The 57,671-nt window shown below is 59.9% G+C and carries 44 protein-coding genes, 1 tRNA gene, 1 pseudogene and 1 other annotated feature (2 of these 47 cut by a window edge); of the genes and pseudogenes, 27 read left to right on the top strand and 19 right to left on the bottom strand.

Annotation, left to right across the window (positions count from 1 at the left end; translation table 11 throughout):
* On the bottom strand, positions 1 to 276 hold the 5' portion of the coding sequence (locus CGS49_RS05845) for a holo-ACP synthase (protein ID WP_097800942.1). The gene continues 138 nt to the left of window position 1, outside the view; the window shows 276 of its 414 coding nt (coding positions 1-276); the start codon lies at positions 274 to 276; its stop codon lies off the left edge, out of view.
* Between the two features lie 162 nt (positions 277 to 438).
* Between CGS49_RS05845 and CGS49_RS05850 the strand changes: the two genes are divergently transcribed.
* A complete protein-coding gene (locus tag CGS49_RS05850; RefSeq protein ID WP_097774456.1) occupies positions 439 to 684 on the top strand; it encodes an IreB family regulatory phosphoprotein in 246 nt (81 codons plus the stop codon).
* 310 nt (positions 685 to 994) lie between these two features.
* Here CGS49_RS05850 and CGS49_RS05855 read toward each other — a convergent pair whose 3' ends face one another.
* Together CGS49_RS05855 and cysK are read right to left on the bottom strand one after the other, a co-directional pair.
* Complete coding sequence (locus tag CGS49_RS05855; protein WP_097800943.1) at positions 995 to 1,936, bottom strand: tRNA dihydrouridine synthase; 942 nt, start codon at positions 1,934 to 1,936, stop codon at positions 995 to 997.
* 94 nt (positions 1,937 to 2,030) lie between these two features.
* Complete coding sequence (gene cysK, locus CGS49_RS05860; RefSeq protein WP_097800944.1) at positions 2,031 to 2,963, bottom strand: cysteine synthase A; 933 nt, start codon at positions 2,961 to 2,963, stop codon at positions 2,031 to 2,033.
* Between the two features lie 222 nt (positions 2,964 to 3,185).
* On the opposite strand from cysK, the gene CGS49_RS05865 reads away from it, so the two are divergent.
* The 3 genes from CGS49_RS05865 (at position 3,186) to CGS49_RS05875 (ending at position 4,859) form a co-directional block, all read left to right on the top strand.
* Positions 3,186 to 3,617, top strand: a complete 432-nt coding sequence (locus CGS49_RS05865) for an RrF2 family transcriptional regulator (RefSeq protein ID WP_097800945.1) — start codon at positions 3,186 to 3,188, stop codon at positions 3,615 to 3,617.
* A gap of 203 nt (positions 3,618 to 3,820) precedes the next feature.
* Positions 3,821 to 4,171 (top strand): CidA/LrgA family protein, encoded by a 351-nt coding sequence (locus CGS49_RS05870; RefSeq protein ID WP_430407822.1) that lies wholly within the window; start codon positions 3,821 to 3,823, stop codon positions 4,169 to 4,171.
* A complete protein-coding gene (locus tag CGS49_RS05875; protein ID WP_097800946.1) occupies positions 4,152 to 4,859 on the top strand; it encodes an LrgB family protein in 708 nt (235 codons plus the stop codon). Before CGS49_RS05870 ends, CGS49_RS05875 begins: the two co-directional genes overlap by 20 nt.
* A gap of 365 nt (positions 4,860 to 5,224) precedes the next feature.
* On the opposite strand, the gene CGS49_RS05880 is transcribed toward CGS49_RS05875, so the two are convergent.
* Entirely contained in the window at positions 5,225 to 7,135 is a 1,911-nt protein-coding gene (locus tag CGS49_RS05880) for a hypothetical protein (protein ID WP_097800947.1), read from the bottom strand.
* A 6-nt stretch (positions 7,136 to 7,141) separates the two neighbouring features.
* A complete protein-coding gene (locus tag CGS49_RS05885) occupies positions 7,142 to 9,241 on the bottom strand; it encodes an efflux RND transporter permease subunit (protein ID WP_097800948.1) in 2,100 nt (699 codons plus the stop codon).
* A gap of 275 nt (positions 9,242 to 9,516) precedes the next feature.
* Here CGS49_RS05885 and CGS49_RS05890 point away from each other — a divergent pair, with 275 nt between their 5' ends.
* The 4 genes from CGS49_RS05890 (at position 9,517) to CGS49_RS05900 (ending at position 11,827) form a co-directional block, all read left to right on the top strand.
* Positions 9,517 to 10,119 (top strand): TetR/AcrR family transcriptional regulator, encoded by a 603-nt coding sequence (locus CGS49_RS05890; protein WP_097800949.1) that lies wholly within the window; start codon positions 9,517 to 9,519, stop codon positions 10,117 to 10,119.
* Positions 10,120 to 10,187: 68 nt separating this feature from the next.
* Positions 10,188 to 10,263 (top strand) — tRNA-Val (locus CGS49_RS05895).
* A 184-nt stretch (positions 10,264 to 10,447) separates the two neighbouring features.
* Positions 10,448 to 10,621, top strand: a complete 174-nt coding sequence (locus tag CGS49_RS14190; RefSeq protein WP_179859038.1) for a DUF6019 family protein — start codon at positions 10,448 to 10,450, stop codon at positions 10,619 to 10,621.
* A gap of 126 nt (positions 10,622 to 10,747) precedes the next feature.
* On the top strand, positions 10,748 to 11,827 hold the full coding sequence (locus CGS49_RS05900) for a HipA domain-containing protein (RefSeq protein ID WP_097800950.1): 1,080 nt from the start codon (positions 10,748 to 10,750) through the stop codon (positions 11,825 to 11,827).
* A 99-nt stretch (positions 11,828 to 11,926) separates the two neighbouring features.
* Here CGS49_RS05900 and CGS49_RS05905 read toward each other — a convergent pair whose 3' ends face one another.
* The gene (locus CGS49_RS05905; protein ID WP_097800951.1) at positions 11,927 to 13,141 is read right to left on the bottom strand and encodes an ATP-binding protein; all 1,215 of its coding nucleotides are present in this window, start codon (positions 13,139 to 13,141) and stop codon (positions 11,927 to 11,929) included.
* A gap of 181 nt (positions 13,142 to 13,322) precedes the next feature.
* Positions 13,323 to 13,580: a binding site (T-box leader), on the top strand.
* A gap of 95 nt (positions 13,581 to 13,675) precedes the next feature.
* Here CGS49_RS05905 and ilvB point away from each other — a divergent pair.
* The 4 genes and pseudogenes from ilvB (at position 13,676) to ilvD (ending at position 18,930) form a co-directional block, all read left to right on the top strand.
* Positions 13,676 to 15,340: a biosynthetic-type acetolactate synthase large subunit gene (gene ilvB, locus CGS49_RS05910; protein WP_097800952.1), complete on the top strand. Its 1,665-nt coding sequence runs from the start codon at positions 13,676 to 13,678 to the stop codon at positions 15,338 to 15,340.
* Between the two features lie 15 nt (positions 15,341 to 15,355).
* Positions 15,356 to 15,928, top strand: a complete 573-nt coding sequence (gene ilvN, locus CGS49_RS05915) for an acetolactate synthase small subunit (RefSeq protein ID WP_097800953.1) — start codon at positions 15,356 to 15,358, stop codon at positions 15,926 to 15,928.
* A gap of 58 nt (positions 15,929 to 15,986) precedes the next feature.
* A pseudogene (gene ilvC / locus CGS49_RS05920) lies at positions 15,987 to 17,033 on the top strand (ketol-acid reductoisomerase); the annotation flags it as partial.
* Between the two features lie 238 nt (positions 17,034 to 17,271).
* Entirely contained in the window at positions 17,272 to 18,930 is a 1,659-nt protein-coding gene (gene ilvD / locus CGS49_RS05925) for a dihydroxy-acid dehydratase (protein ID WP_097800955.1), read from the top strand.
* A 195-nt stretch (positions 18,931 to 19,125) separates the two neighbouring features.
* Here the strand turns inward: ilvD and CGS49_RS05930 are convergent, their stop codons facing one another.
* The gene (locus tag CGS49_RS05930) at positions 19,126 to 20,343 is read right to left on the bottom strand and encodes an FtsW/RodA/SpoVE family cell cycle protein (protein WP_242975391.1); all 1,218 of its coding nucleotides are present in this window, start codon (positions 20,341 to 20,343) and stop codon (positions 19,126 to 19,128) included.
* A gap of 275 nt (positions 20,344 to 20,618) precedes the next feature.
* Here CGS49_RS05930 and CGS49_RS05935 point away from each other — a divergent pair, with 275 nt between their 5' ends.
* From CGS49_RS05935 to CGS49_RS05960, 6 genes are all read left to right on the top strand, one after another.
* Positions 20,619 to 21,800 carry a hypothetical protein gene (locus CGS49_RS05935; protein ID WP_097800956.1) on the top strand — a complete coding sequence of 394 codons (1,182 nt, stop codon included), beginning with the start codon at positions 20,619 to 20,621 and terminating at the stop codon, positions 21,798 to 21,800.
* A gap of 95 nt (positions 21,801 to 21,895) precedes the next feature.
* Entirely contained in the window at positions 21,896 to 22,321 is a 426-nt protein-coding gene (gene tsaE / locus CGS49_RS05940; protein WP_097800957.1) for a tRNA (adenosine(37)-N6)-threonylcarbamoyltransferase complex ATPase subunit type 1 TsaE, read from the top strand.
* Entirely contained in the window at positions 22,318 to 23,034 is a 717-nt protein-coding gene (tsaB, locus tag CGS49_RS05945; RefSeq protein WP_097800958.1) for a tRNA (adenosine(37)-N6)-threonylcarbamoyltransferase complex dimerization subunit type 1 TsaB, read from the top strand. Before tsaE ends, tsaB begins: the two co-directional genes overlap by 4 nt.
* A gap of 33 nt (positions 23,035 to 23,067) precedes the next feature.
* Positions 23,068 to 23,514, top strand: coding sequence for a ribose 5-phosphate isomerase B (rpiB, locus tag CGS49_RS05950; RefSeq protein ID WP_097800959.1), 447 nt, complete (start codon positions 23,068 to 23,070; stop codon positions 23,512 to 23,514).
* A gap of 46 nt (positions 23,515 to 23,560) precedes the next feature.
* Complete coding sequence (gene upp / locus CGS49_RS05955; protein ID WP_097800960.1) at positions 23,561 to 24,187, top strand: uracil phosphoribosyltransferase; 627 nt, start codon at positions 23,561 to 23,563, stop codon at positions 24,185 to 24,187.
* 235 nt (positions 24,188 to 24,422) lie between these two features.
* Complete coding sequence (locus tag CGS49_RS05960; RefSeq protein WP_097800961.1) at positions 24,423 to 30,146, top strand: InlB B-repeat-containing protein; 5,724 nt, start codon at positions 24,423 to 24,425, stop codon at positions 30,144 to 30,146.
* Between the two features lie 91 nt (positions 30,147 to 30,237).
* Here CGS49_RS05960 and CGS49_RS05965 read toward each other — a convergent pair whose 3' ends face one another.
* The 4 genes from CGS49_RS05965 to CGS49_RS05980 form a co-directional block, all read right to left on the bottom strand.
* Positions 30,238 to 30,678: a MarR family winged helix-turn-helix transcriptional regulator gene (locus CGS49_RS05965; protein ID WP_097800962.1), complete on the bottom strand. Its 441-nt coding sequence runs from the start codon at positions 30,676 to 30,678 to the stop codon at positions 30,238 to 30,240.
* Positions 30,679 to 30,693: 15 nt separating this feature from the next.
* Positions 30,694 to 32,049: a citrate/2-methylcitrate synthase gene (locus CGS49_RS05970; protein ID WP_097800963.1), complete on the bottom strand. Its 1,356-nt coding sequence runs from the start codon at positions 32,047 to 32,049 to the stop codon at positions 30,694 to 30,696.
* A gap of 221 nt (positions 32,050 to 32,270) precedes the next feature.
* A complete protein-coding gene (locus tag CGS49_RS05975) occupies positions 32,271 to 33,413 on the bottom strand; it encodes a glycoside hydrolase family 88/105 protein (RefSeq protein WP_097800964.1) in 1,143 nt (380 codons plus the stop codon).
* A 4-nt stretch (positions 33,414 to 33,417) separates the two neighbouring features.
* Positions 33,418 to 34,974 carry a glycoside hydrolase family 28 protein gene (locus tag CGS49_RS05980; protein WP_097800965.1) on the bottom strand — a complete coding sequence of 519 codons (1,557 nt, stop codon included), beginning with the start codon at positions 34,972 to 34,974 and terminating at the stop codon, positions 33,418 to 33,420.
* Between the two features lie 80 nt (positions 34,975 to 35,054).
* Between CGS49_RS05980 and CGS49_RS05985 the strand changes: the two genes are divergently transcribed.
* Positions 35,055 to 35,876, top strand: coding sequence for a helix-turn-helix domain-containing protein (locus CGS49_RS05985; RefSeq protein ID WP_097800966.1), 822 nt, complete (start codon positions 35,055 to 35,057; stop codon positions 35,874 to 35,876).
* 253 nt (positions 35,877 to 36,129) lie between these two features.
* Here the strand turns inward: CGS49_RS05985 and CGS49_RS05990 are convergent, their stop codons facing one another.
* The 5 genes from CGS49_RS05990 to CGS49_RS06010 all read right to left on the bottom strand — a co-directional run bounded on the left by CGS49_RS05990 (position 36,130) and on the right by CGS49_RS06010 (position 41,408).
* Positions 36,130 to 36,981: a carbohydrate ABC transporter permease gene (locus tag CGS49_RS05990; RefSeq protein WP_430407821.1), complete on the bottom strand. Its 852-nt coding sequence runs from the start codon at positions 36,979 to 36,981 to the stop codon at positions 36,130 to 36,132.
* Positions 36,982 to 36,997: 16 nt separating this feature from the next.
* Positions 36,998 to 37,927, bottom strand: a complete 930-nt coding sequence (locus tag CGS49_RS05995; RefSeq protein ID WP_097800968.1) for a carbohydrate ABC transporter permease — start codon at positions 37,925 to 37,927, stop codon at positions 36,998 to 37,000.
* 198 nt (positions 37,928 to 38,125) lie between these two features.
* Positions 38,126 to 39,514, bottom strand: a complete 1,389-nt coding sequence (locus tag CGS49_RS06000) for an ABC transporter substrate-binding protein (protein ID WP_097800969.1) — start codon at positions 39,512 to 39,514, stop codon at positions 38,126 to 38,128.
* Between the two features lie 547 nt (positions 39,515 to 40,061).
* Positions 40,062 to 40,685, bottom strand: coding sequence for a thymidine kinase (locus CGS49_RS06005; protein ID WP_097800970.1), 624 nt, complete (start codon positions 40,683 to 40,685; stop codon positions 40,062 to 40,064).
* An 81-nt stretch (positions 40,686 to 40,766) separates the two neighbouring features.
* Positions 40,767 to 41,408, bottom strand: coding sequence for a redox-sensing transcriptional repressor Rex (locus CGS49_RS06010; protein WP_097800971.1), 642 nt, complete (start codon positions 41,406 to 41,408; stop codon positions 40,767 to 40,769).
* A 261-nt stretch (positions 41,409 to 41,669) separates the two neighbouring features.
* Here CGS49_RS06010 and CGS49_RS06015 point away from each other — a divergent pair, with 261 nt between their 5' ends.
* The 7 genes from CGS49_RS06015 to CGS49_RS06045 all read left to right on the top strand — a co-directional run bounded on the left by CGS49_RS06015 (position 41,670) and on the right by CGS49_RS06045 (position 52,862).
* Complete coding sequence (locus CGS49_RS06015; RefSeq protein WP_097800972.1) at positions 41,670 to 42,347, top strand: ClpP family protease; 678 nt, start codon at positions 41,670 to 41,672, stop codon at positions 42,345 to 42,347.
* Between the two features lie 90 nt (positions 42,348 to 42,437).
* Positions 42,438 to 45,341 carry a DNA translocase FtsK gene (locus CGS49_RS06020; RefSeq protein WP_097800973.1) on the top strand — a complete coding sequence of 968 codons (2,904 nt, stop codon included), beginning with the start codon at positions 42,438 to 42,440 and terminating at the stop codon, positions 45,339 to 45,341.
* 15 nt (positions 45,342 to 45,356) lie between these two features.
* Positions 45,357 to 47,420 carry a YgiQ family radical SAM protein gene (locus tag CGS49_RS06025; protein WP_097800974.1) on the top strand — a complete coding sequence of 688 codons (2,064 nt, stop codon included), beginning with the start codon at positions 45,357 to 45,359 and terminating at the stop codon, positions 47,418 to 47,420.
* Positions 47,393 to 48,538 (top strand): ComEC/Rec2 family competence protein, encoded by a 1,146-nt coding sequence (locus tag CGS49_RS06030; RefSeq protein WP_097800975.1) that lies wholly within the window; start codon positions 47,393 to 47,395, stop codon positions 48,536 to 48,538. The genes CGS49_RS06025 and CGS49_RS06030 overlap by 28 nt, the downstream gene beginning before the upstream one ends.
* Positions 48,539 to 48,552: 14 nt before the next feature.
* Positions 48,553 to 49,533 (top strand): Abi family protein, encoded by a 981-nt coding sequence (locus tag CGS49_RS06035; protein WP_097800976.1) that lies wholly within the window; start codon positions 48,553 to 48,555, stop codon positions 49,531 to 49,533.
* A gap of 211 nt (positions 49,534 to 49,744) precedes the next feature.
* Entirely contained in the window at positions 49,745 to 50,431 is a 687-nt protein-coding gene (locus CGS49_RS06040) for a methionine synthase (protein WP_097800977.1), read from the top strand.
* Positions 50,418 to 52,862 (top strand): homocysteine S-methyltransferase family protein, encoded by a 2,445-nt coding sequence (locus CGS49_RS06045; protein ID WP_097800978.1) that lies wholly within the window; start codon positions 50,418 to 50,420, stop codon positions 52,860 to 52,862. Before CGS49_RS06040 ends, CGS49_RS06045 begins: the two co-directional genes overlap by 14 nt.
* Positions 52,863 to 53,579: 717 nt before the next feature.
* On the opposite strand, the gene CGS49_RS06055 is transcribed toward CGS49_RS06045, so the two are convergent.
* Positions 53,580 to 54,128: a phosphatase PAP2 family protein gene (locus CGS49_RS06055; protein ID WP_097800980.1), complete on the bottom strand. Its 549-nt coding sequence runs from the start codon at positions 54,126 to 54,128 to the stop codon at positions 53,580 to 53,582.
* A gap of 171 nt (positions 54,129 to 54,299) precedes the next feature.
* Between CGS49_RS06055 and CGS49_RS06060 the strand changes: the two genes are divergently transcribed.
* Positions 54,300 to 55,433: a hypothetical protein gene (locus CGS49_RS06060; RefSeq protein ID WP_097800981.1), complete on the top strand. Its 1,134-nt coding sequence runs from the start codon at positions 54,300 to 54,302 to the stop codon at positions 55,431 to 55,433.
* A 41-nt stretch (positions 55,434 to 55,474) separates the two neighbouring features.
* Here the strand turns inward: CGS49_RS06060 and CGS49_RS06065 are convergent, their stop codons facing one another.
* Both CGS49_RS06065 and CGS49_RS06070 read right to left on the bottom strand, forming a co-directional pair.
* Positions 55,475 to 56,434, bottom strand: coding sequence for a carbohydrate kinase family protein (locus tag CGS49_RS06065; RefSeq protein ID WP_097800982.1), 960 nt, complete (start codon positions 56,432 to 56,434; stop codon positions 55,475 to 55,477).
* A gap of 21 nt (positions 56,435 to 56,455) precedes the next feature.
* A protein-coding gene (locus CGS49_RS06070) for a glycoside hydrolase family 32 protein (RefSeq protein WP_097800983.1) crosses the window boundary here: on the bottom strand, positions 56,456 to 57,671 show its 3' portion. It continues 182 nt past the right edge of the window; only the last 1,216 of its 1,398 coding nucleotides appear in the window; its start codon lies beyond the right edge, outside the window; its stop codon occupies positions 56,456 to 56,458.

Raw genomic sequence — 57,671 nt, forward strand, 5'->3', positions numbered from 1 at the left:
TTCCTGCCGCACGGCCTCGATCTCGCAGAGGGAAAAGGGCTCCCGCAGGCCGGTGCCCGCCGCCTTCAAAAAGGCTTCCTTCGCGGCAAAATTGGCCGCCGCGCTGGCCAGCCGGTGGGCGGCACTGCGCCCGGCGGGCAGGGGGGCGTCCATCCCGAGGGCGGCGCGCTCCGTTTCGCCGTACACCCGCCGGACGAAGGCGGCGGCGTGGGGGCCGGTGAGGCTTTTTTCCAGATGTGCGATGGCGCACAGGTCGCAGCCGATGCCGTAGAGCATGGCGGGGCTCCTTTCTCCGCAAAAGCGGCGCAGACAGGCCGTCAGCCTGCCAGAAGAACAACGGAAATTTTAGGCAGATTGTGCAAATTCGGGGTCTTTATCTTGAAGTTCCCACTTAATTCGTGTACAATAGGCGTAGTTATTCCGAAGGGGGTGTGTTCCGTGAGTGGCGAAACTGCTATTTTTTCGATCCACGACAAAAAGGACTATGAGATCCATGAGATCGTGCAGCAGGTGTACGATGCATTGAAGGAGAAAGGCTACAATCCGGTCAACCAGCTGGTGGGCTATATCCTGTCTGAAGACCCCACCTACATCACGACCTATAAGAATGCCCGCTCCATGATCCGCAAGGTGGATCGTGACGACCTGCTGCAGGCCATGCTGCGCAGTTACCTGAACGTCTGATATTGTTTCTGCTCCGCCCCGCCGTCCGCAAGGATGGCGGGGCTTTATTTTATTGGTTTACTGTTGGCTCGGGCGGCGGGCTGGTAGTTTCTCCGAAGACCGTCCGCTGGGGTGGGACCCTGTTGCCGAAGGCAATAGGGCGGGCGATGGAATGGCCTGCAACAATAGCGACTGCGGCCAGTGGCCGAAGCAAGGAGCTATTGTTGGGGCCGCGGCCAGCAAGATGCAAGCGGCAGCGCCGCAGATGCTGGGAGCCGCAACCCGTTTTCGTGTCTGAGGAGAAAGCTACCAGCACACCGCCCATTGGCGCTCAAACCATTGGCAGGGTGAAGATCTGATTCACCACAACCTCATACTCCCACGGTTCCCGTGCCTTGCGCAGCTGCTTTTCCAGCTTCTCCGCGCCCTCAAACTTGTGGATGAGGTAGAACCAGTGGCCCTTCATGCGGCTCACGGCGCACCCGGCGCTGCCGAACAGCTCTGTATAGCCATGATAGAGGTCGTCGAGGTAGCCCCGCAGATCTTCGCGGGTGGCACCTGCGCCGCCGAGGGCCTTGCGCAGCAGGGCCGGGTCCGCGATGATGCCCCGGCCCACCATGATGCCGGAAAGGCCCGGGAACTGCGCTTCCAGCCCGTGCAGGTCGTCTGCCGTGACCACGTCGCCGTTGTAGCATACGGGCATGGTGCAGCCGGGCAGGGCTGCGGCGAAGGCGGCACGGTCAGCCTCCCCGCGGTAGAGCTGGCGCATCACCCGCGGGTGGATGGTCAGCTCCGAGATGGGGTATTTGTTATAGATGTCCAGAATGGCGGCGAATTCTTCCGGCTTTTCCACGCCCAGCCGGGTCTTCACCGAGATGGGGCCGTCGGCGTTTGCGAACACCGCAGCGAGAAAGGCGTCCAGCTTTCCCGGGTCCCGCAGCATCCCGGAGCCCTTGCCCTTGGCCGTCACCGTGCCGGAGGGGCAGCCGAAGTTCAGATTCACCTCGGTGTAGCCCAGCTTGCGCAGCTCGCCGATCATCCAGGCGGCCAGTTCGCCGTCCTTGGCCAGCAGCTGCGGGATGACCGGTGCCCCGGGGTTCGCGGCAGGGGAAAGCTCTGCCATCTTCTTTTTGATGAGTACGCGGTTCTCCGGCGGGGAAATGAACGGCGCATAGTACCGCGCCGGTGCGCCGGGAAAGGCGAACCACTTCTGATGCGCCTGCCGCCATACCCGGTCGGTCAGGCCCTCCATGGGGGCAACGTAGTAATTCATGGGCAAGTCTCCAACGTTTTTGATAGAGATATTGTAACAAAAAACTCCCGCCCTGTGAAGTCACAGAACGGGAGTGAACTGCTTTTTGAAAAAATCAGTCCGCAAACAGCGGGGTGGAGAGGTAGCGGTCGCCAGTGTCGGGCAGCAGGACCACGATGTTCTTGCCGGCGTTCTCCGGGCGCTTTGCCAGCTGCAGGGCGGCGTAAACGGCGGCGCCGGAGGAGATACCCACCAGCACGCCTTCCTTGTGGCCGATCAGACGGCCGGTGGCAAAGGCGTCGTCGTTCTCTACGGCGATGACCTCGTCGTATACCTTGGTGTCCAGCACGTCCGGCACAAAGCCTGCGCCGATGCCCTGGATCTTGTGTGCACCGGCAGTGCCCTTGCTCAGCACGGGGGAGGAAGCAGGCTCCACGGCCACGACCTTCACATCCGGGTTCTGGCTCTTGAGGTACTTGCCCACACCGGTAACGGTGCCGCCGGTGCCAACGCCTGCCACAAAGATATCCACCTTGCCGTCGGTATCTTCCCAGATCTCGGGGCCGGTGGTCTCCATGTGGGCCTGGGGGTTGGCCGGGTTCACGAACTGGCCGGGGATGAAGGAGTTGGGGATCTCCTTTGCCAGCTCGTCGGCCTTGGCAATGGCACCCTTCATGCCCTTGGCACCCTCGCTCAGCACCAGCTCGGCACCGTAAGCCTTCATCAGCTGGCGGCGCTCCACGCTCATGGTCTCGGGCATCACGATGATGATGCGGTAGCCCTTGGCGGCGGCTACGGCAGCCAGACCGATGCCGGTGTTGCCGGAGGTGGGTTCGATGATGACTGAGCCTTCCTTCAGCAGGCCCTTGGCCTCGGCGTCGTCGATCATCTTTTTGGCGATGCGGTCCTTCACGGAACCGGCCGGGTTGAAGTACTCCAGCTTTGCGATGAGGTGGGCAGACAGGTTCTGCTCTTTTTCAATGTGGGTCAGCTCCAGCAGAGGAGTGTGGCCGATCAGCTGGTCTGCGGCGGTGTAAATCTTGCTCATAGTGGTTTCCTCCTGATACAGTTTTTGTATGGGCGGTGTGCCCAGCCGGGCGGCCCGGTTTTAAATCCTTTAAACCAACATTGTTTGTGGGTTTGATGGTATTATAGTCCCCATTTGGGCGCTTGTCAATGGATTTTTTGAAAAAAGTGGGATTGAAATATTATTTACCCTGTTGTATAATAGGTTTGAAATTTGATCAACCAACAAAGGAAGTACACTATTATGATCGTGTCCACCAAAGGGCGCTATGCACTGCGCGTGATGATCGACCTGGCCGAGCATCAGTCTGAAAAATATGTCCCCCTCAAAGAGGTCGCTGCCCGGCAGGAGATCTCGGAAAAATATCTCGAAAACATCCTCAAGGTGCTGGTGCAGAACGGCTTTCTGGAAGGTCTGCGCGGCAAGGGCGGCGGCTACCGGCTGACCCGCAGCCCGGACCAGTACACCGTGGGCGAGATTTTGATGCTGACCGAGGGCAGCCTTGCACCCGTCAGCTGCCTGACCCCCGGCGCAGCACCCTGCCACCGCATGGCAGACTGCCGCACCTATGAGATGTGGAAGGGCCTGAATGACCTCATCTCTAATTATTTTGGCAACATCACCCTCGCAGACCTCGCCCTGCCCGATCAGGCGGGAAATGATTATGTGATCTGATATCAAATCTGCATGAGAGCGCACCGGTTCTGCCGGTGCGCTTTTTCTGCACAGTTCTCTGCAAAATGTGCAGTTTTTCTTATCCAGAATCACGGTTGATGGTTTGGAGCTCCTGCGGTATACTTTACATTCGATGTGACTTTTTACACTTTTACCCAAGGAAGGAGCGTTTTGCTACGAAATACATTTTTCAGTTTGCACGCATTCTTGCGTTTTGCTTTTTAGGTGAGATCCTTCACCATGTGCTGCCCCTGCCGGTCCCGGCCAGCGTTTACGGGCTGGTGCTGCTGCTGGCCGCGCTGAACTTCAAGCTGGTGAAGCTGGAAGACGTGAAAGAGGTGGGCACCTACCTCACCGGCATCTTCCCGCTGCTGTTCGTGCCCGCTGCCGCCGGTGTGATGGAGCTGTGGGCAGAAATGGGCGAAATGCTGCTGCCCATCCTCATTGCCATCATCCCGGTGACGGTGCTGGTGATGGTAAGCGCAGGCAAGACCACGCAGGCCCTGACCGGCTGCAAAAACAAGGAGGCCGACAATGACGCAGCTGCTGAATGATTTTCTGTCCGGCTCTGCCGCATGGGGCGTGCTGCTCACACTGGCCGCTTTTGCGCTGGGCGCCCTCATTAATAAGCTGACCGGCAAGGCCATCTTCAACCCGTTGCTGCTGGGCAGCATTTTTGTCATCGTGTTTCTTTCGGTGTGCAAGATCCCGTATGCAGACTACAAGGTCAGCGCAGCACCGGTGAATTACCTGCTGCTGCCCGCCACGGTGGCACTGGCCATCCCGCTGTATGAGAAGATCGACCTGCTGAAAGAGAATGCCGCCGCCATCATTGCAGGCATTTCGGTGGGCACGCTGGTGAGTCTTGGCAGCGCACTGGCGCTGGCACTGGCGCTGGACCTGACCCGTGAGCAGTATGCCACCCTGCTGCCCAAGTCCGTGACCACCGCCATCAGCATGGACGTGGCCGCAGAGCTGGGCGGCATTGCGGCGCTGACCGGTGCCATCGTGATCGTCACCGGCATCGTGGGTGCCCTGCTGGCCGAGACCGTGTGCAAGGTGTTCCACATCACCGACCCCATTGCGAAGGGCGTGGGCATCGGTACGGCGGCCCATGCCGTGGGCACCAGCAAGGCGCTGCAGATGGGCGAGGTGGAAGGTGCCATGAGCGGCCTTTCCATCGCAGTGGCCGGTGTGCTGACCGCCGTGCTCTGCCCGGTGTTCGTGAACCTGATTCAGTAAACGATTTAAAATGCTCTCCGCTTCGCTCTGAGCATTTTCAGCGGAAAAATTATTTTTAATTTGCAAAGGAGAAAAGCCTGCGGGCTTTTCTCCTTTGCTTTTTCACGAGAAGGGCCGTAACGGGAAACGGCATATGCTGCCGCTGGCTCCCTGCGGGAGCATCCGCGTCAGCAGACGAAAACCTCTCAGTCTCGCATACGTTCGACAGGTGCTCCCCTTTTTGGCTTCGCCATCTTCCCCCGGCCGGAGGAGCTGCCAAACGAAGTGAGGCTGAGAGGGTTACAGCAGAAAACCCCAGCCGGTCGGCTGGGGTTTTCTGCTTCTTTATGGAATGAGGTTCAACATGAGATCTCGAAGATGGCTTATCAGAACTTGAACAGGTTCACGATGCGCTGCCACAGGCGGGTGAAGAAGTTGCCTTCCTGCACGGTCTCGGTCTCGGCAGCGGTAGCATCCGCAGCGGCGACGGTCTCAGCGGTCTTGTAGATGAACTTCACGCTGTTCTCGGCGTCGTCCGGGGCACCGGCAAAGCTGGTGTAGTTTTCCAGACGGTCGGTCATCTCGTCCAGCACGGTCTTCAGGCCGTGGAGCTGATCCTGATCCAGAGCGCCGGTCAGCTTGGAGATGCCTTCCTCGTTGAACTGGTTCAGGCCGTCGTTCAGCTGGCCTGCGCCGTCATTCAGCTGGCTGGCACCGGTGTTCAGGGTGTTCACACCGTCGTACAGGGTCTGGGTGCCTGCGGCCAGCTGCGCGCTGCCGTCCTTGGCAGAGTGGGCACCGTCCGCAGCGGACTGCACACCTGCGGTGTACTGGTTCACGCTGGAGACAAAGAGCTGGATCTGGGAAAGGCTGTCCTTCAGGGCGCGGACGTCGGCCATATCCTGACTGTTCTCCACCTGATACTTCAGCTCAGCCTTGGCGGTGTCCTTGGCTTCCTGACTGGTCAGCAGCTGCACCAGACCGCACAGCATGGAGGGATCGTAGTTCTGCATCAGGCGCAGCGCGGCCTCCAGATCATGGTTCGTCTTGGTGGCGGAAAGGTACAGAGCCAGATCCAGCTGGCTGTCCTTGAAGCTGGGAGCCTGCTCCCAGATGGTGCGCACCATCTTGCGGCGTCCGGCAGCCAGCGTCTTGTCGTTCATGGTCAGGATGTTGTCGATGACGGAAGCGTAGTTGGACCAGGTCATATCCTCGTCGATCAGGCCGCCCTCTTTCAGGGTCTTGTTGGCAGAGGCCAGCACGCCGTCGGCCACCTGCTGGGCGGCAGAATCCAGTGCGGCATTGTTGGAAGTCAGGGTGTCCAGACCGTTGGTCAGCTGGCCCAGGCCGTCATCCAGAGCGGAAGCGCCGTTGTTCAGGGTGTTGGCACCGTCCAGCAGGGCCAACACGCCGCTGGCCAGCTGGGAAGTGCCGTCCACCAGCTGAGAAGCACCGTCCAGCAGCTGGCTCATGGCGTCGTTCAGCTGGTTGATGCCGTCGGTCAGGTCGTTGAGGCTGCTCAGGTCAAACACATTGTCGGTGCCCAGAGCGGCGGTGCTGGTGGCGCAGGCCATCATCACCTGCGGGCAGGTCAGCTCAGTGACATCGGCTTCCACGGTGATGGTATCCTGCAGGTAGTCCTCGATGCTGTCCACTTCGTCGGGCAGCAGGCCGGACAGAGAATCCTTCACGCCCGGCAGGGTAACGAAGGCGGCCACGCTGCTCTTGGCGGCGCTCTCGATGATGCCGTGCTCAGCGGTGACGTTGGAAGCATCCTCGCCGAAGATCACGCCCACGGCGGTGATCAGCGGGGTGACGATGGTGCGCTCGGCACCGTTGACGGTGATGGTGTCGGTCTCGCTGTTGGTCAGGGCGATGGTCACAGTCAGGTGGCCGCTCTTGCCGATCAGGTCTTCCAGGGCAGCCTCCTGGCCGTCCATGGCGTAGGTGATCTTGGCGGAGATGGGCAGGCTGCGGTCGGTGTCGCCCTTGTAGTACACGTCGGTGTCGTCGGTGTTCCAGGTGATGTCCTCACCGTTCTGGGTGAACTCGGCGTCGCTCTCGGTGTTCTGGATGTTGGTCAGGGTGCTCTTATCGGTGACATTGGACAGGCCGGAAGCGCTGTACACATGCTCGCTGACGGTGGTGCTGCTGATGGAGCCGTCGTCGTTCATCACGGCATACACGGTCTCAGACTTGGTAAAGCTGCTGCTGCCAGCGGCAAAAGCGGGCGCGGCACAGCTGGCGGCGAGGGCAACAGCCAGCGCCGCACTGGCGAAACGAAGCGATTTTTTCATAACGCATTACTCCTTTTCAGACTTCTTGGCGTTGGCAGATTCAGGCACCATCCATTTCAGGGTGGTGTGGCGGATGATCCAGTCACACAGCATCAGAGCGGCGGGCAGCATCACCAGAATGACCAGCATACTGATCAGAGCGCCGCGGGAGATCAGCAGGCAGATGCTCCGCAGCAGTTCCATCTTACTGATGGCGGCCACGCCGACCGTAGCGGCAAAGAAGGTCAAGCCGCTGGTCAGGATAGACTGGCTGCAGTGCTCCAGCGACTGCTGGGCAGCTTCCTTGGGGGTGCGGCCAAAGGCGCGCTCCTCGTGATAACGGGTGGTCATCAGGATGGAGTAGTCCACGGTAGCGCCCAGCTGGATGGTGCCGATGACGATGCTGGCGATGAAGGGCAGCTGCGTACCGGTAAAGTACGGGATGCCCATATTGATGGCGATAGCGGCCTCGATGCTGGCGACCAGCAGCACGGGGATGGAGATGCTCTTGAAGGAAATGGCGATGATGGCAAGCACGGCCAGAATGGACCAGACGTTGACGTTCTTGAAGTCCACATCGGCGACCTCGATCAGGTCCTTGGTCATGGCACCTTCGCCGGTGATGACGCCCTCGGGGTCCACGGCCTTGATGAGGCTGATCATCTCGTCCAGCTGGTTGTTGATGGCGTCGGTGCCGGTCTTATAGGAGCTGTTGGCCAAAATCAGCTTGTAGCCGCCGGACTGCAGGATCTCCATCACGCTGTCGGGCAGCAGCTCGGTATCAAAGCCCGGGCCGGTGATGGAATCCAGACTCATCACCTGGGTGATGCCGTCCACATCCTTCAGCTCGTCGCACAGGTCGGACACCTCGGAAGCGGTCAGGTCGTCATGCACCAGAATGAAGTGGCTGGTGGTCATGCCGAAATCCTCGCCCAGCTTGTTGGTGCCCACGATGCCGGTCAGGTCCTGGGGCAGGGAATCGAACAGGGTGTAGTAGACTTCGGTCTTGTTCTGGGCGATGGCAAAGGGGATAATAATAAGGATAAAGGCGACCACGATGGGCACCGCGTGGTTGGAGACGAAGTAGCTCAGCTTGGTCAGCTTGGGGATGACGGTGCGGTGCTTATATTTTTCCACCCATTTATCAAAGGTAAGGATCAGGGCGGGCAGGATGACCACGGTGCAGATGACGCCCAGTGCCACGCCCTTGGCCATGACCAGGCCGATATCGCGGCCCAGCGTCAGGCGCATGGCGCACAGAGCCAGGAAGCCTGCGATGGTGGTCAGACTGGAAGCGGAGATGGAGGTCATGGTCTTGCAGATGGCGCTGGCCATGGCTTCTTCATTGGAGGAGCGCAGCTCCTTTTCTTCCTCGTAGCGGTGCAGCAGGAAGATGGAGAAGTCCATCGTCACGCCCAGCTGCAGCACGGTGGCCAGCGCTTCGGTGATGTAGCTGATCTGGCCCAGCAGGATGTTGGTGCCGAAGTTGTACACGATGGGGAACAAAAGGCCCAGCATGAACAGCAGCGGGGTGATGGTGCTTTCCAGCGAGAGGAACAGCACCAGCAGGCTGGCACCCACGGCGATCAGGATGTACATGGGCATTTCCTGATTGACCAGTGCCTTGGTGTCCTGCAGGATGACGCTCATGCCGCCGAAGAAGCAGTCCTTGCGCAGCAGCTTTTCGATCTGCTTGACGGCCTCCATGGTCTCGTCGCTGGCGCTGGGGGCGTCAAAGCGGACGATCAGCATGGTGGAATCGTTCTTGCCGAACATGAACTGCTGCACATCGGCGGGGAGCATCTCGGTGGGGATGCTGGGGTCGATCACATCGCTGAGCCAGAAGGTCTGGGTGACACCGGGCACGGCGTCGATCTCCTTTTTCATGGCGATGAGTTCATTGGTTGGCAGGCCCTCTACCGTGATCATGCCGGTGGAGGCCAGATGGAAGTCGTCCTCAAGGGCTACCTCGCCGATCATGGAGTCCAGATCCTGCGGCAGGTAGGTGAGGATGTCATAGTTGATGCGGGTGGCGATCGCGCCGATGGCGGAAGGGATCAGCAGCAGGAATGCTACTGTCAAAATCAGCTTCCGGAACCGCACGATGCCCTGTGCGATCTTTTTCATGAGAACCCTCCAGAATAGAAAGTGGTTAAAGAATCTTAGCAAAATGACCGCTGGTCATTTCTAAGCAAACCCTATTATATTCAGGAAGCGGCGGGTGTCAAGCACAAAAATGACCAAAAGTCAGTTTTCTTATCACGGACGGAAAATTGTATAGGAAAGTGGGCTTGCACATTCGCACAAGGACTGCTAAACTAAGAAAAGTAAACCGGACGCAACACCGGGATGTGCCCGGAACAAAAGGCAAAAACAAGAGGAAAGAGGAATCGACCCAGAGCATGAGCACCGTGGAGGGAAAAAAGCAGGAAAAGCGCCGGGCGCTGCTGGACGCGGCCTATGAGCTGTTTTTGGAGCGCGGCACCGCGAAGACCAGCGTGGAGGACATCACCTCCCGCGCAAAGGTGGCAAAAGGCACCTTTTATTTGTATTTCCAGGATAAGGGTGCCGTGATGCAGGCGCTGCTGGGCCGGGTGAGCTACCAGCTGCTGAGCGAGGCGTGCATGGCTGTGGAGCAGCAGACCGAGCTGCAGACCTTCCCGGATAAGATGGTGGCGGTGATCGACCACATCATTGAAGCGCTGCGCCGCGACACGCTGGTGCTGAAATTTCTGGAGCGCAACTTCGTCTGGCCGGGGCTGGACCAGATCGAGGCCAGCCGCGACGCCGAACCTCTGATGCGCAAGCTGCTCACCGTGGTGATGTCCAGCCCGGAGATGGTCGGCCGCACCGAGCGCGAGATCTACCAGCGCATCACGGCGCTGGGCAGCATGTGTATGTCGGTGTGCTATTCCAGCATTCTGGAAGGCAAGCCGGACGACATCGAGGCCATGAAGCCGGTGCTGTATGACATCATCCATAAGGCGCTGGCCGTGCAAAAATAAAAAAGTTGCAGAAAAGTATTGCTTTTTTGCCGAAGCTGTGGTAAAATAATCGAGTCGATATGACGTATGGACGGTTAGCTCAGCTGGTAGAGCATCTGCTTGACGTGCAGGAGGTCACAGGTTCGAGTCCTGTACCGTCCACCACAAAAATCCTCAGACTTTTGTCTGAGGATTTTTTGTTTGTGGCAGGCAGGATAGGACGAGAACAGCAAAGGCAGGGTATCACCATAGCGTGGTATCCTGCCTTTTGTGCTAGATTAGCCTGTTCTTTCACCAGGGAGTATGGTATACTTAACTCAACAAATCGGGATTTGGAGGTGTTGCATCTATGGTGAATGGATTTGGCATTGTTGCTTTGATCGCATTGTATTTCATCGTTAAGTGGGCGGTAAAGAACGGCATAAAAGAAGCGTATACGGATATTACCGGAAAAAAGCCAGTTAAGGATATCCAAGATGAAAAAGAATTGAACGAACTTATGGACGATACAAAAGACAGATAACTTCGCGTTTGTGGAGCGAAGCGGAGCAATGAAGTCCCCAGCGGGCCCCCTGGCAAGCGCGTGCTTCATGGTATCATAAAGCTAAACTGGGATTGTGCCGATCCTGGAGGGAAAGGAGCGTTGCGAATGCAGTATCTCTTTTTGAACAAGGATTCCGTCTGGCTGGAATTCCATTGTGAGCAGAACGAATATCTGGAAACGACCGCGCAGGAAGATGTCTGGCACACGGAACTTCGGCCCTTTGGATACGCAAACCTGACGGATTTTCTGGAGCAGCGCAAAGCGCCAAAGCACCGGGCACATATTGCCGAACTTCTGAAAGAGTACGGCTGCGACACGCTGGAAGGCTATCTGAACGTTACCCATGCGCTCTCTCTGAATGACACCTTCTGGGTCAAGCCGGTGGATTCCGGCCTGCAGTGGAAGGACGTTTCCCTCTATCGGAACCCGTTCAACGAGATCATTTCCGAAGCTGCGTTTGATGGCTCCGTGAGCAGTTCCGGCTTTTCTTCCACCTCCCCGGAGTTCAGCACGGACGGGCAGTATGCGAAATGCTGGGTGCGGGAAGATGACACCATTCAGCTCTATAAAACGGGCGGTGTGTTCGGCGTGGAGCCGATCGCAGAATACCTTGCTTCGCAGCTTGCGGCTATTCTCTGTCCGGATGCGGTCCGTTATGAACTTGCCTTCTACCATGGTGAGCTGATCTCCAAATGTGCGCTGTTCACCAGCGAACGGTACGGCCTGGCCAAGGCGGCGGCCCTCACGAAAGACCGCACGATCTCCGGGTTCCTCCGCTGCTTTGAAAGCATCGGGAGCGGAGGCGCTTTCCGGCGGATGTGCATTCTGGATGCGTTGATCCTGAACATTGACCGCCACAGCGGAAACTTCGGCGTGCTGTACGAGAACGATACGCTGCAGATCCAAAAAATGGCACCGGTGTTCGACAACAACCGAAGCCTGCTGTTCGATCTGGACAGCAACCAGCTGAAAAATATGGAATGGTGCATCCGGCACTGTGCGCCCCGGCTGGGTTCGGATTTTATCGCCACGGCCAGGGGACTGCTGACAGACGACGTCCGCGCAGACCTGAAAAACCTGAAAGACTTCCGCTTCGCGGGCCATCCGGAGATTTGCATCGAGCCGGAGCGGATCGAACGGCTGAACGCGATCCTGCAATGCCAGCTGAAGAAAATCCTTGCGTAGGAAGCAAACCGCTCTGCAAGGCCGCCCCGCGGAGAAATAAGAAAAAACAAAAAAATCAGGGCACCCGCGGGTGTCCTGATTTTTGCTGTAAAAGGAAATTTATTTCTGCACGCCTGCTTCGCACTGTTCAATGAACTGCTTTGCGACGCGCGGGCTGCGGCCGCCGGCACGGATGGCAAAGGCTTCGGCCTTGACCAGCAGCTGGTCCATGGGCATGTCGATGTGGTGCTGCTTTGCCAGCTCGGCGAGGATGGTCTCGAACCGGGCCTTCTCCGGCCGCTGGAAGGTCACCGTCAGGCCGAACCGGGCCGAAAGGCTCATCAGCTCCTGCCGGGTGTCGACTTCGTGGATGTCGTCGCCGGTGCGGTCGGTGAGGGTCTCTTTAATAAGGTGGCGGCGGTTGGAGGTGGCGTACACTGCAATGTTCTTTGCCCGGCCGCCCACGCTGCCCTCGAGGATGGCTTTGAGCGCGGCAAAGTTGTCGTCGTTGGCGGTAAAGCTCAGGTCGTCGATGAACAGGATGAACTTCAGCGGATTTGCGGCCAGCTTGTCCATCAGGTCCGGGATCTGGTAAAGCTGGTTCTTTTTCACTTCCACCAGCCGCAGGCCCTCGGGCGCAAACTCATTGGCAATGGCCTTCACGGCACTGGACTTGCCGGTGCCCGCGTCGCCGTAGAGCAGCACATTGTTGGCGGGCATCCCGGCCAGCAGGGCACGGGTGTTGGCGATGACCTTCTCCCGCTCCTTCTCGTAGCCCGGCAGCTCAGAAAGACGCTGGGGGTCCGGGTACTTCACCGGCACCAGCTGACCGTTCTCCACCGTGAAGACGTGATGCTTGGCGAACATGCCGTAGCCCTTGCGGCCCACCTCGCTCATGCGCTGGGCGTAGGCGGCGGGCAGGTCGATGGCGGAAGTCTCCCACCGGGGCAGGAAGGCGTACTCTGCGCTCTGGGCGGGGACCCCGCCGGAAGCCAGCAGCTCGTCCAGCGTCAGGCCGCACAGCGCCTGCAGAAAGGCAAGCTCGCGGTCCAGCGCGGTCTGCAGAGCCGGGGCCAGTGCGCCTGCGGCGGCACTGCGCACGCAGACGGTCTCGGCTTCCAGCACGGCAGCACTGAGGTAGTCGCCCCAGTTGGTGGTGTGCTCAAACAGTGCAGCCTCAAACTGCGCCACGGCGTCACACACGGCACTGCAGCCGGGCGTGCCGGAGGCCATGCGGTCCGTCAGGTCCACGAGCTTTGCCACAACGGCATCGTCCAGCAGACTGCGAAAGACCACGAGCCCGTGCAGACGGGCATTCCATTCGTTCAATCTCATATTTCCTGTCCCTCAGTTGCATCATAAAAATACGCGCACACGCGCATAGAAGAAGTATACAGCACTTTTGTGCCCCGCGCAAGAACTGAAATGTCAGTGTTCAAATCCCTTCATGTTTGAGGCGGTTCAGGAGACAAATCGTCGATTGACAAAAGGCCGATTTATAGTATAATTTACATCAACAAATGCGCAGATGGGAAAAAGTACCACACGATCCCCACTGTTCAGAGAGCTGCCGTCTGGTGCAAGGCAGTCAGCGTTTCGTGCGGAAAATCATCCCGGAGCAGCCTGCCCAACGGGTGCAAACCCTTGTAAGCAGCGCCGGTTGCAGCCGTTACAGTGCGGGACTTTGCTGGAAGTCCGTGAGGGGGCGTGCAGGGCACGTCAACGAGAGTGGTACCGCAGAGAGCTTGATGATCACAAGGTCTTTGTCTCTTGGAGAACAGGGGACAAGGGCTTTTTTTATACCCGGTCTCCTGCGGCAGAAGCGTGTCAATGATAGAAGGATCAGGAAAGAAACAGGAGTAACGCACCATGCAGTTGAATGGTTCCCAGATTTTTGTCGAGGTCCTCTGCGAACAGGGCGTGGATACCCTTTTTGGCTATCCCGGCGGCGCAGTGCTGAACCTTTATGATGAGCTGTATAAGAATTCCGACCGCATCACCCATGTGCTTACCGCCCACGAGCAGGGCGCGGCCCATGCGGCAGACGGCTATGCCCGTGCTACCGGCCGCACCGGCGTGGTGCTGGCCACCAGCGGCCCGGGTGCCACCAATCTGGTCACCGGCATTGCCACCGCCTATATGGACTCGGTGCCCATGGTGGCCTTCACCGGCAACGTGCCCACCGCAGGTCTGGGCACGGACAGCTTCCAGGAAGCCTACATTGAGGGTATCACGATGCCCATCACCAAGCACAACTTCACGGTGCGCCGGGTGGAAGAGCTGGCAGACACCATGCGGGCGGCCTTCCGCATCGCGCAGAGCGGCCGCAAAGGCCCGGTGCTGGTGGACATCCCCAAGGATGTGACCGCAGCCGTCTGCGAGTTCACCCCCAAGCACCCTGAACCCATCCGCACCGTGACCACCTTCAACGCCGAACAGGTCAAGTGGGCGGCCGACCTCATCAACGCGGCCCAGCGCCCGCTGGTCTACTTTGGCGGCGGCGTGCGCAGCGCAGCTTCCTGCCAGCCGCTGCGGGATCTGCTGCACAAGGCGGAAATTCCCGCCACCTACACCCTGATGGCGGCCGGCGTGGTGCCCTACGGCGACCCGATGAACATCGGCATGCTGGGCATGCACGGCTGCTACACCTCCAACCGGGCCGTGGCCGACTGCGATGTACTGATCGCGGTGGGCACCCGCTTCTCGGACCGTGTGGCCCTGAACCCCAAGACCTTTGCCAAGAACGCCACCATCATCCAGATCGACATCGACGCCAGCGAGCTGGGCAAGAATGTGGAAGTGGACCTCTCCATTGTGGGCGATGCCGCCTATGTGCTGAATGCCATGCTGCCGCAGATCGAGGAAAAGAAGCATCCCGAGTGGATGACCATGATCCGCGAGTGGCAGGCACAGGATTACCATCCTGTTTCCGACCCCACCCGCCTGATGCCGCATCAGGTCATCGGCGAGGTGTGCAACCAGTGCGGGCCGGAGGCCGTGTACGTCACCGACGTGGGTCAGCACCAGATGTGGGCGGCGCAGTACCTGCGCCACGCCAAGAGCCGCGGCTTTATCACCAGCGGCGGTCTGGGCACCATGGGCTTCGGCTACGGTGCCGCCATCGGTGCACAGATGGCCCTGGGCCGTGACCAGCGGGTGGTCATGTTCACCGGCGACGGCTCCTTCCACATGAACCTGAACGAAGCCTGCACCGCTGTCAGCTACGAGCTGCCCATCATCACGGTCATCTTCAATAACTCCGTGCTGGGCATGGTACGCCAGTGGCAGACCATCTTCTACGGCAAGCGCTACAGCCAGACTGACCCCCACCGCAAGACCGACTTCGTCAAGCTGGCCGATGGTTTTGGCCTGAAGGGCTACCGCTGCAAAAACCTGCCCGAGTTCCAGGCCGCCTTTGCGGATGCCCTCAAGCAGAAGGGCCCCACCTGGATCGAGTGTGTCATTGATAAGGATGAGCGCGTGCTGCCCATGATCCCCGGCGGCGGCGACATCAACGATATCATCATGGAATAAGGAGGGCACAAACCTATGGAATCCAACAAGCGCAGGGTCATCAGCCTGCTGGTGGACAACCAGAGCGGTGTTCTGGCCCGTGTGTCCAACCTGTTCTGCCGCCGCGGCTTCAACATTGACAGCCTGACCGTCTCGGCCACCAACGACCCGGCGGTGAGCCGCATCACTGTCACCATCACCAGCGACGACAAGGCGCTGCAGCAGTTGATCCTGCAGACCGAACGGCTGGAAGTGACCCGGCAGGTGTTCGTACTGGACAGCGAAAAATCGCTGGAGCGCGAACTGCTGCTGCTGAAAGTGGCCTCTGATGTGCACAACCGCAGCGAGCTGCGGGAGATCGCCAGCATCTACAAGGCAAAGATCATTGACCTTTCGCCGGACAGCATGGTGTTTGAGCTGATCGGCAAGCCGGATAAGATCGACGCCTTCCTGAAAATGTTCACGGATTACAAGATCCTTGAGCAGTGCCGCACCGGCGTCACCGCGCTGGAACGCGGCGGGATGCACCAGCATATGCAGAAGCCGCCGCAGCAGGTGCGCTCGGCCCAGCTGCCCCTGCCCGGCACCCACTGCCCGGAGAGAACCTGAGCTTTTCCGCTCCCCAGTGAGCGAAAAAATAAAAGTACGTTTATAATTAGCCACAACAAGAAAAATTAAAAGGAGAACAACTACCATGGCTATCAAGAAATACTACGATTCCGACTGCAACCTCGGCGTGCTGGACGGCAAGACCGTCGCCATCATCGGCTTCGGCAGCCAGGGCCACGCTCACTCCGAGAACCTGGCCGAGAGCGGTGTCAACGTTGTCGTCGGCCTGCGCAAGGGTTCCGCTCACTGGGAGAAGGCTTCTGAGTTCGCAGCAACTCATGAGAACTTCAAGGTCATGGAAGTGGAAGAAGCTGCCAAGGCCGGTGATGTGGTCATGATGCTGGTGCCCGATGAGCTGTGCGCCGACATCTACAACAAGCAGGTGGCTCCCTACATGACCGAGGGCAAGGCACTGGCCTTTGCACACGGCTTCAACATCCACTTCAAGACCATCACCGCTCCGAAGAACGTGGACGTGATCATGATCGCTCCCAAAGGCCCCGGCCACATCGTCCGCCGCCTGTACACCGAGGGCGAGGGCTGCCCCTCTCTGATCTGCGTGGAGCAGGATTACACCGGTAAGGCAAAGGACATCGCTCTGGCCTATGCTTCCGGCATCGGCGCAGGCCGTGCAGGCATCCTGCAGACCACCTTCCGTGAGGAGACCGAGACCGACCTGTTCGGCGAGCAGGCAGTGCTGTGCGGCGGCGTTTCCGAGCTGATCCATGCTGGTTTCGACACCCTGGTGGAGGCTGGCTACGAGCCCGAGATGGCATACTTTGAGACCTGCCACGAGATGAAGCTGATCGTTGACCTGATCAACGAGGGCGGCTTCTCCAAGATGCGCTACTCCATCTCCAACACCGCAGAGTACGGCGACTACCGCACCGGCAAGCGCCTGATCACCGAGGAGACCCGCAAGGAGATGAAGAAGGTCCTGACCGAGATCCAGGACGGCACCTTCGCTTCCGAGTTCCTGACCGAGATGAGCCCCAACGGCGGCCGCAAGGTCCACTTCCTGGCAAAGCGCCGCATGGAAGCCGAGCTGCCCATCGAGAAGGTCGGCGCAGAGCTGCGCAGCATGATGAGCTGGCTGAAGAAGTAAAAAATGATGTGTGCCGCAGGCACATGATGTAGCATTGCAATGATGTTTGCCGTTGGCAAATGAGGTGCGCTGCGGCGCATGAGCAGAAAGCGGTTTGTCTGCTGTCTGTTCCATTTGCCGCCATGCGGCAAACATCATTTTTGCATTTGCAAAAACATCATGCTCCGCAGGAGTACATCATTCCGGCAAAGCCGGAACATCATCTGCCGCGTCAGCGGCAGTCGTGGAGGATTTGAAAATGAGAAGTGACAACGTGACCAAGGGCTCGGAGCGCGCCCCGAACCGAAGCCTGTTCTACGCACTGGGCTACACGCCCGAAGAACTGGAGCGCCCGCTGATCGGCGTGGTGAGCGCCTACAGCGAGATCGTGCCCGGCCATATGAATCTGGATAAGATCGCCGATGCCGTCAAGGCTGGTGTCGAGATGGCAGGCGGCACGCCCATCCTGATCCCCGCCATCGGCGTGTGCGACGGCATTGCCATGGGCCATGTGGGCATGAAGTACAGCCTGGCATCCCGCGAGCTGATCTGTGACAGCGTGGAGACCATGCTGATGGCCCACCAGCTGGACGGTCTGGTGCTGGTGCCCAACTGTGACAAGATCGTGCCCGGCATGGTGATGGCGGCTGTGCGTATGGATGTTCCCGCCGTGGTCTGCTCCGGCGGCCCGATGCTGGCCGGTACCTACGGCGGCGAAGAAGTCAGCCTTTCCAAGATGTTCGAGGCCGTGGGTGCTTACAAGGCCGGTATGATCACCGAGGATCAGCTGGAAGACTGCACCTGCAACTGCTGCCCCAGCTGCGGCAGCTGCTCCGGCATGTACACTGCCAACAGCATGAACTGCCTGTGCGAGGCCATCGGCATCGCTCTGCCCGGCAACGGCACCATCCCGGCTGTCTACTCCAAGCGTCTGCAGCTGGCAAAGCACGCCGGTATGGCCATCATGGATATGGTCAAGAAGGGCATCACCGCCCGTCAGATCATCAACGAGCGCTCCATCCGCAACGCGCTGACCTGTGATATGGCTCTGGGCTGCTCCACCAACACCGTGCTGCACCTGCTGGCCATCGCTTACGAAGCCGGTGTGCCCATCGACCTGAAGCTGTTCAACGAGATCAGCGCCAAGACCCCGAACCTGTGCCATCTGGCACCGGCCGGTCCCACCCACATGCCCGACCTCTACGCTGCAGGCGGTATCCCCGCTGTGCAGGCCGAGCTGGCCAAGAAGGGCCTGCTGGATCTGGATGTGCCCACCGTTACCGGCAAGACCCTGGGCGAGAACATCAAGGGTGCCCACATCCTGAACGATAAGGCCATCCGTCCCATCGACAACCCCTACTCTCAGACCGGCGGTCTGCAGATCCTGTGGGGCAACATCGCACCGGACGGCTGCGTGGTCAAGCGCAGCGCCGTTGCTCCCGAGATGCAGCAGCACGCCGGCCCGGCCCGCGTGTTCAACAGCGAGGACGAAGCCATTGCCGCTATCTATGCGGGCAAGATCGTCCCGGGCGATGTGGTGGTCATCCGCTACGAAGGCCCCAAGGGCGGCCCCGGCATGCGTGAGATGCTGAACCCGACTTCCGCACTGGCTGGTATGAAGCTGGACAAGACCGTGGCCCTCATCACCGATGGCCGTTTCTCCGGCGCAAGCCGCGGCGCTGCCATCGGCCATGTGAGCCCGGAAGCTGCTTCCGGCGGCCCCATCGGCCTGATCGAGGAGGGCGATATCATCAACATTGATATCCCCAATGCCAAGATCACGCTGGAAGTCAGCGATGAGGTGCTGGCTGAGCGCAAGGCAAAGTATGTCGCTCCCGAACCCAACATCAAGACGGGCTGGCTGAGCCGCTATGCCCGCATGGTCACCAGCGCAAACCTGGGTGCTGTGCTGAAGTAATTGGTTGCACGGTGCGCTGGCAGCTTTCTTCTCAGACACGATTCGGGCCATTCCATCGCCCGCCCTATTGCCTGACGGCAACAGGGTCCCACCCCAGCGGACGGTCTTCGAAGAAACTGCCAGCACACCTTATGTACCGATAAAACAAAAAGGCCTGCCGTGCAGATGCACGGCAGGCCTTTTACATATAGAGATTTACCCAAACAGGCTCTTTGTGTTGTGCATATAGACGGACAGGACTAATCCCACGCAGATATACAGCATCAGCACCGAACTGCCGCCCGCCGAGTAGAACGGCAGGGTGACGCCGATGACCGGCAGCACCCGCAGGTTCATGCCCACGTTCACCGCGATCTGGGCCAGCAGTGCACCGCCGATGCCCGCGCAGATGTAGCTGCCCAGCAGGTCCTCGCTGCGGGCACCTGTGTCGAAGGTCTTGATGACCAGCGCCAGCAGCACCCCCAGCACGATGCACAGCCCCACAAAGCCGATGGCGTTGCCCATCCAGCTGAGGATGAAGTCGTTGTGGGCGTTGGGCACGCTGTAGTACCGGCCGCTGAACAGCCCGTTGCCAAAGATGCCGCCGGAGCCGATGGCGATCTCGCCGCGCTGCTGCTGGTAGATGATGTTCTTCCAGGTGGCCTCGTTGGGAGCCCAGCCGGTGGTGTTCTCCGGGTCGATGACGGCCAGGATGCGGTACCACTGGTAGCCTTTGCCGATCTTATCGCTGAAAAAGGCGAAGGCGGCGGCCACCGCCGCACCGGCGGCTGCAATGGCACCGATGATATACTTCCAGCTCAGGCCCGCCGCAAACATCATGCAGCAGCCGATGATGCCGTAGATGATGGCGGTGCCGTCGTCGCCCTGCACATGGATGATGGCGATGGGGGCCAGCAGGTGCAGCAGCAGCTTTGCCAGCTCCTTGGGCTCGTTGATGCGGCTGCGCACGTTGTTCAGATGCATGGCAAAGGTGAGGATGAAGCTGATCTTCGCCAGCTCGGTGGGCTGGAAGGTGAAGCCTGCCAGCTTGTACCAGGAGTAGTTGTCGGTGTCGCCCGCGTTGTAGCCGATGGTCAGCGGGCCGATGCTCACGTTGCGGATGAACAGGGTGGGCAGCACCAGCCCCCAGGTGACGGCCACATGCACCGGCCACACCTTCACGAGGCTGCGGTAGTCGATGCAGGAGAGCAGCAGCGCCACGCACAGGCCCAGCACGGCTGCACCGCCCTGCACCACGGCGCGGCGGTAATCGCCGATGCCGGTGATGGCCCCGGTGAGTTCGTCCACGGCAAAGCCATTGCCCTGCTTCGTGGCCCAGGACGCCAGCGCCACCACGGCCATGGTGCTGCTGAAGATGCACAGCAGCAGGTAGAATTTATCGGTCCGTTTCCAATATTGTCGAATGCCTTCCAAGAAAGCACCACCTTTCAAAAAGAACACAGGGCATACAAACCCAGTTTATCCTTATTATACACAGGCGGCGGGGCCTTTGCAATCGCAGGAGTGTGAAATCCGTGTGGGAGCTTGACAAAGCCGGGCGGAGATTCTACAATGAGTACACGCGGCGGGGCGCGCAAAACGCCCCGTGGGCGCAAGAAGCAAAGCAAACGGCCGGACGCCGACCGGGGCAGCAAAGCTGCCGGAAAAGGGGCGTGCACAGACTGCACCGGCCCCGGAGGAATGGGAATATGAAGAATGGATTCGGGTGCCGCCTGGTGAGCGCGGTGTGCGCGCTGGCCCTGCTGGCCGCACTGCTGCCCACGGCGGCCTTTGCCGCAGAGCCGGACACTGCCGCTGCGCCGCAGACCCTGACCGCTGCCCAGGTGCAGGACATGCAGCAGGCAGACACCGCCGTCACCGCGCTGACCGGCAGCGACGATTACGCCGGGATGACCCAGGCGCAGCGCACCGACGCCGCGCTGGACCAGCTGGAACAGCTGGTGGACGAGGGCCTTGTGGCAAAAGGCTCGATCTACGCCGACGAAGAAAACGGCATGGTGAGCTTTGCCTACACCTGTGGTGCGCTGGGCGGCATCCTGACCGACCTGGACGAGGAGAACGACACCGTGGCCTTCCCGTCCGGCGAGGCACTGGACCGGCTGGCCGCCGATGCCTCCGGCAACGGCACACTGGGCAGTGCGGCCATCTACTACGCCTTTGACAACACGGTCAACTCCACCCGCTACCCCTATTACGCCTATATGCAGACCTACTGGACCTCCCAGGGGCTGGACACCACCCTGAACACCCGCGTCACCCTCTCGGACCTGCGGCGCATGGGCCGGTACGATGTGTGCGTGCTGAGCACCCATGGAGCCTATTATACTTATGAATACGGCTGGCTGTGGAAAAAGACGGCCACCGAACCGCTCATCCTGCTCACCGAGCAGTCGAACTTCTGGAGCGACTTCCGCTACGGGCTGGACCTGCTCAGCCACCGGGTGGTCAAGATCAACGGCATGTACGCCGCCACCGGTGCGTTTTTCCGCAGCGCCTACCGGGGCAGTGGCATCGTGCTCAGCGAGACCTGCGAGTTCTACGGCAAGAACGGCCATGTGGACACCTCCATTGCGGACGGCCTGCTGGCGGGCGGCGCAAAGGCCGTGGCCGGGTATGTGAACAACGTCTACTCGGTGTATTCCCGCAGTATGCTGTGGGACATGGTGAACCGGATGATCGCGGGCGACACGCTGGAACAGGCCGCCGACGACGCAAAGGAGACCTACGGCACCGACGATATCATCTGGTACAGCAGCCAGGGCGGGCGGCGGCCCCACGCGGCGGCCAGCTACCTGATGCTGAGCGGCGACCACACCGTGCGGCTGCCCGGTGTATCCGCAGCGGCCCCGGCCGAACAGCAGGCCGCCTGATATGCGGGCATTGCACTTTTGCACCAATTATATTATACTTAGGGATGGCAGAACCCACTGCCATCCCTTTTGTGTTATCAGAGAGGTATACTCTTATGGCAGAATACATCACCCATTCCCGCGCCGAGACCGTGGCGCTGGGCAAACGCATGGCCGCCGTCCTGGCACCGGGCTCCCTTGTGGCCTACACCGGCGGGCTGGGCGCGGGCAAGACCGCTTTCACCGAGGGCCTTGCCGAGGGCCTTGGCTGCACCGACCCGGTCACCAGCCCCACCTTTGCCATCGTGAACTACTATCGCGGGCCGAAGCCGCTGGCCCACTTTGACCTGTACCGCATCTCCACCGAAAACGACCTGTGCGCCGCCGGATTCTACGATTATCTGGACGAGGGTGCCATCGTGGCCGCCGAGTGGAGCGAGAACTTTGCCGACCTGCTGGCGCTGGAACACCCCATCCGGGTCAACATCGACCGGGTGGACGAGAACACACGCAGGATCACCATCGAGGGGGTAACGCTATGAACATTCTGGCCGTGGATACGGCGGGCAAGACCGCCGGTGTGGCCCTGCTGCAGGACGACCGCCTGCTGTACGAGGTATATCTGGACGCGGGCATGACCCACAGCGAGACCCTGATGCCCATGATCGACACCTGCCTGAAGATGTGCGGCATGACCTGCGCCGACATCGACCTGTACGGCGTCAACGCAGGGCCCGGCAGCTTCACCGGCCTGCGCATCGGTCTTGCGGCGGTGAAGGGGCTTGCTTTCCCCCGGGAGACCCTGTGCGCCCCGGTGTCCACACTGGAAGCGCTGGCCGCCGCCCACACCGGCGAAGGCACCGTGCTCTGCGCGCTGGACGCCCGCCGCGCCCAGGTGTACAGCGCGGCCTTTGACCTGGCGACCCACGCCCGCCTGCTGGACGACGACGCCCGGGCGGTGAGCGACCTGGCCGAATTTGTAGAAAATTGCAAAAAGCCCCTGTTTTTTGTTGGTGATGGCGCATCTCTGTGCTATAATAAATACGGCAATGTGCCGGGCGTGCTGGAAGCTCCCCCGGCGCTGCGGGGCGGCCGGGCCGGTGCGGTGGCGCTGGTGGCAAAGCAGATGGCGCAGGCCGGGCAGGCTGTGCTGCCGGAAGCGCTGCTGCCGGACTATCACCGTCTGAGCCAGGCCGAGCGGGAGCGCGCCGAGCGCCTTGCCGCCGAAGCCGCCGCAAACAAACCGCAGGCCTGAACGTCCTGCGCCCAAGAGAAAGGAATGCAATCCATGGCAAAACCCATTGCACTGGCCGCTGACCACGGCGGATTTGAATTGAAAGAAGCTGTCAAGGCCCATCTGGACGAGCTGGGCCTCGCCTATGTGGACTACGGCACCCACAGCACTGCCAGCGTGGACTACCCCGACATGGCCGTGCCCGCCTGCGAAGCCGTCGTGAAGGGCGAGAGCGACAAGGCTCTGCTGTTCTGCGGCACCGGCGTGGGCATCAGCATGGCTGCCAACAAGATCAAGGGCATCCGCGCCTGCTGCTGCTCGGACAGCTTCAGCTGCGAGTATACCCGCCGCCACAACGACGCCAACGCCCTGTGCATGGGCGGCCGCGTGGTCGGCCCCGGCCTTGCCTGCCAGCTGGTGGATATCTTCCTGAACACCGAGTTTGAGGGCGGCCGCCATCAGCGCCGCATCGACAAGCTGACAGCACTGGAGAATCGTTAAACCGTACCCGATAGAGCTATCTATTTAAAATAAGGAGCGTGTTTTTATGACCCCGATGATCGTTGAGCATCCGCTGCTGCAGCACAAGCTGAGCATTCTGCGCAACAAGCAGACCGGCACCAAGGAGTTCCGTGACCTCGTTGGCGAGATCGCCACTCTGCTGTGCTACGAAGCCACCCGCGACCTGCCGCTGGAGGAAGTGGAGATCGAGACCCCCATCACCATGGCAAAGACCAAGGTGCTGGCTGGCCGCAAGCTGGCCCTGGTGCCCATCCTGCGCGCAGGCATGGGTATGCTGGACGGCATGCTGACCCTGCTGCCTGCTGCCAAGGTGGGCTTCATCGGCCTGTACCGCGACGAGGAGACCCTGCAGCCCGTGGAGTACTTCTGCAAGCTGCCCCAGGATATCGACGAGCGCGACGTGCTGGTGCTGGACCCCATGCTGGCCACCGGCGGCAGCGCCATTGACGCCATCACCCAGATCAAGAAGCATGGCGCAAAGCGCATCAAGTTCATCGGCCTGATCGCTGCCCCGGAAGGCATCAAGGCCCTGCACGAGGCACACCCCGATGTGGACATCTACCTCGGCGCACAGGACGACCATCTGAACGAGAACGGCTACATCGTGCCCGGTTTGGGCGATGCAGGCGACCGCATCTACGGCACCAAGTAAACCACACCCCGCAATAAGGGACCCAAGGGCTGCTGCACGGCAAACGGTGCGGCGGCCCTTTTTTCTGTTTTCACCAAAAAGGAAATGACTTTTTCGGCGTGATTTTGCGATTCACGCCGCTTTCGGGGCGTTTCGCGCAATTTTCCCCAAAATCGAGGAAAATTATGCTAAAATTTAGGCAATACCGGGGGCCCTACAGCCCGGTCCTCGCAGTGAACGTAAAGGGGGAATACAAATGAGACAAAAGAAATTGGCCCAGCGCGCAGCATCCGCTGCTTTGGCAGCGTGCATGATGTTCACGTTGTCGGCCCCGGCATTGGCCGAAAGCACCAATGCGCTGATGCAGATGAGCATCAACAGCCGCAGCAGCATTGCACGGCTGAATGAGGAAAACAGTATCCCGGAAGATGCCGTGACGCTGGATATTGCAGACGGCGATATTGAAGTGTCGGTCAATGCCGAGAGTGTACAGACTGCCAAGCAGGGAGACCAGACCTACACGGGCGTATTTGTTGTTACAGGTACGAGTACCACAAGCAAGCTGGTTATCAAGGGCAGCAGCGGCACGGCTGCAAAAGTATACCTAAATGATCTGCATATCACTGTTTCGAGTGGTGCGGCTGTCTCTGTAAGCAAAAATGTGGACCTGTATATTGAGGGCAGCAGCGTCTTGCAGAGTGGTGAAAACTGCGCTGGTATCCAGAAAGAGGATGACGGACAGCTGACTATTGATGGCTCTGGTTCGCTGGAAGCAACTGGTGGTCAGAGTGGTGCGGGTATTGGTGGAGCGTTCCATAAGTCTGGCAACAATATCACCATCAATGGCGGCAAGATCATTGCACAGAGCACGACTGGCTATGGCTGGGGTGCAGGCATTGGCGGCGGCAATGAGGGCGATGGCAATAACATTACCATTAACGGCGGCGACGTAACAGCAATCGGCGGCAGTGAAGCCGCAGGCATTGGCGGCGGTATTCATGCAAGTGCAGAGAACATCACCATCAATGGTGGCACAGTAACTGCAAAAGCAGGTGGAGGTGCTGCTGCGATTGGCGGTGGACATGCTAACCCGCATGGAGGAAAAGGCACCAACATCAACCTTGTTGGTGGAGATGTCACCGTACAGAGCAATCATGGCGTAGCAACCATTGGTGGTGTTGATGGTGAAATCCCCATTCCTTCCACCTTCGGAGGCAGCCTGACCTATCTGGATGCCAATGAAAATAAGGACACCACCAAGACCAACATTGAAAAGTATGGCCCGGTGGTGAACGGCAAGGCCGTCAACAGTGTCAACTATGCTAATATCCTCGGCGATGGTGCTCTGAGCTATGACAAGAACACCAACACCCTGAGCCTGAACAAAAGCTATACGGATGCCGATTCCTATGTGGGAACTTTGACCATCTACGCTCCGAATACAACCGTTGATTTGAATGGTGGCGAATACTCGGTGCTCCAAGGTAAGCTGGTCATTGAAGCCGCAGCGGATGTGACCCTTACCAGCACTGAGGCTAGAGCGGTTGTCGGAGATGTAAATATCACCTGCGCCGGTAAGCTGAGCATTACCTGTGAAAATATTGCAGTAGACGGCAATCTGACTGTGAATAATGCTTCCAGCGTAGAGCTGATCGGCAAGAACAACAATGGCGGTACCGTTAACGGTGCGGCTGTTTTCAACAATACCGATGAAGTGACCATCCAGAATAAGGATGCAACCAAGGGTGCCGCAGGCAGCATCAGCTATTCCGGCAATTATGTCTACTACACCGCTGAGGGCGGTGCACTGACCGACCCGCGCATTACGCCCATCACCGCAAATGCAAGCTACCTCCACATCGTGCCCAGCGAACTGCACAGCATCACTGTGCCGGAAGGCTGCACTTTCAAGGTGGACGGCGCAGACCTCCCCACCGCCCACGCAGGCCAGACCGTCACCGTGACGGCACCGGACAAGGGCGACCACTTTGAGTTTGCAGGCTGGACCATCAGCCCCGACAGCGTGACGCTGACCGATGCAGATAAGCTCACGGCCACCTTCACCATGCCGGATGGCGACGTGAAGCTGGAGAACAGCTACAATCAGCTCTATGATGTGACTGTTAAGAAGGGCACCGCAACGCCTTCCTTTGCAAAGGAAGGCACCCTGGTCACCATCATTGCCGAATTCATCCCGGGCCGCAAGTTCGAACGCTGGGATGTGCTGGGCGATAACGTAACCGTAACCCTGGACAATAAGAACAGCAAAACCACTACCTTCAATATGCCGGCAGGCGAAGTTCAGGTGGAAGCAAAGTATAAGGCGCTGCAGTCCATCACCGTGAACGACGGTACCTATACCGTGAACGGCGAAACGACCACCGAAGCCGTCAAGGGCGACAAGATCGTTGCCACCGCAAACCCCGCACCTGAGGGTGAGAAGTTTGTTGGCTGGAATGTCGTGGGTGTCGATGGCCTGACCGACGAGCAGAAAGCCGTCTCGCCCATTGAGTTCGAGATGCCGAAGAACGGCGTGGAGCTCACGGCACAGTACAAGACCCTGCGCAACATCGTGGTGAACAATGGCACCTACACCGTCAATGGCACCGACGACAAGCAGGCTGTGGAAGGCGACAAGATCAACATCAAGGCAGCCGAGCGCCCGGGCTATCAGTTCGTGCGGTGGGAAGTCGTCCCCGATAATGTGACCATCACCGGTGTGAACAACGAGGAAGCCACCTTCACCATGCCGAACGAGAATGTGGAGCTGAAGGCGCGCTACAATAAGCTGTACACCATCACGGTGGATGGCGGCCATGCCGATGTGACCTCTGCCCTCACAGGCAAAGAAATCACCGTGGACGCCGATGTGCCTGATGGTAAGAAGTTCATGGGCTGGAAGGCCGATGGCATCACCCTGACGCCCGCCCAGCAGCAGAGTAAGCACATCACCTTCTTTATGCCGGAAGGCAATGTGACCCTGAAGGCCGAATACAAGACCCTGCACACCGTTACCGTGATCGGTGCAGATGGTACAAGTACCGTGCTGCCGGATACCTACATTGAGGGTGACACGGTCACCGTCAACGCCGAAAAATACGGCATCCCGGCGGGCGAGTTCGACAGCTGGGAAAGCAATGACATCCGCCTGACCACCGATAAGAGGCAGAGCCCGACCCTCACCTTCAAGATGGTGGACAAGAACGTCACGCTCATCGCAGTGCCCAAGACCCTGTTCACCATCACGGTGACTGGCGGCACGGTCAACGGCCAGAGCACCACTGCCCGCGTGAAGGCTGGCGACTGGGTCACCATCAAGGCCGAAAACAAGGGTGACGACTGGAAGTTCATTGAGTGGAAGCTCACCGGCCCGGAGAACTTCACCCTTGACACCAGCCAGTCCACCGTCCAGTTCCAGATGCCTTCGGGCAATGTGACGCTGGAAGCCGTCCAGATGGAGTACCGCACCGTTACCATCAACAATGGCAACAGCCCCACCACAGTGAACGATAAGGCTCTGCACGGCGACAGCATCACCGTCACCGCCGAGGAGGTGGATGGCAAGCGGTTCGCCTACTGGGAAGTGACCGGCCCCGACGGTACCAAAAAGCTGACGGATAAGAAAATCACCGTCACCGTTCCCGAGGGCGATATTACGCTGACGGCAAAGTATAACGAGCTGTACACCGTCACTGTGGACGACGAGATCGTGGGTGCTTTCATTGAGGGCGAATGGGTCCCGATCAAGGCCAATGTCCCTGCGGACCGGAAGTTTGAAGGTTGGACCAGTCCCGATACCCTGCTGAATGAACTGCAAGGCAACGAGAATAACGCGGAATTTAAGCTCCTCATGCCGGGCCACAATGTTACGCTGAATGCTACGACCAGCCAGCGCTATTACGTTACGGTCAATGACGAAGGTAACGAGCTGCATCCCAGCGAGAAGACGGAAGTTGCTGCAGGCGATTCGTTCTATCTTGAGGCTGCAGGCCGCGATGGCTGGGAGTTCATCGGCTGGACTGTGGACAACGAGGACGTTGCAAAGCAGCTCAACCTGACCAAGGCAGAGCGCCAGTCCTTCACGATGCCCAAAGACACTGATGTGACCATTACCGCAAACTACAGAAGGTACCGCACCATTACGGTGAACGGCGGTACCGTGAACGACAAAACTACGATTACTGACGCCCTGCGCGAACAGAACGTGGAAATCAAGGCCGTGTACGACCCGGAGGAGCAGGTCTTTGACCACTGGGAGGCCGAGGGCCCCGATGGCTGGGCATTGACCGAGGAGCAGAAGGGCGCTGAGAGCTTCACCCTCAAGGTGCCCAAGGGCAATGTGACTCTGACGGCTATGTACAAGACCCTGCACACGGTCACCGTCATCAACGGCACCGCACAAAACGGCGAGACTACCATCAAGGCCGTTGCAGGCGAGAAGATCACCCTCACCCCGAATCTGCCCGATGACCAGGAGTTCGACTGCTGGTACAGTGAAGACATCAACCTGAACGAAGAACAGCGCAAGACCCCGGAGCTGACCTTCAAGATGCGTGATTTCGACATCACCATTGAGGCAAAGTCCAAGCAGCTCTACTTCGTCGAACTGGCAGATGCCGACACCACGGCAAACGGCGAGTCTGGCAAGGTGGAAGTGAAGTCCGGCGAGGACGTGACGATCGTTGCGCCCGAACGCGAAGGCTGGAAGTTCATCCGCTGGGAAGTCAGCGATAATGCACATCTGGACAATGCGACTGCATCCGAAGCCCACTTCAACATGCCCAGCGGCAACGTGAGCGTGAAGGCTGTGTACTATGAGTACCACACCATCACCATGACCGACGACAAGGGCACTGCCTACAACGAAAAGGGTGAGGAGATCACCCGTGCCGTGCAGGGCGATGTGATCACCATCAAGGCAAAAAAGGACCGTGAAGACCACGAGTTCAACCGCTGGGTGATCACCCCGGATAACGGCACTCTGGTCGGCAAGAACGACCCCGAGGCTACCTTCACCATGCCGGACGAGGCCGTGGTGGTGGACGCGAAGTACAAGCATCTGCAGGGCATCACCGTGAACGGCGGCGCGGCCTACTATATGGACGGCACCCCCGTCGAGACCGCCAAGGCAGGCGAGACCATCGTCATCGTGGCGGAAGACCGTTCCAAGGACGGCCTGCGGTTCGCTTACTGGGAGGTCAACTCCGACAATGTGACCGTGGAAGGCGGCGAGAAAGCTACCTTTGAGATGGCGAAGGCACCGGTGGAGCTCACCGCCCACTATGAGGCACAGATCACCTACTCCAACGACCCCGCCATCTTTGATGAAGGCGTTGGCCTGCACGAGGATATTGTGTGGGAGAAAGTGGGCGACACCGTGAGCATCACCGCTGTGCTGGACAACAGCACCGATGAGGACGATATCGGCACCTTCCCCGGCATGACCTTCGACTACTGGGAGATCGTTACCCCGGAAAACCTCAATGTGACCAGCGGCCTCAACAGCGAGACCATCACCTTTGAGGTCCCGGAATGCGAAGTGAAGCTGATCGCTCATTGGAAAGACACGACCACCGTTACCCCCGCGGAGCCTCTTGACCCCGGCTTCCCCGTTGAGCCCGAGGCTCCCGCAGCGGACGGCTCCGGTGCCGTGATCGGTGTGGCCGCAGCCGGTGCAGCCATCTGGGGCGGCTACGAGATCACCACCCGTGTCATCCTGAACGACCTGCTGCCCGAGGGCGCAGCCATCCCGACCAACCGCGGTGAACTGGCAATGCTCATCTGGACCCAGAAGGGCAAGCCCGAACCCGCTGCAGAGCCCGACTTCACCGATGTGTCCGACACCGAGCTGGCCAAGGCGGCCCAGTGGTGCGTGGAGCAGGGCCTGCTGACCGCCGAGGACGGCAAGTTCGAGCCGGACGGCTGGACCCCGAAGTGGCGCGTCATCCAGGTTTGGAACCAGGCGTTCCCGAAGGAGTGAGCCCCATCCCCCGCGCATGACCCCTGAAGCATAAGCAAGACCCCCGCACCTGCAGCAGCGCAGATGCGGGGGTCGTTTTTTGTGGGGCGGCTCAGTCGGCGCTGCGCTCCTCTTTGAGGATGGCGGTCACCTTCTGCATGGTGTCCACAGTGCGGCGCAGCTCGTCGTCGCCCAGCTCCGTGCGCAGGCGTTCGTAGCAGCGCTTCATGAAATCGTGCTCCTCGGCCATGAGCTCCACGGCCTTGCTGGAAAGCTCCACATAGGTGCGGCCGGCTTCCTTGTCGGTCTTCCAGGCAACGAAGCCCTTGTCCTGCAGCTTTTCCACAGCCTTGGAAAGCTCGGTCACCTTCAGGCCCATGGCTGCGGCCAGGTCGGCCAGATAAACTTTGCTGCCCGGGTGCTGCGCGGCCTGCTGCCGGATGTAGTACAGCACGAGGTAATCTGCCCGCTGGATGGTGCTGAACACCTTGTCAACGTCAAAATTGTGCAGGAAAAACCATTCTTCCGGTGCGTGGGTCCATTCTGTGCGCATGGTGCTGCCTCCTTTTTACCGCTCGGTGCGGCGGACGTATTCGTGGGTGCCGCCCAGGCTCTTGTAGGCGGGGCGGATGATCTTGTTGGCGCTGAGCAGCTCCTCGATGCGGTGGGCGCTCCAGCCCATCACGCGGGCCACGGCGAACAGCGGGGTGTACAGCTCCATGGGGATGCCCAGCATGTCGTAGACAAAGCCGCTGTAGAAGTCTACGTTGGGGCTGACGCCCTTGAAAATTTTGCGCTCCTCCGCGATCAGCTGCGGGGCCATGCGCTCGATCTTGTTGTAAAGGGCAAGGTCCTTGTCGCGGCCCTTCTCGTGGGCCAGCTGCTCCACATAGCCCTTGAACACCACCTCGCGGGGGTCGCTCAGGGAGTAGACCGCGTGGCCCATGCCGTAGATGAGGCCCTTGCGGTCAAAGGCTTCGCCGTGCAGCAGCTTTTTCAGGTAGGCTTCCAGCTCCTCGTCGTCCTCCTGGTCGTGGAGGTTCTCGCGGATGTTCTGCATCATCTGCATCACCATCAGGTTCGCGCCGCCGTGGCGGGGGCCCTTCAGGGAGCACAGTGCTGCGGCCAGCGCCGAGTAGGTGTCGGTGCCGGAGGAGGTGACCACGCGGGTGGTGAAGGTGGAGTTGTTGCCGCCGCCGTGCTCTGCGTGCAGCAGCAGCGCCACGTCCAGCACGCGGGCTTCCAGTGCGGTGTACTTCATGTCCGGGCGCAGCATCCGCAGGAAATTCTCGGCCGTGGAAAGCTCCGGGTCCGGACGGTGGATGTACATGCTGCCATCCTTTTCGTAGTGGTTGTAGGCGTGGTAGCCGTACACCGCCAGCATGGGGAAGATGCCTGCCAGCTGGATGCTCTGGCGCAGCACGTTGGGGGTGGAAAGGTCTGCGGCCAGCGGGTCGTAGGAGGCCAGGGTCAGCACGCTGCGGGCCATGGAGTTCATGATGTCGTGGCTGGGCGCCTTCATGATGACGTCGCGGGTGAAGTTGGTGGGCATGGTGCGGCACTCGCCCAGCACGCGGCAGAACTCGTCCAGCTTTTCCTGGGTGGGCAGCTCGCCGAACAGCAGCAGGTAGCCCGCTTCCTCAAAGGCGAAGCGGCTGCCTGCCGAGCCGCGGATCAGGTCCTTGACGTCGTAGCCGCGGTAAAGCAGCTGGCCGTCGGCGGGCTTCTTGACGCCGTCCACATATTGGAAGGCGCGGATATCGGAGATATTGGTCAGGCCCGCCAGCACGCCCTTGCCGTTTTCATCGCGCAGGCCCGCCTTCACCCCGAACTCGCGGTAGAGGTCCTTGGGGATGCGGTCATGCTCGGCGCACAAAGGCTGCTGCTGGTCAAAATAACCCATTACGTTCTGCAGATGATCCATCGGTGTGTTGCTCCTTTCCCACGGCTGCTATGACAAAAAATTAAGTACCCTTTCAGATTACAGAAAGGACATTTCTATGTCAAGGTACAGTTTGTAAACAAAAAGAAAACAAAACGTCGAAGGAAAAAACAAAAGCGGCCGGTACATCCGTAAGGACATACCGGCCGCTGGTTTCAGAGGGTTACAGACCTGCGTGACAAGATCTGCAGGGTGTTTTCGCTTTATTTTGCAATCATCTCAGTATAAGCCAGCACCAGCGGGCCCACGCCCTTGGCGTCGTTGCAGACTACCGGCTCGCTGAAATAGTAGGCCAGAGAGCCGTCACGGTGGTCCTTGCCGCCGAGGCCCGCCACAAGGCAGATGCCGTCCAGCTGCAGGCTGCCGTCCGGGTTCTTGGAGAGGTACTTGTCGCAGGTGCCGTAGAAGGCCTTCTCGGCCCATGCGGCCATGCGTTTGGGCAGGTAGCCAAGACGCACGCCTTTGAGCACTGCGTAGGCGAACAGCGCCGTGCCGCTGGTCTCGAGGTAGTTGCCCTCCACGCCGGGGTGGTCCATCACCTGCCAGAACATGCCGGTCTCCTCGTCCTGGAACTTGTGCACGTCCTCGATGGTCTGTTTCAGCATGGCCATGATGCCGCGGTACTCGTTGTACAGCTGCTCGTCCATGCGCTCCAGCACGTCCACCATGGCCACCATGAACCAGCCCATGGCACGCAGCCAGAAGTTGGGGCTGCATCCGGTGACGGGGTCGGCCCAGTACATCTGGCGGCTCTCATCGTAGCCGTGGTAGTACAGGCCGGTCTTTGCGTCCCGCATGTGCTTTTTAATGTTCATGAACTGCTTGTAGCTGTCGATGCAGCCCTGCATCTTGTTGAAGCGGGTCTCGTACTCCATGTAGAAGGGCTGGGCCATGTAGGTGCCGTCCAGCCACACCTGCCAGGGGTAGATGTCCTTGTGCCAGAAGTTGCCCTCCTTGGTGCGGGGCTGGGTGGCCAGCTGGCTGCGGATGGTGTCGATGGCCTTGCGGTACTTCTCATCCCCAAAGATGTCGTACAGGGTGAACAGGTTCTTGCCCTGGTTCACGTTGTCGAGGTTGTACTCCTTGGGGTCGTAGGTCTTGATGGAGCCGTCCTCCTGCACGAACCAGTCGATGAAGCTCTTGGAGAAGTTCAGATACTTCTCGTCGCCGGTGGTCTTGTACAGGCTCAGGCAGGCGGTGATCATGCAGCCGTCGATGTAGTTCCACTTGTTGGGCTTGCCGCTGCGCACCTTCTCGATGTTCCACATGGGTGCTTCGGCGCTGGAATTGGCGATCAGGTAGTCCACATAGTCGCCCAGCATGGCGAGAATTTCTTCATGGGTCATGGTCTTAGTCCTCCTCAAAATGTCCGACGTTGGCAAAGCGCAGCCGTTCGCCCTCGTAGCCCTCAATTTTGACGTTGTGCAGGTCGATCTCCTTCACATTCTCGGCGTAAATGGCCAGCTTCTTCACATGGGGGCGGTTGTCCGCCATGGCGGCCTGACCGGCCTCGGCGTTGGGGTCAAAGGTGATGGTGACATTCTTCATGGTCACGCGCTCGATGGGCTGCTCCGGCAGGCCGTCAAAGTAGCAGCCCGCGAACTGGGCGTCGGTAGCCACGATGTTCTCCATGGTCAGGCTGCCCAGCTTCGGGGTGTACTCGTCCACCGGCATGGCGTCGCGGCACTGCACATAGGGGCCGTGGCCGTCCGGGTCACAGAAGTAGAACATATTGATGACAAACGGTGCCTTGACGCCCCGCATCTCCACGTTGCGGAACACTAGCCCGTCGATGACGGCGGTGTTGCCGCGGCCGCGGCGGGTCTTGACACGCAGACCGCGGTCGGTGTGGTCCATCAGGCACTGGGTGACCACCATGTCCTTCACGCCGCCGCTCATCTCGCTGCCGATGACGATGCCGCCGTGGCCCTTGTCCAGCAGGCAGTTGCGGATGACGGTGTGCTCGCAGCTCTTTTTCAGCTTCATGCCCAGGAACACCTTGCTGGCCTTCATGGCAATGCAGTCGTCGCCCACGTGGATGTTCACGCCGATGATGCGGGTGTACTCACAGCTCTCGGGGTCAATGCCGTCGGTGTTGGGTGCGTTGTAGGGATTATTGATGTTGAAGTTGAGCAGGTCGAGGCGCTTGACGAAGATGGGGTGGATGGTCCAGGAGTAGCTGTTCTGCACCGTGATGCCGTGCAGGCAGACGTTCTCGCTGTCCACCATGGCCACGGCGCGGGGACGCCATGCAATGCGCTTGATCTTGGGGTTTACCCACCAGTCGCCGTTCTCGGCGTCGCAGTCCAGGGTGCCCTCACCGGTGACCACCACGTCGTGCACCTGCGTGATGTTCAAAAGGCCCGCAAAGCTGCTCAGCGGGTTGCCTTCCCAGCCGGTGAGGTAGTATTCATCCACCTCATTCTCGCTGGGGATGACCCCGGGCAGGATAGGGTAGTGGGTGCGGTCGTTATCGCCCAGCAGTACGGCACCCTTCTCAAGGTACAGGGTGGTGTTGCTCTTGAGGAACAGGCTGCAGGTGCGGTAGCGGCCTGCGGGCACATACACCGTGCCGCCCTTGGGGCAGGTGGAAAGAGCTGCCTGCAGCTTGCCGGTGTTGTCGGTGGTGCCGTCGGCCACCAGACCGTAGCGGGAGGCATCCACGAAGAAGGTCTCGGCTTCGGTGGTGAAGGTGCAGGAAAGGCTTTCGCCTTCAGCCTGCACACCGACGGTATACTCGGTGCCGGGCAGCAGACTGAACAGGGAGAACACATTGGTCTCGCAGGCGTCGTAGACGGTCTCGCCGTTCAGCGTGACGGTGAACGGGTGGGCCGGGCGGTAGCACAGGCCGTTTTCCAGCTCGAAAACGGCGCTGCGCGTCATGGAACGAATGAGCGACAGATTCATGAGAGAACCTCCTGATGGTTTTGTCTTGCCCAAATGGGCTGAGCATGGTATGATGAAAGAAAAGGCTTTCGCGAGGAACTATGAAAACAGAACGTGAAAAAATCACCGGGAAGGTTGCGGCGGCTGCTCTGCGGCTGGCCGGGGAACCCTACACGCTGGAACCCGGGGAGGAAAACTGCTATCTGCTGCTGGTGTATGAGGGCAGCGTTCAGCTGGAATACGGCGGCGAGACGATGCTGGTGAACCCCGGCAGCGCGGTGCTGCTTGGCCCGGGCGGCGGCAGGCTACTGCCCCAGGGCAGTGCGGCGGCCGAACTGGTGGGCTGCCATTTCCCGCTGGAGGTGCTGCACGAGCTGCGCAGTGCGGCCGGGCGGGACTACACCCGGCGGTTTGCGTCCGGCCAGCGCACCGTGCTGTACGGCCCGGTGCAGTGGTTCAGCCGCCTGCGCACCCTGCTGGAAATGATGCGCAGCGCCGGTACGGAGCAGGATGACCCCGGCCCGCTGTACCTGCTGCTGATCCTGCACTATGTGGAGCAGGAGTGCATCGCCGAGAGCAGCGCCGCAGCCCGGCCCCGCAACGAGACGGTGGAGCAGATCTGCGCCTACCTTTCTGCCAACTACCAGCAGAAGTTTTCCCTCACCGAGGTGGCGGCCCGGTTCTATATCTCGCCCTATTACCTCAGCCGCCTGTTCCGGCGGGTGACGGGCCAGTCCATTGTGGACTACATCAACAACCGCCGCATCGAGGCCGCGCAGAAGCTGCTGGAGAACACCGAGCTTTCCATCAGCGCGGTGGCCGAGCAGACCGGCTTTGCCAGCGCAGCCCACTTCCGCCGCGTGTTCCGCGAGGTGATGGGCACCGGCCCGCTGCAGTACCGGAAAGGACATAAGAAGAAATGATGTATTCCGCCGTGGGCGGAACATGATGTGTTCTCTTTGAGAACATGATGTGCTTCGCAATGATGAGCCGCTTTGCGGCAATGTGCCGCAAGGCACACATCATCTGCCGCAGGCAGACATCATGGCCCGCAGGGCTGCATCATGTTTCACGCAGTGAAATACATCATAACAAAACACCCCCTGCGCCAACGGGATACGGCACAGGGGGTGTTTCGTCAGTTTCAGGGGATCTTACGCCGTACAGGGCAGGGGCTTAGCCCTTGACAGCACCGGCAGAGATGCCTTCCACGAACTGGTCCTGTGCGCAGAAGAAGACGATCAGCTGCGGCAGGATGGAAATCAGAGACAGCGCAAGGATCTTGTTCCAGGCAAAACCGGTATCACCGTCCATGGACAGCTTCACGAACAGGGACATCGGGTACTTGCCGGGGGTGCTGACGTAAAGCAGCGGGCCCATGAAGTCGTTGCAGCTCCACATGAACTGGAACAGTGCGCAGGACACCAGAGCGGGGCCCAGCATGGGCACGATGACCTTGTACAGCGTCTGGAAGGAGGAGCAGCCGTCGATGGCGGCAGCCTCGTCCAGATCACGGGGCACATTGCGCATGAACTGGATCAGCTGGTAGACGAAGTAGGTCTCAGTCGCAAAAGCGCAGTGGACCCAGATGGCCAGATAGAAGGGGCTGTCCAGCCAGCCGAACCGGTTGTACAGCAGGTACTGCGGCACGTTCAGAACGACCTGGGGCAGGAACAGGGTGGCCAGCATGATGTTGAACAGCAGCTTGCGGCCGGGGAAGTCGAAACGGCCAAAGCCGTAAGCTGCGATGCAGGCGGACACCACCGTGCAGATCACCTTGGGCAGAACGTAGCTGTAGGTGTTGAGCATGGCCTGCAGGATGTTGATGGAGCCGCCGAAGTTGTTCAGCGCACCGCGGTAGCCGTCCAGAGTGGGGTTCTTGATCCACAGGCCGATGCCTGCAAAGATCTCGCTGTTGTCCTTGAAGGTGGCGCTGATCATCCACAGCAGGGGATAGATCATAATCAGGCCGACCAGGATCAGGACGAAATACTTGAAGAAGGTTGCGATTTTATTCGATGCTTTCATTCCCATACTGGTCACCTTACCTTTCATCCGAGTAGTAGACCCACTTCTTCTGGCTGGTAAATGCGATGATCGTCAGGATGCAGACGATGATGAACATGATCCATGCCAGGGCGGATGCCATACCCATGTCATAAGACTTGAATGCGTAGTTGTAAACCAGCAGAGAGATCAGCGTGGTGGAACCACGAGGGCCGCCGTTGGTGATGATGTAGGGGCCATTGAACTCCTGGAAAGCCTGGCAGATCTGGGTGACCAGGTTGTAGAAGATGATGGGGGTGATCATCGGAACGGTGATGGAGAAGAACTGACGCCACTTGCCGGCACCGTCGATGGTAGCGGCTTCGTACAGGTCTGCAGGCACGCCCTTCAGAGCGGCCAGGAACAGCACCATGGCGGAACCGAACTGCCAGATGCGCAGGAAGCAGATGATCCACAGTGCGTAGCTGGGGTCGGACAGCCACTCCGGACCCTTGAACAGGCCAAAGCTGACAAAGCGCAGCACGGTGTTCAGCAGGCCGTCCTTGCTGAAGACAGCCTTCCACAGCACGGCGATAGCCACAGAGCCGCCCAGGATGGAGGGGATGTAGTAAACGGTGCGGAACAGGTTCACGCATGCGATCTTGAAGTTCAGGATGTATGCGATGAACAGCGCGAAGATCAGCTTCAGGGGCACGGTGATGAAGGCGTACTTGAAGGTGATGATCAGGGCCTTGGTGATCTTGGTGGTGGTGAATGCGGTGATGTAGTTGGCCAGACCGACAAAATGTACATCCTTGGCGAAGAAGTTCATATCGGTGAAGCTGTAGTACAGCGACTGGCCGAACGGAACTGCCTTGAAGACGACGAAGCCGATGATCCAGGGGATCAGATAAAACAGACCCTGGTATTTATCCAGCCATTTCTGGAACGGGGTACGCCCAACAGCAGGCGCCTTGCTTTCTTTCATCTGGGAAATCCTCCTTTTTAAGGAATTTCGGAGTATGAGACAGACACAAACCGGATACAGCTTTGTCAAAAATTTGTAATATATCTCTGACAAAAAAGGGGCATCTGCCGGTTGGGCGGCAGGTGCCCCTTGTATCGGTCAAAGGGTGCCTTTTATGTACGATCTTTTACCGCACACAGCGGCACACGAAGCGGGGACTTAGCCGATGGTGTAGCCAACATCCTCCATGCCTTCCAGCAGGGCGCTGACAGCGCTTTCGGGGGTCTCATCGCCGTAGTCGATGCTGTCGAACACTTCCTGATAGATGCCGGTGCCGGAAGCCTTCAGGTCGTTGTTCTCGAACAGGGGATCCAGCTTGTTGGTGGTGAAGGCCATGACCTTGCTGTTTGCATCAGCGACCAGGTCCTTCACAGCGCCTGCAGCCTGAGCAGCAGCCAGACCAGCCTTGGAAGCGGGGATGCCGCACTCGGAACCCATGATGGAAGCACCCTTCTCCTCGTTCAGCAGGAAGTTGATCAGGGTTGCGGACTCAGCAACGTACTGGCTGGTCTTGGTGATGGCCAGGCCCATGGAGACCTTGGAGAAGCCGCCGTTGAAATCGCCGAACTTGATCTCCTCGCCGACGGTGAAGCCGTCCTTGTTGTCGTCGTCCAGAGCGGAAGCGTACTTGGAAGCAGCGGAATCCCACTCGAAGATGCCAGCGATCTTACCGGTGATCCACTCGTTGGACTGGTGGGTAGCGGTATCGGAGTTTGCAGAGTAGTAATCCTTCAGGTTCATCATGACGTGGTCATCGACCAGGCTCTTGATGAAGTTCAGGCCCTCAACGATCTCATCCTCGCTGTAGTTCAGGGTGGAGGTGATGGGATCAGCCCAGTCCTTGCCGTACTTGGACTCGAGGTAGAAGACCATCAGGATCATACGGTCGTATGCGCCCAGGTGCATGGGATAGTAGTCATTGCCCAGCTTCTCCTGGAAAGCCTTGCCGGCGGCCTTCAGGTCGTCCAGAGTCTTGGGAACTTCGGTGATGCCAGCCTTGTTGAAGGTGGTCATGTTCCAGAAGAAGATACGGCCGGTCATGGAAACAGGCACGCACTGCTGAGCGTTTGCGACGGTGCAGGCATCCAGAGCAGCCTGGTCGAACTGGGTCAGATCCAAGAAGTTGGTGGTGGTGTTCAGGTCCACGAACTTGCTGCCGTCGGCAGAGTAGTTGTACAGCCAGTTCCAGTTGACCTGGCAGACATCCTGTGCGTTGCCTGCGATGAAGGCAGCAGCCATCTTCTCCTCCCAGCCGGACCATGCGGCGAAGGTGGGCTCGATGGTGATGTTGTCGTGCTCAGACTCGAACTCCTTGATGGCGTTCTGGTAAGCAGCGTGACGGCTGTCACCGCCCCACCAGCTGATGGTCATGGAAACAGGGCCATCGGTCAGGGCCAGGCTGTCATCTGCGGAAGCAGCGGGAGCAGAAGCCACGGAAGAAGCGGTGGAAGAAGCTGCGGTGTTGCCGCCGCAAGCGGACAGCAGGCCGGCAGCGCCCACAGCGCCGGTAGCCAGCAGGAAGTTACGACGAGAAATTGCCATGCTCATTTTTGTTCTCCTCCTAAAATGTAAAAACATCATCTGTGAACGGGGGTTCTGCACACACTCCGTTGTATACAATTGTGATAGCAAAAGCCCGCGCAAAAAGAAAGATGCAAATTGCAGATTTGCAGGACAAAAACGAACAAATATTGCTCTTGTTTTTGAACGGGAATTGACGCCTTTGCTGAAATGAATAAACTTCCGCTGAAAAACTGTGCAACTTGTATACTTCGACGTTTTGCATAGAAAAACCGCCCTCTGCGCAGGCGGAACAGCGATTTTGCAATAAATTTGTAAACATTTCCGCGCGGAGTTCTGCCTGGTTGGATACATTGTAAAAGAACAACAAAGAGAATCTTCATTTTTTTGTTCAAAAAGCAACTGATATATCAATAGTGCAAAAAATGCACTCTCTGATATATCAATCTGAAGCGGGACATGCTTGCACGCGCACTTTCCCCGCATCTGCTGCCGAAAAAAGTGCAAAAAAGGCCGCCGCATCTTTCAATGCAGCAGCCTTGTATACAAGAACGAGACGAAAAAGAACGTGAGATTACGCGTTTTCTGACGCATTCCCGGTTTTTGCGGCGTAGAAGGCGCGCTTTGCCTTGAAGTAGCACTGCGGGCACATGCTGACATACTGCACGTCGTTCTCCAGGTCGATGGCCACCTGCTCACCCTCAAAGACGAACCGGCCGTTCACCTTGCGGCAGTTGCAGATGGCTTTGCGCCCGCAGGTGCAGATGGTCTTCATCTCCTCGATGGTGTGGGCCAGCTCCAGCAGGCGGGTGGAGCCGGGGAAGCCCTTGAGCGAGAAATCCGCCCGCAGGCCGTAGCAGATCACCGGGATGTTCAGGTCCACCGTCACCATGAACAGCTGTTCGGCCTGCTCCGGGGTGAAGAACTGGCTCTCGTCGCACAGCACGCAGGCCAGCGGCTTTTCGCCCGCGGCGGCCTTTTGCACAGCGTCGAACACGTTCAGCTGGGGCGGGATGAGCAGGTCGGCCTTGCGGCGCACGCCCAGGCGGCTGACCAGTTCGTCGCCGCCCTTGGTGTCCACCTGCGGCTTCAGGATCAGCACCCGCATGCCCTGCTCCTCGTAGTTGTGGGCCACCTGCATCAGGGCGGTGCTTTTGCCGCTGTTCATTGCGCCATAGCGGAAATACAGTTTTGCCATGTTCGATCTTCTCCTTACAGAAGAAAAGACTGCTGCTCTTTGTGCAGCAGTCTTTTCTGTTATTACTATAATGGGTATGGCTCAGTCCTGATTGCGCAGGCGGTAGCCCAGGCTCATCAGGCTGTCGCCCAGGTGGACGTTCTCCACCACCACGTCGGGGTAGGGCACCGACAGGTCGTAGTGGGAGAAGTTCCAGAAGCCTTCGATGCCCAGATCCACCAGGCGGCCGCTGACCTGCTCGGCCCCGTCGCGGGGCACGCACAGCACGGCGACTTTGGGCTGGTGCTCGGCACAGAAGGCCTCCAGCTCGTCGATGTGGCGGATCTGGATGCCGCTGATCTCCTTGCCCACTTCGCTCTGGGCCACATCAAAGGCGGCGATGAGCCGGTAGCCGTTGGTGTCGGTGGTGATAAAGCGGCTCACGGCCTTGCCCAGACGGCCGCAGCCGATCAGGATGGTGGGCAGCAGGTCGCCGTTGCCGAACAGCAGCGTTTCCAGGATGGACAGAAGATTCTCCACCGAGTAGCCGATGCCCTGGCGGCCGTTCACGTCGCCGATGCAGTTGAAGTCCTGCCGCACCTGGGAGGCCGTGGTGCCCATCTGGGCGGCCAGCTCCCGGGAGGAAATGCTGGTGATGCCTTCTGCCTGCAGAGAGCGCAGATAGCGGTAATATTTGGGAAGACGCTTGATTACGGGAAGGGAAGCTTTTGCGGGTGTGGTCATGGGTGATACTTTCTCCTTTCAACCCCGAAAATGCGGCACTGCTTCTGGTCTGCTGTTCAGAACGCAGGCGTGGGGAACCTACGGAATCGTCTTATCATTTACAATCAATCATATAAAGTATACCGCACTGTTGTTCAATGTCAAATATTTATCAGAAAAAATTTCTGAAAAAACCTGAATCTTTATTCTTTCTTGGGGATGCATAGCCGGCCCCTGCGCGGGGAAAGCTGGCAGAAAACGATCCGCACAAGGAGGAAGCCTATGGCAGACAAGGCACAGCCGGACGAGCACCGGCAGCAAAAAGAGGATATTGAGGATTTTGGCACCGTCTCCCTCACGCAGGGGGCCCATGTCATCCACTGCCTGACCGTCATCGGCCAGGTGGAGGGCCACAGCGAGGCACCCCAGGGCCAGAAGACCACGAAGTACGAGCACGTCATCCCGCAGCTGGTGGCCGTGCAGGAGGACCCCCGCATCGAGGGGCTTCTGGTGCTGCTGAACACGGTGGGCGGCGATGTGGAAGCGGGCCTTGCACTGGCTGAGCTGATCGCCAGCGTATCCAAGCCCAGCGCAACGCTGGTGCTGGGCGGCGGGCACTCCATCGGCATCCCGCTGGCGGTGAGCGCGCGCCGCAGCTTCATCGTGCCCACGGCCACCATGACGGTGCACCCGGTGCGTCATTCCGGGGTGATTTTGGGAGTCCCGCAGACTATGCGCAGCTTTGAGCAGATGCAACAGCGCATCACCGGCTTCGTGGCGGCCCACAGCGGCATGAGCGAGAAGCGCTACACCGAGCTGATGCTCCACACCGGTGAGCTGGTGATGGACATGGGAACCGTGCTGGACGGCCGCCGCGCCGTGAAGGAAAAGCTCATCGACGAGCTGGGCGGGCTGTCGGAGGCGCTGCAGTGGCTGTATGGGGAGATCGAGAGGAAATAACACAACAATAGGTTTGCCATTTTCCCTTCTGCGTGGTACAATAATATAATCTGATATTATGTCTTTCACAAATGTGGGGAAGCGAGAAGAATGGCAACAAAAAAACGAAAATCCACCGCGCGGCGCGCAGCATCGCGGAAAAAGCAGGCACAGCAGCGGCTCCCGGCCGGGCTGGGCACCCTGTTCGCGGGCCTGCTGCTGGTCGTGCTGGCCTTTGTGCAGGGCGACTCGGTCTGGCGGGCGCTGCACGACGTGCTGTTCGGCCTGTTTGGCTGCGGCAGTTTTGTGCTGGGCGCAGCGGTGTGCTGCCTGGCCGTGCAGTACACCCGGGGCGAAGACCTGCTGCCCAAAATTTTCAAGCTGGTGCTGGGGCTCATCTTTGCCAGCGGCACGGTCATCGTGTTTTCCGGCATCCAGCCGCAGGGCCTTTCGGCCTTCCAGATGGCGGCGGCCTGCTACGAAAACGGCGTGAGCGCCTGGCTGGGCGGCGGCGCACTGGGCGCTGTGCTGGGCGGCAGCCTGCTGCTGCTCTGCGGCCGCCCCGCCGCGAACCTCATCATGCTGGTGCTGGCGCTGTGCGTCAGCCTGTACATTTTTGACCGGACCCCGGCCGAGGTCTGGCAGTGGCTGTGTGCCGTGTTCGGCGGTGCCCGCGCCCGGGGCGCAGCCCTTGCACAGCAGAGCGCCGAGCGCCGTGCCGAGCGCGCTGCCGCCCGCGCCGCAGAGGCCGAAGACGAGCCCGACGAGGGCTCTGAAGATGAGGAGGCTGAGGACGAGCCGGAGGATGCCGGCTTCCGTCTGGGCCTGCCGGACTGGCTCAGCGGCATCCGCAGCTGGGGCCACAAGGTGACCGAGGAGATGGAAGCCGAGGATGAGGGCGCAGCCCCGCAGCCCGCCCCGGCCCAGCCTGTTGCGCAGCCGGAACCGGAAACCCCGGTCATCACGCCGGTAAAGGTGAGTGCGCCCCGGCCCCGTGCGGCCTTTGACGTGGACCTTGGCCCCGACCACACCGAGGTGAAGGAAGGCGGCAGTGAACCCATTGAGCCGCTCATCGTCGGGCCCGGCGGCACCTTTGGACAGGACCCGCTGCGCCCGGCCCGGAAGCCCGCGCCGCAGCCCATCGTGCCGGACGCCGTGGAGACGGATGCGGCCGACTTCTTTGCAAAGCCTGCAGAACCGGTCCACCCTGCGGCAGAGAGTTTTGATACCCCGGTCATGACGCCGGTGGTGCCGACGATCCAGCCGGAAGCTCCGGCAGAGCCGTCTGCACCGGATGCCGTGGAGATGCCGGAAACGGCTGCCATCCAGCCTGCCGTCCCGGCGGCACAGGGGCATGTCAGCGCTGAAAACGCCGTGGCCATGCGCAGTGCGCCCGACGCCGACGGCTGGATCAGCATCACGGCCGAACCGGTGGAGGAAAAAGATATCAGCTCCCTGGTCGCTGCCGCCATGGAAAAGCCCGCGGCCTCGGAGCAGGCGGCAGCGCAGACCCCGGTGGAAGACGCCGAACCGGTGGACACCTTCCAGTATCAGTACCCGCCCATCGAGCTGTTTGAGCGCTCGCCGGACGAAAGCGACCCCACCGCGCAAGATGAGCTGAAAGCCAACGCCCAGAAGCTGGTGGACACGCTGGAGAGCTTCGGCGTGCGCACCCGTGTGCTGGATATCTCGCGCGGCCCGGCCGTTACCCGATACGAGGTGCAGCCCATGGCGGGCGTGAAGATCAGCCGCATCACCTCGCTGGCCGATGATATTGCCCTGAACCTTGCCGTGGCCGATGTGCGTATGGAAGCGCCCATCCCCGGCAAGCCCGCCGTGGGCATCGAGGTGCCCAACCACAAGCGGCAGGCCGTGTACATCCGCAGCGTGTTCGAGAGCCAGAGCTTTCTGCGCATGTCCTCGCCGCTGGGCATCGCCCTCGGCAAGGACATCGCCGGTGTGGCACAAGTGGCCGACCTGTGCAAGATGCCGCATCTGCTGATCGCGGGCAGCACCGGCAGCGGTAAGTCCGTCTGCGTCAACAGCATCATCATGAGTCTGGTGTTCCGCTCCAGCCCGGAGGACGTCAAGCTGCTGCTCATCGACCCCAAGGTGGTGGAGCTGGCCGAGTATAACGGCATCCCGCACCTGCTGATGCCGGTGGTCACCGAGCCGAAAAAGGCCGCCGGTGCGCTGGGCAGCGCCGTGCAGGAGATGGAGCGCCGCTACCGCATGTTTGCGGAGAACAACGTCCGCGACATCAAGTCCTTCAACAAGCTGGCGGCCGAGCGGCTGGACCTTGAAAAAATGCCCTACATCGCCATTGTCATCGACGAGCTGGCCGATCTGATGATGGTGGTGGGCAAGGATGTGGAAGATTCCATCTGCCGCATCGCCCAGAAGGCCCGTGCCGCCGGTATGCACCTGATCGTGGCCACCCAGCGCCCCAGCGTGGATGTCATCACCGGCCTGATCAAGGCCAACATCCCCAGCCGCATCGCGTTCGCGGTGTCCAGTCAGGTGGACAGCCGCACCATTCTGGATGGGGCCGGTGCTGAAAAGCTGCTGGGCCAGGGCGATATGCTGTTCATGCCCGTGGGTGCCCCCAAGCCCACCCGCATTCAGGGTACCTTCGTGCGGGATGAGGAAATCAGCCGCGTGCTGGACTTCATCAAGTCCAGTGCCACGGTGCAGTACGACGAGGCCATGATCGAGGCCATGGAAAAGCACGCCATTCAGGACGGCAAGAAGGGCAGCAGCGGTGCGGACTCCGACGAGGACTCGGACAGCGACCCGATGTTCAAACAGGCCGTGGAGGTGGTCATCGATGCCGGACAGGCTTCCACCAGCCTTCTGCAGCGCCGCTGCAAGCTGGGCTATGCCCGCGCCGCCCGCATCATGGACGAGATGGAGCAGAAGGGCGTCATCGGCCCCTACGAGGGCGCCAAGCCCCGCGCCGTGCTCATCAGCCGTCAGCAGTGGCTGGAGATGCAAATGAACCAGCCGGATGAATAAATAAAAAGGAGCATTATGGACACTTCTTCCCCAAAGATCTACACCGAATTTTTACCCATCAACCGGGCCGATATGGAAGCCCGCGGGTGGGACCAGCTGGACTTCGTGGTGGTGGGCGGTGACGCCTATGTGGACCACCCCAGCTTTGGCACCGCCATCATCAGCCGTCTGCTGGAAGCGGAAGGCTACAAGATCGGCGTGCTGGCCCAGCCCCGCTACACCGACTGCGAGGACTTCAAGCGGTTTGGCAAGCCGAAGTACGGCTTTTTCATCGGCGGCGGCAACGTGGACAGCATGGTCAGCCACTACTCGGTGGCCAAAATTCCGCGTGCCGAAGACGAATACTCCCCCGGCGGCAAGGGCGGTGCCCGCCCGGACCGCAGCGCCACCGTGTACACGAAGCTTGCCAAGGAAGCCTACCCTGACCTGCCCGTCATTCTGGGCGGTCTGGAAGCAAGCCTTCGCCGCTTTGCCCACTACGACTACTGGATGGACACCGTGCTGCCCAGCATTGCGGAGAGCTCCGGAGCGGATATCATCAGCTTCGGCATGGGTGAACATCAAACAGTCGAGATCGCCCGCCGCCTTGCCGCAGGTGAGCCGGTGGAGCACATCACCGATGTGAACGGCACCTGCTACCTGACCGACTTCGATCACCTGCCGGAACGCTATGTGGAGTGCGCAGGCTACAAAAAGGTGGCCAGCGACAAGGTGGCCTATGCCAAGGCCTGCCGCATCCAAATGGACAATCAGGACGTGGTCAGCGGTCAGATCATCGTGCAGAAGCAGAGCGAGAAGTACCTTGTGCAGAACATCCCGGCAAAGCCGCTGGTGCGCTGGGAGTTGGATAAGGTCTATGCCCTGCCCTACACCCGCCGTTATCACCCCATCTACGAGGCCATGGGTGGTGTGCCCGCCATCCGCGAGGTGCAGTTCTCCATCATCCAGAACCGCGGTTGCTTCGGCGGCTGCAACTTCTGCGCCATCCAGCTGCATCAGGGGCGGCGCGTCACAAGCCGCAGTGCGGACAGCATCGTGGAAGAAGCCGAGCGCATGACCCACGAGCCGGATTTCAAGGGCTACATCCACGATATCGGCGGCCCTACCGCAAACTTCCGGTTCCCGTCCTGCCGCGAGCAAATGCTGCGCGGCATGTGCAATGGCGGCAAGCACTGCCTTGCCCCCACCACCTGCTCCCACATGATCGTGGATCACAGCGACTACCTCAAAATTTTGCGCCGTGTGCGGGAGCTGCCGGGAGTGAAAAAGGTGTTCATCCGCAGCGGCATCCGTTTCGATTACCTTATGGCTGACCCGGACGATACTTTCTTTAAAGAACTGGTGGAGTACCACGTCTCCGGCCAGCTGAAGGTGGCCCCGGAGCACTGCGCGCCCAACACGCTGGCCTACATGGGCAAGCCGCCCATCGAGACCTTTAATAAATTCAAGGATAAGTTCTACGAGCTCAGCAAGAAGGCGGGCAAAAAGCAGTACCTGGTGCCCTACCTGATGTCCAGCCATCCGGGCAGCACCCTGAAGGACGCCGTCTATCTGGCCGAGTACCTCTATAAAAATCATATGCGCCCGGAGCAGGTGCAGGATTTCTATCCTACCCCCGGCACCGTGAGCACCTGCATGTTCTATACCGGCCTTGACCCCTACACCCTCAAGCCCGTGTTCGTGGAAAAGACCCCCGAGGGCAAGGCCCTGCAGCGTGCGCTGCTGCAGTACTATGAGCCCCGCAACGCCGAAAAAGTGGTCAAGGCTCTCAAGCTGACCCACCGCGAGGACCTCATCCCGCTGCTGGTGCCCGCTGAGGGCCGCCGCGCCGTGCAGCGCTCTGCCCGCCGGGCCGAAGCCGCTGACGTGACCATCCACAATGACGGCACTTACACCGTCCGCCCGCAGAAGGGCCATAACGGCAAGCCCGCCCACGGCCAGAGCCGCTCTGCCGCCCCGGCGGGCCGTCAGCCCAGCCCCGGTGCACGGTTTGCGCCCCACTCGGCACCCGCGCATAAACCGAAAAACAATCAACAGAAAGAGAATACGACGTGGAAAACTGGAAAGAAGAAAAAGTAAACCAGCATAAAAAGGGTTTGTGGCAGCGCCTTGCCGCGCTGGCCGTTGCGGCCACGCTGGCACTGGGCCTTGCAGCCTGTGATGCCTCAGCCATAACGCCGGGCGGCAGTGCGGATGTGGTGCCGAACCCGTCTTCTGCCGCTGCGGCAGTGGACACCGTGGAAGCCCCCTTTGAGATGCACTTCATTGACGTGGGCCAGGCGCTGAGCGTGCTGGTGGAGTGCGACGGGCAGTACATGCTCTACGACGGCGGCAATGTGGACGACGGCAGTCTCGTCGTCTCCTACCTGCAGAGCCAGGGTGTGGAGCAGCTGGAATACGTCTTCTGCTCCCACGCCCACGAAGACCACGTGGGAGGTCTGGCCGCCGCGCTGGCCTACTTCCCGGCGTACCACGTGTACAGCCCGGTGACCGAGGCATCCACCAAGTGCTTCAAAGATTTTGTCAAGTACACCCAGCAGCAGGGCCTGCAGGTGGAAGTGCCCGCCGTGGGCACCACCTGGCCGCTGGGCGGGGCGACCGTGACCATGGTGGGCCCGGTGGCGCAGTACAGCGACACCAACGATACCTCCATCGTGCTGCGCATCGAGTACGGCTCCACCAGCTTCCTGCTCACCGGCGACATGGAAAAGACCGCTGAGACCGACCTTGTGAACAGCGGTGTCAACCTCCGGGCCGATGTGCTGCAGGTGGGCCACCACGGTTCCAGCACCAGCACGGGCTATCTGTTCCTGAACTCTGTCCTGCCCGAGATGGCGGTCATCTCCTGCGGCGTGAACAACAAGTACGGCCACCCCCACGAGGAGACCTTGAGCATCCTGCGGGATGCGGGCGTGGACGTCTACCGCACCGACCTGCAGGGCACCATCACCATTGGTTCGGACGGCCAGAACTACACCGTGGGCACTGAGCACTTTGCAGAGGACGCCCAGCTGAACCCCACCGACCCGGCGGCGTCCAGCACGGCCCAGCAGGCGTACATCGGCAATGTGAACAGCAAAAAGTTCCACCTGCCCAGCTGTTCGAACCTGCCGGCAGAGAAGAATCAGATCTTGTTCTCCAGCTATGACGAAGCCGTGGAAGCAGGGTATACGCCCTGTTCCAGCTGCATCAAATAAGAAGGAATGCGAAAATGAGCAACCGGATAGACAAACCCAAAGAATCTGCGGCTGCGCTCGTCTGCAAAATGAGAGATGAACTTGGTGTGACGTTCCGGTATACGACGGAACGAGAGGCCGAAGATTACTTGACGGATGTAAATAATTACATGCGGGTGGGATCTTACCGCAAAAATTATCAGAAGGCGTTACGCGGCCCGGATACAGGCAAGTATGTGCATCTGGATTTTGCATGCCTTCAGGAGTTGGCGGTTCTGGATATGCACTTTCGATTTCTGGTGCAGCGCATGTGCTCGGATATTGAGCATGCGCTGAAAGTAAAGCTCATTGCAGAAATTGAAAAAGATGAAACCACAGATGGTTATGATATCGTGAAACAATTTTTGCAGCAGAATCCGGTTATTGTCCGAAAAATCGAGAGCACAGTTGCGTCGCCGTTCACAACAGATCTGATACATAAATATTTTTCGACACAAAAGATATTCAATGAAACAAAGGGACGCTATGAGATCAGGATCATTGACTGCAGTGATTGCCCGGCGTGGGTTTTGCTGGAACTTCTGACATTTGGAGATTTTCTGTACTTCTATGACTTTTACGCTTCAGGAAAATCAAAAATTCCTAGAAATATTCTGAACATGGTCAAAAGCATCCGAAATGCAGCGGCGCACAATAACTGCATTCTGGCCGATCTCAACCGCGGAAATGTCCGAATCCCAAAGGAAATCGATATTCAGGTCCAGAGCTTCCGCACCATCAGCAACCATACGCGGAAAGCAAAGCTTTCCAGCAGGCCTATGGCGGAATTTGCAGCATTGCTGTATGTTTATGACCTCACGGTCTGCGGAAAGGTGCGGCAGCATCGGACGGAAGAATTGAAAACATTCTTTTTTGGCAGGATGCAGGAGAAAAAGAATCTTTTTCGTGAAAATGAATTGATCCAAACAACGTATGATACTGCGATAAAAATGGTTGAAGGCTTTTTTGGGAATTGACAAAAGACTGAAAGATTACTATAATGATAGTAACATGAAAAAGCCGAAGGGCTTTTGTACGAACGGCGTTACGATGCCGTTCTATTTTTTAGCTGCTCTGTTTTTCAGAGCAGCTTTTTCTTTTATCTGTAGGGCTGCGGGATTGATAAAATCCCACAGGTGCGGTATACTTAAGACCACTTTATTTCAAAAAAGCAGGGAGGTGCGGCGAATGATCGGAGCACCGCAGCCGCTGGTGCTGGAAAAGCCGGCGGCCATTGATACGGCGCAGGCCGCACGCTACTTCGGTGCGCGGGGTACGCCGGACGAAAGCACGATGGCACTGCTCGAAAAATGCGCCGTGCCGCTGCTGGCGGCGGCGACGCCCCGGGCCGTCTGGCTGGAAGCCGATGTGGACGCGCTGGCCGAGGCGGGCATCCTGCGCGGCGGCGATGTGATGAAGCATCTGGAAGGCTGCCCGCAGGCGCTTTTGCTGGCGGTGACCTTAGGCCCGGCCGTGGACGCCCAGATCCGCTGCGCCGGGGTGGGCGATATCGCGGCGGGTGTTGCGTCCGACGCACTGGGCAGTGCACTGGCCGAACAGGCCGCCGAAGCTGCCGAAGCCGAGCTGCGCCAGTGGGCCGCCAAAGAGGGAAAGTATCTCACCGGGCGCTTTTCGCCGGGCTACGGCGACTGGGACATTGCGGTGCAGCCGCTGGTGGCAAACGCGCTGGACACGGTGCGCCGGGCGGGCCTGTGTGTCACCGACACCAACCTGATGACCCCGCGCAAGAGCGTGACGGCCATTCTGGGCGTCAGCGACCACCCGGTAAAGGGAAAACTGGCCGGGTGCGGCCACTGTGTGCTGCGTACCCGTTGTGAATACAGAAAGAGGGGAAAGACCTGTGCAAGCGAGTGAACTTTTCAAGCAGAGCAACACCATCCTGCTGGATGGCGGCATGGGCACCATGCTGCAGGCTTCGGGCCTGAAGCTGGGTGCCAAGCCGGAAGAACTGAATATCACGAACCCGGAGCTCATTGAGAGCATCCACGCAAAATACGCCGCTGCCGGCAGCCGCATCGTCAACGCCAACACCTTCGGCGCGTCGGCCCACAAGCTGGCGGGCAGTGCCTACAGTCTGGAGGAGATCATTGCGGCGGGTATTGCCAACTGCAAGCGTGCCTGCGCGCCCTATGGTGCCCTGACCACGCTGGACGTTGGCCCGCTGGGCGAACTACTGGAACCCAGCGGAACGCTGGCCTTCGAGGACGCCGTGAACGAATATGCCCGCATCGTCCGGGCAGGCGTTGCCGCCGGGGCCGACCTCATTTTCTTCGAGACCTTCACCGATCTCTACGAGCTGAAAGCCGCCCTGCTGGCCGCGAAGGAAAACAGTACTCTGCCCATTCTGGCCAGCATGAGCTTTGAAGCGGGCGGCCGCACCTTTACCGGCTGCACCGTGGAGAGCTTCGGCGTCACAGCCCGGGGTCTTGGAGCCAACGCAGTGGGCATCAACTGCTCACTGGGCCCCAAGGAGATCTACCCCATGGCAAAGCGGCTGGCCGAGGCCGTGCCCGGCGACTTCCCGGTCTTTGTCAAGCCCAACGCGGGTCTGCCCCGCGCCGACGGCAGCGGCTACGACATCACCCCGCAGCTGTTCGCCATGGAGATGAAGCCTTACCGCGACCTGCATCTGTTCGCGGCGGGCGGCTGCTGCGGTACCACGCCGGACTTTATCAAGCTGCTGAACGGCGTGTTCGCAGGCTGCGTGCCGGGCCGTCCGGCCCACAAGATGCCCTCGGTGCTGTGCAGCCCGGTGGATTTCGTTAATGTGGACGGCATCACGGTGGTGGGTGAGCGCATCAACCCCACCGGCAAAAAGCGCTTCCAGCAGGCATTGCGGGAAGGCGACATGAACTATATTCTCGAGCAGGCCGTCAGCCAGGTGGAAGCCGGGGCCCAGGTGCTGGACGTGAATGTGGGCGCACCCGGTGTGGACGAGCCTGCCATGATGCCGAAAGTCGTCAAAGCCCTGCAGAGCGTCACCAGCCTGCCGTTGCAGTTGGATTCCTCCAATGTGCAGGCGCTGGAAAACGGCCTGCGGGTCTACAACGGCAAGCCCATCGTCAACTCCACCAACGGCGAGCAGGAAAAGCTGGACGCCATCCTGCCCCTGTGCAAGAAATACGGCGCGGCCATCGTGGGCCTTGCCATCGACGAGCGCGGCATCCTGCCTGCCGCCGAGGACCGCGTGGACATCGCCCGCCGCATCACCGAAGCAGCCCTCGCCGCCGGCATCCCGCGGGAGGATATCTACATCGACTGCCTTACCCTGACCGCCAGCGCCCAGCAGAAGGACGTGCTGGCCACCGTGCAGGCACTGGAAGCCTGCAAAAAGGAGCTGGGCGTGCGCACCATTCTGGGCGTGTCGAACATCAGCTTCGGCCTGCCCTGCCGCCCCTATCTGAACACCACCTTCCTCACCATGGCCATGTACGCAGGACTCGACCTTGCCATCATGAACCCGTCCAGCGAGGAGATGATGGCGGCGGTGTACGCCTACAACGTGCTGACCAACCGCGACGAGCAGAGCACCAGGTACATTGAGCGTTACGCCAGCCGCGTGCCTGCGTCGGTGGCTCTCAAGCAGGCTGCACAGGCTGCCCCGGCGGCGTCGGCTTCCTCATCCTCATCCGGCGAGAGCGCCGAGCTCACCGGCCCCTATGCCCCGCTGATGAAGGCGGTGGAGAAGGGCCTGAAGGGTGACGCCGCTGCCCAGACCCGCGCCCTGCTGGAAACAAAGCAGCCGCTGGACGTGGTGGACGAAGCGCTGATCCCGGCGCTGGATATTGTGGGCGCGAAGTACGAAAAGGGCACCCTGTTCCTGCCCCAGCTGCTGCAGGCGGCCAGCGCCGCCCAGAGCGCCTTTGAGGAGATCAAGACCGCCATTGCCAAAAAAGGCGAGGGCAGTGCCAGCAAGGGCCGCATCGTGCTGGCCACCGTCAAGGGCGACGTGCACGACATCGGCAAGAACATCGTCAAGGTCATCCTGGAAAACTACGGCTTCGAGGTGCTCGACCTGGGCCGCGATGTGCCGGTGGAGACGGTGGTGAACACCGTGCGCGAAAAGGATGTGCATCTGGTAGGCCTTTCCGCCCTGATGACCACCACCCTCAAGAGCATGGAGGAGACCATTGCCGCTCTGCACGAGGCAAAGCTCGACTGCAAGATCATGGTGGGCGGCGCGGTGCTCACGCCGGAGTACGCCGAGAAGATCGGCGCCGACTGGTACGCCAAGGACGCCAAGCGCAGCGCCGATATCGCAAAGGAGTTCTTCGGGGCGCAGTAAGCAGCAATAGGCGCATGCCAACAGGGAGCTTTCTCCGCGAACAGCCCGGGACTCCAGTCCCGCCCCAACGCTTACGCGCCGGGGCCCCACCCCCAGGTCATTCGCCGGAGAAACTCCCTGCCGTCCTGCCCGGCCCGCCGCCCTTTTTATCACAGCAGAATCTATTTGCAAATTGTTCAAAAACTCCACAAAGAAATGCCACGATTGTCTGGTAACATAAGGGTGCAGTCAGGGAGATGCAAAGACACCTCCCAAAAGTCAACAAGGGCTTTCACCTGCGGGGGCCGGTGCAGCAGCACGACCCAGCAGGTACTTATGAAAACACTGTCCCCCGTCCCATGCCAGGCAATCGCCCGGGCGGCGGACAGACTACCAAATCCCTCCTGATCTGCCGCAAAGTTCGGGAGTTTCCATACCGCAGCCAGCACCGCTTTATCCTCCTTTCCACGGTGCTGGCTGCTTTTGTTTTGTCTGAAGAAAATGATTTAGAATAGCCGCCGCGTGCGCTCTGGCTATTTTCAGCGGAAATTTTATGATAGTTTGCCCCTCGGAAAATCTGCGGATTTTCCGAGGGGCTTTTTCACGAGAAGGGATGAAAGCGAAAAAACTTCGTTTAAATAAAAAGCTCCCCCTTTCGGGATCGACTTCCCCCGGCCGGGGGAAGATGGCGAAGCCAAAAAGGGGAGCACCTGTCGAGCGAATGCGAGACTGAGAGGGTTATACAGTTCGTTTTACTTCTTTGCAGTTCGACAATCTGTTGCTGACTTTGTCCGCCAGCGGGGAGCCGAGGGCTCCGGCGGCAAGGCCCAGCGCGATGCCGCCCAGAATGTCGGTGGGGAAGTGGACGTAGAGGTACAGCCGGGTGAAGCCGATGAACGCCGCCAAAACCAGCGCAGGCACCCCGAGCCTGCGGTTTTGGAACCACAGGGCAAATGCCGCCGCAAAGCCCGACGCCGTGTGCCCGGAGGGGAAGGACCAGCCGTGCGGCCGGGCCACGAGGGTGAGCATCTCCGGCCGGATATCGCAGGGCCGGGGCCGGGCGAACAGCGGCTTCAGGATAAAGTGCCCGGAGACCATGTACAGGCACAGTGCCAGCGCCATGGCAAAGCCTGCCTTGCGGGTGCGCCGGAACGCAAGAGCCAGCACCGTGAGGGCAATCCAGAGCTCGCCGTGGGCTCCGGCGGCATCGAAGAACACGGCCAGTGCATCCAGCACCGGGCAGCGCAGGGCCTGCAGGGCATCCAGAATGGTAAATTCAAAGGGCATCGCGTTTGCCTCCCGTCTTGTCTTTCTGCTTTTATGGTAGCACAGCGGGCAGTGCAGAACAAGGACGAGACTTGTACAAAGAAGAAAGAAATGTTAAACTGAAGATAAACAGGACTGGAAAAACCAAAATTTTGCAATAAACAGATAAAATAATACAAAGAGGAACACGAAATGAAGCGGGAGAAGAAGGCAAAGCAGGATCACGGCACCGTGTTCAGCACGCTGTGCATGGTGCTGTTCGGCGCGGCGCTGGGCATTTTTGCGGGCAAAGATCTGTTCGAGATCGTGGAGGGTGTTTCCTTCGGGGAGTACCTGCTGCATGTCGCCTGGCTCATCGTAATGATGACGGCGGTGTTCTACCTGCAGACCATCCTGCACGAGGGCGGGCACCTGGTGTGTGGCCTGCTGACGGGCTACCGGTTCGTCTCCTTCCGCATCGGCAGCTGGATGGTGCAGCGGGAAAACGGACGTCTGCGCTTCCACCGCTACACGCTGGCGGGCACAGCCGGGCAATGCCTGCTGGCCCCGCCGGAATTGACAAACGGGAAAATGCCCTATAAACTCTACAATCTGGGCGGCGTGCTGGCGAATCTGCTTGCGGCGGCGCTGGCGGGCCTTCTGGTGGTGCCGTGCCGGAACGTCTGGGACGCAAAGGTGCTGTTTGAAATGCTCTGTGTCGTTGGCCTTGGCACTGCGCTGACCAACGGCATCCCGCTGCGGGTGCAGGGCGTAGCCAACGACGGGGCCAACGCCCGGGACCTGGGCAAGGACCCGGCGGCGCTGCGGGCGTTCTGGGTTCAGCTGAGCATGAATGCCCGGCAGGCTGAGGGGGTGCCCCTGCGGGAGATGCCGGAGGAATGGTTTGCGCTGCCGGATGGCGGGCTGGACAACATCATGCTGGCTTCGCAGGCTGTGCTGCACGCGAACCGTCTGATGAGTGAGCAGCGCTTTGCCGAGACGGCGCAGTGCATCGACGCGCTGCTGCAGGGGGATACGGCCATCCTGTCGCTGCACCGGAAGCTGCTGCTGTGCGACCGGCTCACCTGTGCACTGCTCACCGGCGAGGACGCCGCGCCCTGGCTTGTGCGCTGGAACAGCAAGGAGATGAAGGCGTTCCGCAAACAGATGCGCAGCTTCCTGAGCGTGCAGCGCACGGAATATCTGGCGGCCCTGCTGGCGGAAAGGGATGCTGCCAAGGCGGAAGTTTTCCACCGGAAATTCGAGCAGCGTGCAAAGACCTACCCCTATGCCGCCGAGGCGGCAGACGAGCGGGCGCTGGTGGAGTTGGGCGCACAAATGGCATAAAAAGACCCCTGCGGTGCTGGCCGCAGGGGTCTTTGGCATCATCAGAGAAGTTTGTCCAGCGTTGGGTAGCTGTCGATGGCACCATGCTGCTGCACGCTGATGCCGCAGAACTTGTTGGAGAAAGCGAGGTATTCGTTCAGCTTCGTTTTGCTCAGCTTCGCCAGCTTTTCCAGCGTTACGCCGTCGCGGGAAAGCTGCCACAGGAAGGAGCCGATGAAGCCGTCGCCTGCGCCGGTGGTGTCCACGGCCTTCACTTTCTGGCAGGGGGCAAAGCCGTGGGCCGTGCGGGTATAGGCGTGGGCACCTTCGCTGCCGCAGGTGTAGAGCACCAGCTGCACATCGCCCACAAACAGCTGCGGCAGGGCCGTTTCCATGTCCGCCGTGCCGGTGAGAAACTCCAGTTCTTCGTCCGAAATTTTCAGGATGTTTGCAAGCGGCATAAACTGCAGCACGGTCTCGCGCAGCATCTCGCGGTCCGGCCAGAGGGGGAAGCGCAGGTTTGGGTCAAAGCTGACGATGGCTCCGGCCTCCCGTGCGGCGCTGATGGCAGCTAAGTGGGCGTGGCGCATGGGGCTGTCCACCAGCGAGACGCTGCAGAAGTGCAGGGCAAAGGCGTCGGCGAACCAGGCCGGGTCGATCTGCTCCGGTGCATACAGCAGATCTGCCGATGGTTTGCGGTAGAAGCTGAAGGTGCGGTTGCCGTCTTCCTCCAGGCTGACGAAGGCCAGGGCCGTGTTGGCCTTGTCGGTGAAAGCCAAGTGAGAAAGGTCGATGCCGCAGGCTTCCAGCTCCCGGGCGATCTTGTGGCCGAAGGGGTCGTCGCCCAGCTGGCTCAGAAAGGCGCTTTTGCCGCCCAGCCGGGTGAACGCGGCGCACACATTGGCCGGTGCGCCGCCGGTGCGCGGGCTGAAGGACGGCACCTCGTCAAAGGAGCAGCCCACCTTGGACGGGATCATATCAATGAGTGCTTCGCCGATGGAAAAGAGCGTATCGCCGGGCATAGAGAACCTCCGAAAATCTTTTTATAAACTGTAGACCAGCGCATCCGTGCCGCTGATCTTCACCGCAACATCCCCAGCTGCGGGGTAGTACCGGGTGCTGAACACGGCCGCGCCGTCGTTCAGGAAAATTTCCAGCGAGGAACGGTCGCCCACCACCCGCACGCTGCGGCAGGGAGCAGAAAGTTTTGTGCGGCGCTGGGTGCGGCCGCTTGCCTGTGCAGGGTCGGTGAACTGCAGAACACAGGTGCTGTCCTGTTCAGTATACACCAGCTCCACGCCGCGTGCAACGGTGAGGGCAAAGTCCCCGGCGGGCGCGGCGGTCAGGTCGAAGCAGGGGGAGAGGGATGCTTCCTCACCGTTCCGCAGTGTCAGGGCTGCGGCGCTGCGGCGGGCGTCCAGCTCCGGCACCGGGGTCTGCAGCAGGGTGCCGCCCGGGCCTTTGGTCAGCAGGCGCGGCACGGTAAAACAGTGCTGCCAGCCGTGGGCCACCGTGGGTGCGTTGCCGTAGTCGGCGTCGGGCATGCCCATCCAGCCGATCTGGATGCGGCGGCCATTCTCGTCCACAAAACTTTGCGGGGCGTAGTAGTCAAAGCCTGCGTCCATCTCATGGAACTCGCCCAGCGTGCATTCTCCGCGCCAGTCGCCGTACACGGCAAAGTAGCCGCAGCCGTAGACGTTCTGGCACGCGATGCCCTGGGGCGACACGGCCAGATACCACTGGCCGTCGAGGCAGAACAGGTCCGGGCACTCCCACATATAGCCGAAGGTTTCCGGGGTGGTGAGGGTATTGATGTGGTTCCAGTGCAGCTTGTCGGTGCTTTCCAGCACCAGCACCTCGCCCTTATCTTCCAGCGTGCGGGCACCCAGAACCATGTAATACTTGCCCTCGTAGGCGAACACTTTCGGGTCCCGCACATGGCAGGTGAGCCCGGCGGGGTAATCCTTGTTGTACAGCAGGCACTGCTTGCTGGCCACCGTTTTGCCGTCGTGGCTGACGGCAAGGCAGACGTTGTGCCCACGGCCCTGCTTGATGTAGTCGTAGTCGCCGGGGTGCTTCACGTTGCCGGTGTAGTAGAGGTACATCTCGGTGCCCTCGATGAGCGCTGAGCCGGAGTAGACGCCGTGGCAGTCAAACGGCTCGTCCGGGTAGAGCATCACGGGCAGCGGTTCCCAGTGCATAAGGTCAGTGCTGACGGCGTGGCCCCAGTGCTTGACGCCGCCGGTCACATCAAAGGGG

The organism is Faecalibacterium langellae (genome assembly GCF_002549775.1).
Classification (GTDB): Bacteria; Bacillota; Clostridia; order Oscillospirales; family Ruminococcaceae; genus Faecalibacterium; species Faecalibacterium langellae.

Coding starts and splice junctions, on each gene's coding strand:
- CGS49_RS05865 (WP_097800945.1), top strand. CDS start 3,186: ATGATCGTGTCCACCAAAGGGCGCTATGCACTGCGCGTGATGATCGAC.
- CGS49_RS06010 (WP_097800971.1), bottom strand. CDS start 41,408: ATGACCACACCCGCAAAAGCTTCCCTTCCCGTAATCAAGCGTCTTCCC.
- CGS49_RS14190 (WP_179859038.1), top strand. CDS start 10,448: ATGGTGAATGGATTTGGCATTGTTGCTTTGATCGCATTGTATTTCATC.
- CGS49_RS05885 (WP_097800948.1), bottom strand. CDS start 9,241: ATGAAAAAGATCGCACAGGGCATCGTGCGGTTCCGGAAGCTGATTTTG.
- CGS49_RS05890 (WP_097800949.1), top strand. CDS start 9,517: ATGAGCACCGTGGAGGGAAAAAAGCAGGAAAAGCGCCGGGCGCTGCTG.
- tsaB (WP_097800958.1), top strand. CDS start 22,318: ATGAACATTCTGGCCGTGGATACGGCGGGCAAGACCGCCGGTGTGGCC.
- CGS49_RS05995 (WP_097800968.1), bottom strand. CDS start 37,927: ATGAAAGAAAGCAAGGCGCCTGCTGTTGGGCGTACCCCGTTCCAGAAA.
- rpiB (WP_097800959.1), top strand. CDS start 23,068: ATGGCAAAACCCATTGCACTGGCCGCTGACCACGGCGGATTTGAATTG.
- CGS49_RS06000 (WP_097800969.1), bottom strand. CDS start 39,514: ATGAGCATGGCAATTTCTCGTCGTAACTTCCTGCTGGCTACCGGCGCT.
- CGS49_RS06065 (WP_097800982.1), bottom strand. CDS start 56,434: ATGCCCGGCGATACGCTCTTTTCCATCGGCGAAGCACTCATTGATATG.
- upp (WP_097800960.1), top strand. CDS start 23,561: ATGACCCCGATGATCGTTGAGCATCCGCTGCTGCAGCACAAGCTGAGC.
- CGS49_RS05985 (WP_097800966.1), top strand. CDS start 35,055: ATGAAAACAGAACGTGAAAAAATCACCGGGAAGGTTGCGGCGGCTGCT.
- CGS49_RS06025 (WP_097800974.1), top strand. CDS start 45,357: ATGGACACTTCTTCCCCAAAGATCTACACCGAATTTTTACCCATCAAC.
- CGS49_RS06020 (WP_097800973.1), top strand. CDS start 42,438: ATGGCAACAAAAAAACGAAAATCCACCGCGCGGCGCGCAGCATCGCGG.
- ilvD (WP_097800955.1), top strand. CDS start 17,272: ATGAGAAGTGACAACGTGACCAAGGGCTCGGAGCGCGCCCCGAACCGA.
- tsaE (WP_097800957.1), top strand. CDS start 21,896: ATGGCAGAATACATCACCCATTCCCGCGCCGAGACCGTGGCGCTGGGC.
- CGS49_RS06060 (WP_097800981.1), top strand. CDS start 54,300: ATGAAGCGGGAGAAGAAGGCAAAGCAGGATCACGGCACCGTGTTCAGC.
- CGS49_RS05905 (WP_097800951.1), bottom strand. CDS start 13,141: ATGAGATTGAACGAATGGAATGCCCGTCTGCACGGGCTCGTGGTCTTT.
- cysK (WP_097800944.1), bottom strand. CDS start 2,963: ATGAGCAAGATTTACACCGCCGCAGACCAGCTGATCGGCCACACTCCT.
- CGS49_RS05880 (WP_097800947.1), bottom strand. CDS start 7,135: ATGAAAAAATCGCTTCGTTTCGCCAGTGCGGCGCTGGCTGTTGCCCTC.
- CGS49_RS05855 (WP_097800943.1), bottom strand. CDS start 1,936: ATGAATTACTACGTTGCCCCCATGGAGGGCCTGACCGACCGGGTATGG.
- CGS49_RS06040 (WP_097800977.1), top strand. CDS start 49,745: ATGATCGGAGCACCGCAGCCGCTGGTGCTGGAAAAGCCGGCGGCCATT.
- CGS49_RS05935 (WP_097800956.1), top strand. CDS start 20,619: ATGAAGAATGGATTCGGGTGCCGCCTGGTGAGCGCGGTGTGCGCGCTG.
- CGS49_RS06005 (WP_097800970.1), bottom strand. CDS start 40,685: ATGGCAAAACTGTATTTCCGCTATGGCGCAATGAACAGCGGCAAAAGC.
- CGS49_RS05980 (WP_097800965.1), bottom strand. CDS start 34,974: ATGAATCTGTCGCTCATTCGTTCCATGACGCGCAGCGCCGTTTTCGAG.
- CGS49_RS05975 (WP_097800964.1), bottom strand. CDS start 33,413: ATGACCCATGAAGAAATTCTCGCCATGCTGGGCGACTATGTGGACTAC.
- CGS49_RS06055 (WP_097800980.1), bottom strand. CDS start 54,128: ATGCCCTTTGAATTTACCATTCTGGATGCCCTGCAGGCCCTGCGCTGC.
- CGS49_RS05965 (WP_097800962.1), bottom strand. CDS start 30,678: ATGCGCACAGAATGGACCCACGCACCGGAAGAATGGTTTTTCCTGCAC.
- CGS49_RS05960 (WP_097800961.1), top strand. CDS start 24,423: ATGAGACAAAAGAAATTGGCCCAGCGCGCAGCATCCGCTGCTTTGGCA.
- CGS49_RS05990 (WP_430407821.1), bottom strand. CDS start 36,981: ATGAAAGCATCGAATAAAATCGCAACCTTCTTCAAGTATTTCGTCCTG.
- CGS49_RS05900 (WP_097800950.1), top strand. CDS start 10,748: ATGCAGTATCTCTTTTTGAACAAGGATTCCGTCTGGCTGGAATTCCAT.
- CGS49_RS05970 (WP_097800963.1), bottom strand. CDS start 32,049: ATGGATCATCTGCAGAACGTAATGGGTTATTTTGACCAGCAGCAGCCT.
- CGS49_RS06035 (WP_097800976.1), top strand. CDS start 48,553: ATGAGCAACCGGATAGACAAACCCAAAGAATCTGCGGCTGCGCTCGTC.
- CGS49_RS05875 (WP_097800946.1), top strand. CDS start 4,152: ATGACGCAGCTGCTGAATGATTTTCTGTCCGGCTCTGCCGCATGGGGC.
- ilvB (WP_097800952.1), top strand. CDS start 13,676: ATGCAGTTGAATGGTTCCCAGATTTTTGTCGAGGTCCTCTGCGAACAG.
- ilvN (WP_097800953.1), top strand. CDS start 15,356: ATGGAATCCAACAAGCGCAGGGTCATCAGCCTGCTGGTGGACAACCAG.
- CGS49_RS06015 (WP_097800972.1), top strand. CDS start 41,670: ATGGCAGACAAGGCACAGCCGGACGAGCACCGGCAGCAAAAAGAGGAT.